This window comes from Joostella atrarenae, from assembly GCF_021764745.1.
Classification (GTDB): domain Bacteria; phylum Bacteroidota; class Bacteroidia; order Flavobacteriales; family Flavobacteriaceae; genus Galbibacter; species Galbibacter atrarenae.
Genome location: NZ_JAETXX010000015.1, coordinates 1 through 57,671 on the forward strand (window position 1 = coordinate 1; position 57,671 = coordinate 57,671).

Below are 57,671 nucleotides of genomic sequence, written 5' to 3' on the forward strand. Positions count from 1 at the left end.
CTATGAAAATTGCTTTAAAGCATGACCAAATTGGTTATACTGCTACTACGGCTGTTTTATATACGCTCCTTCCCGTTTATTAGAAATAAGCGATCCATTTGAAGCTTTATAAAATGAAAAATCCATATGTTCATTACCGTATGTAATTGTAAATGTATATTCATTTTTGGCAGCCTTCTCATAAACTACTGGAAATATCCCTTCACTTTCCATATTATGTAATTTACTTTTATAGCTTGATATGAGTTTAGTATGACCATGCGTCATTATAAAATCATTTGAAGTAAACTTGTAACCATCTAATACCACTCCCCTTTCTTTGCTAACCCATGTGCCTTGAATCCATGTTGGAGGATTAAAATATTGCACGTCTACAACCTCATTGTCATCTGATGAACTACATGAAATAACAATTAATAACCCGAATAATAGAAAATTTCTCATAACAAATAACTTTTTGATTTACATAAAGTTACAGCTAAGACTAAGGGATTATCTAGGGTCTATTTCCCCTTTTAGTCAAAACGTATCTAAAACAAGGTCGAGTAACATTTAAACCTCTTAAAATCAAATATTTATAGACTGAATTCTATTAGTTACTTATTTATAATATTAATTATTACAGGTCAATTCAGTTGCCATACGTATAATTTGGCGTGAAAGACCTATCCAGATACGTTACCATACGTATAATTAGGCATGAAAGACATGTCCCGATACGTTGCTATACGTATAAGTTGGCGTGAAAGACCCATCCCGATACGTTGCCATACGTATAATTTGACGTAAAAGACCTATCCCGATACGTTACCATACGTATAATTAAGCGTGAAAGACCTGTCCAGATACGTTACTATACGTATAATTAGGCATGAAAGACCTGTCCAGATACGTTGCCATACGTATAATTAGGCGTGAAAGACCTATCCCGATACGTTGCCATACGTATAAATTATTATGTAAGACGTACTTAGATAGGTTAAGCAATATAAAACACCGATTTTTATACTGTATTGAATGTAACATTACTAATAAATGTAAACACTACTACGATTTTTTTATCGGATATATTCTAAAATATTGTATGTTTGGGTGAAAATAAATTTAACAAAAACACAAATTAACAAATTGAAAAAAGAATGAGAAGAATATTTTTGCCCCTAATAATTGGACTTTTATTAATTTCCTGTTCATCTGATGATGATAATCAAACTATAAGCTTAGATAAACAAATTCTTGAAGATTCATGGAATTTTCAGAGACATGGAGAAGTATGCTCCGAAGGATTTGATTTAGAAGAAGGCGCTCCCTTTGAGTTTAGGTTTTTAGCTGACAATACTATTGAATTTACTGATCCTGGATATCTAACAAGTTCTTATTACGAGTTAATAGGAAATGAATTAACTCTTGAAACCGTCTATACGCTTCCTTCAGGTAGTAAGCGTAAGTTTATTGGTAACTATACTTATTCTGAAAGTAATGAAAATTTTACTGGTACTAACTCATTTACAGCCTATAATGATGATGAAATACTTTGGGCTTGTGAAGGAACAACTAGTATTTTTAGATAATAAATGAAATTCTAAAATTATTAATCACTAACACCCCTACTCATAACAAAAACTAACCAAGCCAACCGTCTCGATCTAGGCTTCTGTACTGAATGGCTTCACTGATGTGACTTTCATTAATAGCATTCACATTTTCTAAATCGGCAATTGTTCTTGATACTTTTAAAATACGGTCGTATGCTCTTGCTGAAAGATTTAGCCGTTCCATAGCACTTTTTAATAGTTGAAGAGAAGACGGTTGTAACTTACAATACTCACGGATTTGTTTGGTATTCATTTGAGCATTATTATTTATGGTGGGTAAGCCTTCAAAACGTTTTGTTTGAATCTCTCTAGATTTAGTTACCCGCTTTCGAATTACGGAACTGTGTTCGCCTTTTCGTTCGTCTGAAAGCTTTTCAAAAGGAACAGGAGTTACTTCTATATGAATATCTATACGGTCTAAAAGCGGACCTGAAATCTTCCCTAAATAACGTTGCATTTCTGCTGGTGATGATGTTACAGGCGCATCTGGATCATTAAAATATCCCCCTGGACTAGGATTCATACTAGCAACCAACATAAAACTAGAAGGGTATGTTACCGTAAATTTAGCTCTAGAGATCGTCACCTCTCTATCTTCTAACGGTTGTCTCATTACTTCTAAAACGCCTCGTTTAAATTCTGGTAATTCATCTAAAAAAAGTACTCCGTTATGAGCCATCGAAATCTCTCCTGGTTGTGGGTAAGCACCGCCACCAACAAGGGCAACGTCCGAAATTGTATGATGTGGGCTCCGAAACGGACGAGAATTCATGATTCCTATATTGGCTGTTCTTCCTGTAACAGAATGAATTTTAGTTGTTTCTAAAGCTTCATTCATCGTCATGGGTGGCAGAATTGAAGGAAGTCGCTTTGCTAACATTGTTTTTCCTGAGCCTGGTGGTCCTATTAAAATAATATTATGTCCTCCTGCGGCAGCTATTTCCATGCTTCGCTTGATACTTTCTTGTCCTTTTACATCAGAAAAATCAAACTCTGGAAAATCCAATGCTTTATTAAACTCCTCCTTTATATCTACAATAGTAGGTGTTAACGGAATTCCTTCATCAAAAAAAGCGATAACATCTTTTATATCTTTAATTCCATAGACATTAATTCCTTCCACAATAGCAGCTTCCTTAGCATTCTCTTCTGGAAGGATAAAACCTTTAAAACCTTCTTCTTTGGCGTTTATAGCTATTGGTAACGCTCCTTTTATTGGTTGCAAAGTACCATCTAAAGAGAGTTCCCCCATGATTAAGTAATCTTCTAGACCATCTGCTTTTATTTGCTGTGAAGCTGTTAAAATCCCTATGGCAAGAGTAAGATCGTATGCAGAACCTTCTTTAGGCAAGTCTGCTGGAGCCATATTGATGGTAATCTTTTTCCCTGGAATTTTAAATCCGTTATACTGTAAGGCTGCCGCTATTCTATAATTACTCTCTTTTATGGCATTATCTGGCAAGCCAACCAAATGATACCCTATCCCCTGACCTATATTTACTTCTACAGTTATTGTAGTTGCTTCAATACCAAACACCGAACTGCCGAAAATTTTTCTTAACATGTCATATTTTATTTACACTCCTAAATATAGTGAAAAAAATAAGCTCCAAATTGGAGCTTATTCTATAATCATATAATATGTTTTATTTCTACTGAAACTTATTAAGAGAAGTATGCATAGATACCTATTACAATTGCACAAATAGCAAGTCCTACAGGAACTAAATACTTGTAAGGTTCGATGCTTACTTTCTGCGTATACTCTAATTCGAAATCTGTATCTCTAGGTGCTATTTTACCAATTATCAACATAATGATGATATTAATAACAAACAAAATTGCCATTACATGTAAATAATGTGGATAAGCAAGAGTACCTATTTCAACTAACTTATCAGGATCAGTAATCCCTGAAGCTTTTGCGGCTTCAATTGCATTATCTGCCATCATAGGTTTTACTATAAACTGACTAATAATATATAAAGCACTCCCAGAAATAATCCCAACTTTGGCAGCGATTGCTGGTACACGCTTGGTTGCGTATCCTACCACAATAATAGTAAGAATAGGAATACTATAACACCCATTTACTTCTTGTAAGTATCCAAATAATCCGTTTGGAGCATTTGCAATAAGCGGTGCAATTAACATTGATGCTATTGCTAAAACAATTCCGAAGTATTTACCGTTTTTAATAACTGTAATCTCAGAAGCATCTTTATTGATATATTCTTTATAAAAATCAATACTAAACAACGTTACAGAACTATTTAAAGCACTGTTAAACGAACTTAATATAGCTCCGAATAATACAGCGGCAAAGAACCCTAATAATGCTGTAGGAAGCACTTTATTAACTAATAAAGGATATGCTTGATCTGGAGTTTCTAAGTCAGGCCCAAAAACATAAAAAGCAATGATCCCAGGAAGCACCACAATTAGCGGCCCTAATATTTTAATAAAAGCAGCTAGTAATAATCCTTTTTGACCTTCTTTTAAGTTTTTAGCAGCTAAAGCTCGTTGAATTATAGCTTGATTAGTACCCCAATAAAACAACTGCACAAGCATCATCCCTGTAAAAATAGTACTGAAAGGTACAGAACTAGTACGATCTCCCATGGATTGGAATTTTTCTGGAGCCTCGTTCATTAAAATAGTAATACCTTCTGTAACAGAACCGTCTCCAATTAACATCAATCCAAAGAAAGGAATCATTAATCCTCCAATAAGAAGTCCAACAGCATTTACAGTATCTGAAATTGCTACTGCTCTTAATCCCCCAAAAATTGCGTAAATAGATCCGATAATTCCAATTACCCAAACACAAATCCAAATAGATGTGTTTAAAGAGACTCCTAATAAAGAAGGGATATCGAACATTGTAGAGATTGCCAAAGAACCAGAATACAATACGATTGGTAAAAATATAACTACATAACCTAATAAAAATAGCCCTGAAGCTATTGTTTTGGTTCCTTTATCATATCGAGTTTCTAAGAATTGAGGCACGGTAGTAAGTCCACCTTTTAAGTAACGAGGAAGTAAAAATATAGCAGTTACCACCATTGCTAGTGCTGCTAATGTTTCCCATGCCATTACAAGAATTCCTTCTGAATATGCTTGTCCGTTAAGACCTACAATCTGTTCTGTAGAAAGGTTTGTTAGTAATAACGACCCCGCAACAACTCCAGCAGTTAGACTACGTCCTCCTAAGAAATATCCATCAGATGTGTTTTCGTTTGTTTTTTTTGTAGCAAAATATGCGATTACCGCCACTAAAAGCGTAAATCCTACAAAGGATAGTATTGCCATACCAAATAATAGTTAAAGTTAGATTGCGAATATATAATATTTCAATAAATTTATTTGAGATTTTGACAATTAAAAAGAGGCATTTTTGTTCATATTCGTACCTTTTTTGTTGCAAAGCTATTATGAAGAATCAAAAAAAGGTGCCTCGATTAGAGACACCTTTGTATAAGCATGAGATTATAATTCGATATTAGTCTAATACCTTAAATTCTATTTTCGAGGAATTATAAACTCTATGTGTTTGTTTTTTAAAGTCTTCCTTTTTTGCTTTAAAGATATTGTCTACATACGTCTGCGGATTAATATCTATTAATGGGAACCAAGTACTTTGGATTTGCACTTGCATTTTATGTCCTTTTTTAAATGTATGGTAAATATCTTGAAGCTTAATATTTACTGCTGTTTCTTCATTCGGTACAAAAGGCTCTGGATTTTCAAAACTATTTCTAAAACGTCCACGCATTACTTCACTACGCACCATCATATGGTAATTACTCATTTGAAGGTAATCTTGTGTTTCTTCATAGTTTTCAGCATCAGCAGGGAAAACATCTATTACTTTAACCACCCAATCTGCAGCTGTTCCAGAAGTAGCTACTTTTAATTTCGCCATTATATCTCCAATAACAGTCATATCTTCTTCTAAAACTTGTGTTTCAAAAACTAAAACATCAGGTCTTCTTGCTGCAAAGCGCTGATCGTCGGTCATATACTTTCTAGGAGTAAAAACCATTTTTATGTCCTCGCTATATGGAACAGGTTTGTTAGGATCACTTATAAACTCTTCATAAGAATGTTGTAACGTCATTATTTCTCCCATAGATTGGTGCTGACCCAAACTATAAGTTTTCTCTTTTATGTTCTTTGGAGGCCATACATCATATGTATTCCACTCATTTATACCTGTATCATAAACATAAGCTTCAGGAAGTCCAGATTCACCTTTGCCTCCTTCTTTAAGAAAATGATTGAAGAATTTCGTTTCTATCTCCTCTTGAAAGAATTCAGAAATATTATCTCCAAAATATACATTCCCAATTGCTTGGCGCTCTTTTGTTCTCGCCCAATCACCATGACTCCATGGTCCCATTACAATAGTATTGTAGTTATTACTACTCTTTTCTATTGTTTTATAAGTGGTAAGTGGCCCGTATAAATCTTCGGCATCAAACCAACCTCCAACAACCATTGTTGCTGGTTTTATATCTTCTAAATGCTGGATAATCCCTCTAGATTTCCAAAATTCATCATAGTTAGGGTGTTCCTTTAATTGCTGCCAGAATACATTATCTTCTTTATAGTATTTATCTAGATTACTAAGAGGTCCTGCATCTAAGAAAAACTGATATTGGTCTTTACTTTCTAATTCAGGAAAATTGTACCAAGCTTCTGTTTTTTGACCGTCTTTCTCATAACCAAATAAAGAAGTTGCTCTCCAATAGCTCAATAAATAAGCTCCATTATGATGAAAATCATCAAAGAAGAAATCTGCAATACATGCTTGTGGAGATACCGCTTTTAAATTAGGATGCTCGCTTAACAATGAATAAGTAGAGTAAAATCCAGGGTATGAAATTCCCCAAACACCAACGTTTTTATTCGTGTTTTTTACATTTTTCACCAACCAATCAATCGTGTCATAAGTATCTGATGCTTCATCAATTTCTTTCTTCTTTTTATTGGGAATAAAAGCACGCATATTATCATATACCCCTTCACTATTCCAACGTCCACGAACATCTTGATACACTATAATATTCCCTTCTTTCATCATCGTTTCATTAGGTCCAATTTTAGAACGAAATTGGTTTTCTCCGTAAGGTTTACAGCTGTAAGGAGTTCTTTGCATTAGAATAGGATACTTCTTAGAAGTATCTTTTGGACTGTAAATAGTAGTATGCAGTTTTATACCATCGCGCATTGTAATCATAACTTCCTGTTTGTTATAATTATCTTGAACGCTATATGTATCCTGTGCAGATAAGTAACTAAAGGATACTAATAAAAAGAGTAATAATATTTTTTTCATCTGAATAAATAAAAATTAGCTATTAGTTTAAGAAATTCAAATTTATTAGTATTTCCTGTAATAGTGAATTTATAAAAGTTAAAAACTAACATATTTGATTAAAATTATACGTTGCGTTCTTTATTATTGTTGAAGTTTAGAAAAATAAATCACGAATTAAGTTTCATGCATCTAGAAATGTGTAATCCATTCAGATTTTCAGTTTAAATACAAGTCGATTTATAATCGACCTAAAATATAAGACATAAGCGATGTTATATGATAATTTTACTTCAAAAACGGAATAGCAGGAAAATACCAACTTAATTTCCCCTTTTTTATCCTCATATAATTCTTAAATATTAATACAATGTTATACAAATAAAGAACGCCTATAAGAGCAGTAAAGATTACTTCTTTATTCATTCTAAAATTTACTAAGGATGAAAATATATCAAAAAAATTAATATCGAATCTAATATAAGAACCTTTTGTAGCTATCATTATGATGGAATAAAGTAACAAAGTCCAAGTGATCTGAAAACTAATTATCTTCTTTCCATAATTATCCACAAACTTTATTTTATCCTTTTTCAAGATCCACATTACTAATGGGATTATTATCCCTAGCAATGGATGAAATAATAAACCTGCTAGAGCACTAAAGTTCAAAAGAGTTAGATAACCTTTATCTTCAACATCTGCCCATTCTAAAAGATCGTCTGGCGTTACTCCAAGAGCTTGCGTTAACTTTAATAACGTATCACCTCTCGGAATTGATTCGCCTTTTTCAATTCGTTGAACTGTTCTAAGACTTAATTTTGATTCTTCCGATAGTTGTTCTTGAGAGAAACCTTTTCTATTTCTCAACTCTTTTACTTTAATTGCTAAGTTTTGATTATTCATAATTCAATAATTTTAATGTTCACTAAGCAAAGGTATTTTAAGTCCGTTTTAGTTCTTACGTCACTATTATGACAATTCTATGACAATTACGCCAATGTCTGACTCAAAAGTCATATAACTTTAAAATTACAGCTAGTTATTCATTTTTTATAGTTCTGATGCTTTTTACTAATGATTGATAAATTTTAGCGTTTGGGAAATCCAATCTTCATTATTATCAAGATAAATATCTGGTGAAACTCCAATCACTTCATATTCTAAAAACTGACTATTATCAATATCTGTTGGATGAAAAACAAAGTATTCGCTGGGTGTTATAACTTGGGTTTTAGAGTTCCAGCCATAAGACAATGCTCCAGCGGTATTATCACCTAAAACAGTTACATTAGGTAGCTCGCTAACCTTTAAAAGGAACTGTTCTGCTGCGCTTCTTGTATTTCCATTGACCAAAACATATAGATTTCCGTTACGCACAAATTTCTTAAGTAGTTTGTAGAACTGTTTAGAATTACGCTCACCTCCGCCAGTATTATCACGAAGATCTACAATAATATTTTCTGCCGTAAGTTTATTAGAGATTTTATCAGCAAAAGCATCTGCCTCTTTTAATAGATTTCCATAGCTCCCAAAACTCCCCAATTTTATATACTGAGTATTAGAAGCAACTATACTTAATTCATAGTTATGATCAGGATAAGGTGGTTTGTAGTAATTAATTGTAGTGGTATCTTTTTTATAACCGAGCTTTAAAAATTGACCGTTTTTTATAACTCCTGAAGCACTTATTAACTTTTTACCGGTATGAGTTCCCGTAACAAATTGGTATCTATCGTTGATAGTATTGTATAGATTCAAAATAACATCTCCACGTTCCCATGTATATAATGTAGATTTTAAAACTACTCCCCTATATGCTTTATCTGAAGTTTTATAAACTCCTATCTTTAAGTATTTTCCATAATAATATACTCCCTCAAGATCTTCTCTCTTTTTAGTTGATAATTCTTTTGAAAGAGAATCGATTGCTAATGTACTTTTAGGAAAGATCCTATTGGTTTCACTAGCTTTAAAGTCAGCCAAAATAGCTTCGTTATCAAATTCACTATAAGCTACAGATGTAGTATTCCCATAGATTTCCGTGTGTCTATCCTTTATAGGCAACAACAGTCTATTTAACAGAATATAACAATCAAAAACAGGAGTTTCTTCTTTATTTATAGATGCTTTTAATTTTTGATACGAAGCTTTAAAATCGGATTCTATATTTCTCTTTTGAGATTTATAGGCTTTAGATTCTATCAATTCTTTATAAAGAAAATCTAAATCAGCCTTACAGTCGCACGTTGGAGATTGGGCGTTTGTATTCAGTATAAAACAAAAAAAGAAGAGGCTGGAAATCAGTTTCATTATAAAGATAAGGTTAAATAATTACTAAAAATAAAAAACCTCAAAGACTCTAGGAACCTTTGAGGTGAATTTTATAAATTATTAAGTATGAATATTGCTTTATTCAGCTAAAAATCAAACTACTTTAAGTCTATTACTCCTTTTTGAAGTTAGCCAAACCTTGTTTAAGCCACTCATAATAAGCTATGTCATCTGCATATTGCTGCGGACTATTAAGGAGTTCAAAATCTGGAGACATCAAAATATAATATGGCTGTGAAGCTGTTTTAAAGTTGATAGCTTGGAAGGTAGCCCATTTATCGCCTATTGTTTTGATAGATTTTACTCGTCCGTTGTCAAGTTTATAGTTAAACTGTAAATCCTCAGGCAAGTCTTTACGGTCGTCTACGTACAATGAAATAAGAACATATTCATCATTTAACATTGAGAATATCTCTGTTTCACTCCATACATTCTCTTCCATTTTTCTACAATTTACACACGCCCATCCTGTAAAATCCAATAAAATAGGTTTGTTATTTGCCTTGGCATATTCCAAACCATCTTCAAAGTTTTTAAAACAGGTAAGTCCAAGTGGACAGTCACTTTCCTGTGGGTAAATACTATAAAATACAGGCGGTGGGAATCCACTTAACAGCTTTAAGTTAGACTCCTTGGAGTTCTGTAAACCAGGAATTAAATAAATAACAAAACCTATAATTGCAACACCAAAAATTCCACGGTAGAAGCTAAGTTTCTTCTTAGGTCCATCATGAGGGAAACGAATGATTCCGAACACATAAAGCGCCATTAATATGAAAATAACAATCCAGATTCCGATAAAAACCTCTCTTTTTAAGATTCCCCAATGCTCAACAAGATCGGCATTCGATAAGAATTTAAAAGCTAAAGCAAGCTCTAAGAAACCTAGAATCACTTTTGTTGTATTCATCCAACCTCCAGACTTAGGAAGCGATTTTAGCATATTTGGAAATAAGGCAAACAAGGCGAATGGTAAAGCTAAAGCAGCACCAAAACCTGTCATTCCAACTGTAAGTTGCATTGCGCCACCGTCATTTGATAATGAACCTGCCAATAAAGAACCTAGAATTGGCCCTGTACAAGAGAAAGAAACAATTGCCAGCGTTAATGCCATAAAGAAAATTCCAATTATACCTCCAGAATTAGAAGCAGAATCCATCTTATTACCCCAAGAACTCGGTAATGTTAATTCATAATATCCAAAGAATGAAAAAGAGAAAAATATAAAGATTACAAAAAAGGTAACATTCAGCCAGACGTTCGTAGAGATATTATTTAAAATTTCTGGAGCAATAGAATCCAAGAAATGAAAAGGAACACTCAGCGCCATATAAATCCCAATAATAAACGCTCCATAAAGAACAGCGTTAGAAATTCCTTTCTTTTTATCCGAAGATTGCTTAGTAAAAAAAGAAACCGTTAACGGAATCATAGGGAAAACACAAGGTGTTAGTAAGGCAATAAGTCCACCTAGAAAACCAAGTACAAAAAGGCTCATAAGTCCACTATCCTCGCTTGTCTCGCTTCCTTGCGTATGCTCTAAAAGCTCTTTGTTTTTTAATGGTAATGCTAGGTTTTCAGCAAGATTAAGGCTTTTATCGTCGATATTTTTATTTTGAAAAACAACTTCTCCTCCATCAATAGAAAAACCTAATTCGGCATCGTTAAATATACAACGTTCATCATCACAAGCTTGATATTCTACAGAACCAATTACACTTTTTAAGGCTGGATCTGTAATTTGGATTCGCTGTTTAAAAATTGCATTCTCAGCAAAATAAGACAACTCTTCCTCAAAAATCTGATCCATTTCTGTAATGGGCTCCTCTTCCACTACCTCTCCGATAAGATTGTAGCCTTCTCCTTCATTTTCAAAATGGAAAACAGTAGGAATTATAGAAGCATCCTCTCCGAGCGGCTGATTTTGAGCATATAAATGCCAATGCTCTTGTATGGAAGCATTGATAGTTAACTCATATTCAGTATCAGAAATTTTTTCTACGGAAGTATTCCATTTTACAGGATCTTGAGCTTGGGAGAATGTAGTAATAAAAAGTAATAATGTAACTAATAAATTACGCATCGACGTATTGTATTTTTATAATTTGCTTCGTTTTTTCAGTTACTTTAAATCGATTATCGGCACGCTTGCCAACTATCCAAATAATCGTATTGTGAGCATCACATAGTAACCATTGTTTTTCTTTATCCAGCAAGGAAAATTTTTCATCCTTAAAAAACTTACTGAGCTTTTTCTTTCCCTGCATTCCAAAAGGGTAAAAATAATCACCATTTTCCCATTTTCGGAGTTTTAAAGGAAACTTTAACGTTTCCTTATCAACATATATTGAATACGAATCTCCTGCTTCAATTTGTCCTACTAAATCGATAGATATTTTGATAGGGGTAGTAATAAGACTTTGCGATTCTTCAATAAAAAAATCAACTGTTTCTTCTTCTTTTTCAGCAGTAGAAATAATAATTTCATCACGGTCACGAACCAACCGATGTGTACTTGAAAAAAGCTGTTTTCCGCTTTGAGAATCTATTATATTAATAAGATCCGTGGGATCATTAAATCCAAAACCCTTAAACAGATGATAAAAATAAGACTCTTTTGGAGTAAGTTCTTGCAAAGCAGATATGGACACCCTAATATCCTTTTCCCCTTTAATAAAAATATCCGATCGTAAACTATCGATGTGATTATTTAGGATTTCTGAGCTCCCTTTTAAGTGATTTACCGTATTTTCAAAACTTTGTAATACGTTAGGATTGATTTCCTTTATTTTTGGAATAACCTCATGGCGGATTTTATTTCTTAGATATTTAGTTTCAGCATTACTACTATCTTCTCGCCACTTAATTTCATTGTGCAGTGCATATTGAAATATCTCATCCCTAGAAAAAGGTAATAATGGACGCACTATATAATCGTTAATTTCTGGGATTCCAGTGAGGCCTTCAATTCCTGTTCCGCGAGAAAGGTTAATCAAAAAAGTTTCTAAATTATCATCTGCATGATGCCCCGTTAATAGATACTCAAAATTTAAAATGTCTTTTTGCTGTTTAAACCAATCGTAACGTAATTCTCGGGCTGCAATTTGCGTAGAAATTTTATGAGCTTCAGCATAAGCATTCGTCATAAACCTAATCGAATAAAAAGGAACATCAAATGTTTCCATTTTTTGCTGAAGAAAATCTTCATCTCCAAGACTTGCATCCCCTCTCAGTTGAAAATTGCAATGCAAGACACAGATATCCATTCCCAATTGATAGCATAAATGAGTAAGCACCATACTATCAATTCCTCCGCTAGAAGCTATTGCCACTTTTGAAGTCAACAGATAAGGAAATCGTTTTGTAATATGATTTTTAAATCTATCAAACATCCTACAAAGGTAACTAAAGCCTATTTTAAATGATGTTTTTTTTAAATGACTTCTTGAGATATGTTTTAAATCTCTACAAGATCAGCCAATAACTGCTTATCCAGCCAATCTACAATAGTTTCAAAAACATCTTCTCGATCTAAATCATTATGAAGTTCGTGGTAACCACCTTTATAAAGCTTAAAAGTTATTAAATTGGATTGTTTAGCAAAGGCTTTACTAGCCCAATGACTCGTAATATGATCGCCAGAACCATGAAATAATAGTAATGGAATTTCTAATTCCTTGGGATTGTTTAGCACCCACTCTCCCCATTTTATAAAGGGGATTGTAAAATTTGGGCTTACGCGATCATGCACTAAAGGATCGTCTTTATATTTTTCTATTTCGCTTTCATCACGAGAAATATATTTAGCTTTAATTCCGCTAGGCATCGTTATAAAAGGCAGCATATAGTAACATACTTTCCCTGCGCTCATTTTCCATCCTGGCGGATCGAAAGCCATTCTTAGAAAAGGACTCGAAGCTATTACCCCTTGCAATGTTGGTTTACGCCTCATTACATAATTAAGAACCACATTGCCGCCCATGCTGTGTCCGTAGAGAAAAGTTGGAAGTTCTGGGAAACGATCATTTTTTTCTGTTATAATAGCATCTACACTATCTAAAACAGCCTTATAACTTGGGCAATGGCCTCTTTTTCCTTCTGAATGACCGTGACCAAAATGGTCGTAACTAAAAACTACATAACCGGCATCCACAAGTTCGGGGATTACAGAGCCTGTATAACGGCCACTATGTTCTCCCATTCCATGAACCAACATAACGGCTGCTTTCATCTTTTCACCATGCCAATATTGACCAAATAAACGCTTGTTACTACAATAAAAATCGAAACCTTGATGTTGCATAAAAGAAAAAGGGTAATGGTTAGTTCCCTCTAAAATCGTAAAATGTAATGAAATACACTAAATTTCATCAATTATTTTATCAACAGAATTGACTTCTTTATCTATTTAATGATTTAAAGATGTCCTAAAAAATAGTTATTAAATAAATGTCTTTCTACTGAAGTGCTCTCCGCATTGCAGCAGCTTTAACAAGACACTCTTCATATTCTTTTTCTGGTTTCGACTTTGCCGTAATGGCACTTCCTGCGGAAAAAGAAACATATTTCTTTTCACTATTAAAACAGATACTTCTAATAATTACATTAAAATCAAAATCTCCATTCGGACTAAAATAACCTACAGCACCACTATATACACCGCGCTTAGTTTCTTCTAAATCTTCAATGATTTTCATTGCTGAAAGTTTTGGAGCACCAGTCATACTTCCCATAGGAAAAGCGGCTTTAATTATATCTACAGGACTTGTTGTTGGTAACACTTCTGCTTTTATCGTAGAGATCATCTGATGAACTTGCATAAAAGTATATACTTTACAAAGTTCTTCTACCTTTACACTGCCTTTTACAGCAACTTTAGATAGGTCATTACGCACCAAATCTACAATCATAACATTCTCGGAGCGTTCTTTAGTATCGTTCTCCAACTCTTTTATCAATAGAGCATCTTCTTCTTTATCTTCTGCTCTTTTTGCAGTCCCTTTAATTGGTTGTGATATAATTTGAGTTCCTTCCTTTCGAATATATCTTTCTGGAGAAGCTGATAAAACATATTTATTTTGATGTTTTAGAAAAGTTGCAAATGGAGGTTTGGAGATTTCATTTAAATTCTGAAAAGTTTTTACAGGATCTATTGTAGTATTTTCAGCATAAAACTCTTGACAAAAATTAGCTTCATAAATATCTCCACGGTGAATATGAGTCAGCATTGCATTTACCTTTTCCAAATAGGCTTGCTTCTCTATTCTATGTTGAATCTGAATATCTTTCTTTCCATAATTACTTTTATCTTCAGCAATAAATGAAGATATTTCCTGAAAATCGCTCTCAATTTCGTCATCAATCATTCCTAAATAATGGAATTCCAAAACTCCTTCCTTTATGAATATTAATCGTTTTGGCTGAAAGAAAAACAAATCTGGAAATTCTAATCCGTCGTAATTTTTAGAAGATAGTTGTTCTACATCATTTTTTAGATCGTAAGTAAGGTATCCGAAGATCCAATCTTTAGTAACCGACTGATATTCTTTAAGATTTTCGAAAGCATCATAATAATCGGTCTTTATAGAAGTAAAGGCTTCCGCAGCTAAAACTGCATCATAACTACCATGGGATTGTTTGTAAAAGTTGCTATCCAGCCAAATTACTTCCTCAAATGAAGAGGACCAAGCGAGAAGATTACTTTTAAACAGTTCAATATCTGTTATATTAAATTGTTTAATAGTTCTATTCATACCAAAAAAACGAGTTTCTTATTAATGTTACAAATTTAACAAACTATAAGCTTTTTAAGCTAATTATTATTCATAATATTGTACTATAATTCTAAGAAAAGAACGAATACTTGCGAAATGCAAAAAGTAATTGAAAAAATACAAACCATTATTAGAGAATTGTCCTTAAGGGCAACTCCTACTTATGTAATGGTTCCTGTACGTCACGTTCGCTTTCCTCGTCGCCGCCCGTAAGGGTGTAACGATATTATGGAGTTAGGTGCGTCCAACTCCCCTCTTAAAAAACAAAACCATTTCCAATTTTATTAATTTTAATTCAGTAATTGAATGCAAATACTTATTGCAAACGATACACACATACCATACGCAGAACAGATCTGTGATACTATTGAAGAATCTGCAAAACAACGCGGAACGGGTATTGCTAAAAGAACTCCTGAGTATATAACTACCAAAATACAAAACGGTAATGCTGTTATCGCTTTGGATGGTAATAGGTTTGCTGGATTTTGCTACATTGAAACATGGGGCCATGGAAAATATGTAGCCAATTCTGGACTTATTGTACATCCTGATTTTAGAGGTCAAGGTTTGGCTACTAAAATTAAAAATAAGGTTTTCGAACATAGTAGAACCAAATTTCCAGATGCCAAAATTTTCGGTATTACTACAGGCTTGGCGGTAATGAAAATCAACTACGATTTAGGATATGAACCTGTAACATTTTCAGAATTAACAGACGATCCTAGCTTTTGGAACGGATGTAAAACATGTAAAAACTTTGATATTCTAACTAGAAATGAAGGGAAAATGTGTTTATGTACTGGAATGTTGTATGATCCTGTTGAAAAAGAACAGAAAAAGCATAAGCATAAATACGACTCTAAAGTATTCAATAGATTAAAAAAAATTAAACAATCTCTATTCCTAAAGAAAGAGAAACAGAAATAAGATTAAGTAAATAGTAATCTCTTTTGGGATTATAAAATATTAATAACAACGTACAATGGTCAATCTAAAAATAAATCTCATTGTAGGATTGACAAAAAATAAAAAGAAATGAAAAAATTAGTTTTAGCATACAGCGGAGGTTTAGATACTTCTTATTGCGCAAAGCATTTATCTGAAAACGGTTATGAAGTACACGCTGTAAGTGTAAACACAGGAGGTTTCTCTAAAGAGGAAATAAAAAATATTGAAGAGAAAGCCCTGAAATTGGGTGCTACTAGCTACACTTCTTTAGATGCTGTACAGACATTTTATGATAAAGTAGTAAAATATCTTATCTACGGTAATGTCCTTAAAAATAATACATATCCACTTTCTGTAAGTGCAGAGAGGATTGTACAAGCTATTGAGATTGTAAATTTTGCTAAAGAAAACAATGCTCAGTATATAGCTCACGGAAGTACAGGTGCAGGAAACGACCAAGTACGTTTCGATATGATTTTTCAAATATTAGCTCCAGAGATTGAAATTATCACTCCTATTAGAGATAATAAGCTTTCTAGACAAGAGGAAATCGACTTCTTAAAATCTAAAGGAGTAGATATGGAATGGGAGAAAGCTAAATATTCTATTAATAAAGGACTTTGGGGAACTAGTGTTGGTGGAGACGAGACACTTACCTCTCACCTATCACTTCCAAATGAAGCATACCCTAGTCAATTAGAAAACATGGGGAGTCAGAAAGTAAAATTAACTTTTACAAAAGGGGAGTTAACTGCTATCGACGGAAAGGAAGATAAAACCATCAATCTAATAGAAAAGCTTGATAAAATAGCTTCTGCTTTTGCTATCGGAAGAGATATTCACGTTGGAGACACTATTATAGGTATTAAAGGAAGAGTTGGTTTTGAGGCCGCTGCTCCGATGGTAATTATAAAAGCACACCATACGTTAGAAAAACACGTGCTAACAAAATGGCAACAACAACAAAAAGACTATTTGGCAAATTGGTATGGAATGCTACTTCATGAAGGAAACTATTTGGATGAAGTAATGAGAAATACAGAAGCTTTTTTAACTGATGCTCAGAAAAATGTAACTGGAGATGTTTGGGTAACTTTATTCCCATATAGATTTTTTGTGGATGGTATTAAATCAGAACACGATTTAATGAATGCTAAATTTGGTAGCTACGGAGAAATGAATGAAGGCTGGACAGCAGAAGAAGCTAAAGGATTTATTAAAATCAATGCAAACGCTGCAAAAATACATCAAGCAGTAAATAAAAAATAGTTTAGACATATAACACTGGATTGTTTCATTAAGAAATCTAATTACTAAACGATCCAATCGTTAGATTATTCAGAAGAAAAAAATAAAAAATGATTAAAGCAGGAATTATAGGTGGTTCGGGATATACTGGAGGCGAACTGATAAGAATTTTAATTAACCATCCGCAAGCAGAGATAGACTTTGTATATAGCACCACGCGTGCTGGGAAACCAGTTACAGATGCTCATGAAGATCTTCTTGGTGCTACAGATTTAAAATTCACAGGAACCATTAACCCTAATGTTGATGTGCTTTTTTTATGTCTTGGTCACGGTAATTCTAAAGCTTTTTTAGATCAGCATACATTTTCAGATCACACAAGAGTTATAGACTTAAGTAATGATTTCAGATTAAATGCTGATGCTACTTATAATGGTAGAGAATTTGTATATGGCTTGCCAGAATTACAAAAAGAAGCCATTAAAGCGGCGAAAAATATTGCAAATCCAGGATGCTTTGCTACTGCAATCCAACTGGCATTACTGCCATTAGCTAAAAACAACCTATTAACAGAGGATATTCATATCAATGCTGTTACTGGAAGTACTGGAGCAGGAGTTTCTCCTTCTTCTACTTCTCATTTTAGCTGGAGAAACAACAATGTATCTTGGTACAAACCCTTTACACACCAACACTTAGGAGAGATCAATCAAAGTATTGTGAGTCTTCAGAACAACCAACCAAATATTTTTATGCTCCCACAAAGAGGGAATTTCACAAAGGGGATTTTTGTAACATCTTACATGAAATTTGAAAATAGTTTGGAAGAAACTTGGAATTTATACGAGGATTTTTATGTTATAGACCCGTTCACACATTTATCAAAGAAAGAAGTTCACTTAAAACAAGTTATTAATACTAACAATTGTTTTATCCATCTTCATAAGCACGAAGACGTGCTGCTCATCACTAGTGTCATAGATAATTTAATAAAAGGCGCCTCTGGACAGGCAGTACAAAACATGAACTTACTTTTCGGTTTAAATGAAAGTGACGGACTAAATTTAAAAGGAAGTTATTTCTAAAAAACTAAAAACAAAACAAATGAAAGTTACCGTTATTGGATCAGGAAATCTAGGAAAATCAATCATTACCGGAATTGCATCCAGCGATTTATTTGATTCAAAGAACATCTTAGTAGCAGACAAATCAGATGAGAATCTGGAAATTATTAAAGAACAAGCCGGCGTATCTGTTACGTCAGACAATATTAAAGCAGTTAAAGAGTCCAAATGGGTAATCCTTTGTATTCAACCGCGAATTTTAAAAATTGTACTTAACGAAATTAAAGATCATCTTACAGACGATCAGATTTTAATTTCGACAGTTACTGGAGTTTCTATTAGTGAGATTAACGAAATTGTACCAAACAATAAAGTTATTAGAGCTATGCCAAACACAGCTGCTGTAAAACTACAGTCAATGTCTTTTATCTGTGCTGATGATATCGAGCATGATGATGTACATTTTGTAGAAAAGATGTTTGGTACCATTGGGAAAACAATGATTATTGAAGAGCGTTTAATGCAAGCAGCAACAGTTCTTGGAGCTAGTAGTACTGCTTTCTTTTTACGTTTCTTAAGAGCACTTACACAAGGAGGTGTGCAAATGGGATTCCATCCTCACGAAGCACAAGAAATCTCTGCTCAAGTAGCAATTGGAGCTGCTGCTCTAATTGAAGATGGAACACATGCCGAAGTAGAAGTAGATAATGTTACTACTCCTATGGGTTGTACTATTGAAGGTTTAAATGCCATGGAGCACAACGGATTGAGTTCTGCAGTGATAAAAGGTATTATGGCTTCATACAAACGAATTAGTGATATTAAATAACTTAAAAATTGAAGTATATAACAAAATTTGTAACATTACTGATTAACAACGTTATATATCTTCAATTAAGCAAACTTTATAATTTTTAGCACAATAAATGAAACTGTTTGATGTTTATCCTTTGTACAACGTTACTCCTGAAAAGGGAAAAGACGTTTATGTTTACGATGAAAGCGGTCAAGAATATTTAGATCTCTATGGAGGTCATGCCGTTATTTCTATTGGTCATTCGCATCCTACATATGTAGAGCGCATTACCGAGCAAGTAAACAAACTTGGTTTCTACTCCAATGCCATTCAAAATCCACTTCAAGTGGAATTGGCAGAAAGGTTAGGAAGGCTTTCTAATTGTGAGGAATACAACCTATTTCTTTGCAATTCTGGAGCAGAAGCCAATGAGAATGCATTAAAGTTAGCGTCTTTTCATACGAATAAGTCGCGAGTAATAGCTTTTAAAAATGGATTCCACGGAAGAACATCTGCAGCAGTTGCAGCAACCGATAATGGAGCTATAAACGCTCCTATTAATAATCAGCACAGCGTCACAACATTCCTTCCTTTTAACCAACTTCACTCTTTAGATTATGAATTAGCGTTCGGTGACGTATGTGCGGTTATTATTGAACCTATACAAGGTGTTGGAGGCTTAGACGAGCCAACAACAGAATTTCTCCAAGGAGCAGCTGCATTATGTAAAAAGCACAATGCTGTATTGATTTTAGATGAAATTCAATCTGGTTATGTTAGAAGTGGAAAATTCTTTGCATTTCAGCATCATGACATAGAACCCGACATAGTGACAGTTGCTAAAGGAATGGGTAATGGTTTTCCTATTGGAGGCGTATTAATCCACCCACGATTTAAAGCTAAACATGGAATGCTGGGCACCACCTTTGGAGGGAATCATTTGGCATGTACTGCTGCCCTTGCCGTTCTGGAGGTTATGGAAGATGAAAAACTCATTGATAACGTGAACGAAATTTCTGATTATTTTATTGAAAAATCAAAGGAAATCAAGAGTTTACAAAAACTTAAAGGTAGAGGATTGATGCTTGGTATGGAGTTTGAACAAAATGTATCAGAGATAAGAAAAGAGCTTATTTACGAGAAAAAAATATTTACAGGCGGCTCGTCAAATAAGAACTTATTAAGAATTTTACCGCCATTAACGATTAAGAAACATCATATAGACACATTTTTAGATTCTTTGTCTGATGTTTTGGAAAATCACAACTTGTAATGAATAAAATACTAACAATTTCCGAAAGAAATAATGTATTATTAACCATGGCTGATCTTATCCGTGAGGAAAAAGATGCACTCATAAAAGAAAACAAGAAAGACCTAGACGGTTATTCTGGCGATGATCTCGCTATGGAAGACCGACTAAAAGTTGATGATGCTAAAATCGATGGGATGATAGCGTCATTAAAAGAATTAGCTTCACAAGAGGATCCGTTAGGAAAAGAACGTTTCCACTTTAAGCATGATAACGGAATGGATGTTTATAATAAAACAGCTCCTTTCGGAACTATCATGATTATATACGAATCTAGACCAGATGTTACAGTAGAAGCAGCAGGAATTGCTTTTAAATCTGGTAATAAGATTTTATTAAAAGGAGGTAAAGAGTCTTTAAACTCTAACCTACTAATTGTTGATTTATGGCATAAAGCCATGAAAAAACATGGAGTTTCTACTGTTTGGGTTGAATATTTACAATTTAACCGTCAAGAAACTCAAGCTTTCTTAGAAAAGCCAACACAACAAATAGACCTTATTGTTCCTAGAGGTGGTGAGCGTCTTATTCAATTTGTAAAAGAAAATGCAAATTGTCCAGTTATTGTAAGTGGTAGAGGAAACAACTTTGTATATGTCCAAAAAGATGCAGATCTAGATTTAGCACTTAAAGTTATTATCAATGCTAAAACAGCTAAGATTTCTGCTTGTAATGCATTAGATAAAGTACTTATTGACACAAATCTTCCAAATTATAAAGAGTTTGCAAAAAGACTTCTTGACAAATTGGCGGAGCATAAAGTAGCTGTTCATGTAGATAAAGAACTAAGTGATTTAGATAATGTTACTGTTATATCAGACGATAATATTTGGTATGAAGAGTTCTTAGACTATAAGATAGTGATTGGTGTTATTGATTCTAATGAAGAAGCAATTGCTAAGATAAATAAATACTCTGGAGGTCATTCTGCGTCTATTATAACAAAAGATAAAGAAGTAGCAGAAGAATTTATGGCAACCGTAGATACAGCTGCTGTATATCATAATGCGTCTACAAGATTTACAGATGGATCGCAATTAGGATTAGGTGGTGAGTTGGCAATTAGTACAGACAAATTACACCAGCGTGGACCTATTGGCCTTGAGCACTTGGTTACCAATAAGTGGTATATCCATGGAGATGGTCAAATTAGATAGTTTTACGCTATTAAAGAAGTTTAACAATAATAAATAATAATAACTCGATAATTAATCGAACTGTAAAAAAGCTCAATTGGTGAGCATTTACAACTTTAACATAATACTAAAAACAAAAAAATGAGTAAGCCCGAAAAAAAGAAGAAAAGAATTCTTTTAAAAATAGGATCTAATACGCTTACAAAAGAATCTGACCAGATATCTAGAGGTAAATTAGAAGATATTGGTCGCCAAATCGCAGCACTTCAAGATGATTACGAATTTGTAATCGTAAGTTCTGGTGCCAAAGTAGTTGCTAAGCAATTTGTAAACTTAGAAAGTACTTATAGCGAAGATATTAACGTGAAACAAGCGCTTACCTCTATTGGTCAGCCTCACTTAATACGTATATTTCAAGAAAGTTTTAGAGAGTTAGGATTATTGGCTTCTCAATGTCTACTTTCTTATTCTGATTTTGAAAAAGATGTTTCAAAAGAAAACATTGTAAATACCATAAATATTTTGGTTGAAAATGGATACATTCCAATTATCAACGAAAATGATACGGTTGCTACTGATGAGATTCAATTTGGTGATAATGATAAATTAGCTGCTTTAACAGCTGCTTTATTAAAAGTTGACTTATTGATAATCGCAACAAATACAAATGGTATTTATACGAAGGAGTCATTTGCAGAAGGATCGCCAGAAACTATTGAAGAAGTAGATAACTTCTCCGACCTTAAAAAAGAGGTTATGGATGACACAAAATCATCTCATGGTACTGGAGGTATGAGTTCTAAAGTAATTGCTTTAGAGATTGCAAACAAAGCAAATATCGAAACATGGATAGTAAACGGATTGGAAGATAATTTCATTCTAAATACTATCAACGATAATACTCCTTATACTAAAATTGAATGATTTTTTAATTAAAATATAAGTATAGATAAATAAGGCTCGAAAAGTAAATAATGGCTCCGTATTTTTAATATGAAAGCATTGCTTTTCGAGCCTTTTTTATGTCATTTGTCCAACTAAAATGATGAAAACAACCAAAAAAAGAATTGTTCTTAAAATAGGTTCCAATACCCTAACCAGAGAAACAAACCACATTTCTCGCGGTAAAATTGAAGATATTGCTAGACAAATAGCAGTACTTAAAAATAAATATGAGTTTGTAATTGTAAGCTCTGGTGCTATAGCCGCAGCCAAACAGTTTGTAAACTTAGAAAGTAACGGCAAAGAGATTAATGTAAAACAAGCGCTTGCATCAATCGGGCAGTTACATCTTATGAGAATCTATCAAGAGAATTTTAGAGAATTAGGCCTCTTAATTTCACAATGCCTCCTCTCCTATTCTGATTTTAAAAGTAAAACATCAAAAGAAAATATTGTAAATACCATAAATATCTTGCTTCAAAATGATTACATCCCAATAATCAATGAAAATGATACGGTTGCTACTGATGAAATTAAGTTTGGTGACAATGATAAATTAGCCGCTTTAACAGCAGAGCTCATACAGGCAGATCTTCTTATTATTGCCACAAATACTGATGGAATTTACACTAAAGAATCAATGACTCACAATTCTCCAGAAACTATTAAGGAAGTTATTGGTTTTGAAAGCCTAATTAAAGAAATTGCAGATGGAAAGTCATCTCATGGAACTGGAGGCATGAAATCTAAAGTAGATGCTGTAGAAATTGCCTCTGCCGCAGGCATAGAAACATGGATTGTAAATGGACTTAATGAGAATTTTATTACTAATGCAGTTGCAGATGAGATCCCATTTACCAAGATAAAACCTCGTTAATAATTAAAAATAACTTTTATATAATCGATAAAAGTATAGATATAAAACACATAACTTCTAAAGGCGACATATGGTAAATCCAATAGGCTTTTAGAAAATTAAAAATTAGTAAAATGAAACAATTCCTAGATTTAGAAGACATCGATAATGTAGATGAACTTATTAAAAATGCTATCACTTTAAAATCAAATCCTTTTTCTCATAAAGAGTTAGGGAAAAATAAGAGTATAGGACTTTTATTCTTTAATTCTAGTTTAAGAACACGTTTAAGTACTCAAAAGGCGGCACAAAACCTTGGAATGGAGGTTATGATTCTAAATCTTAATTCTGATGGTTGGGCTTTAGAATTTGAAGATGGAAGCATAATGAATGCTGGTACTGCAGAGCACATTAAAGAAGCTGCAGCAGTTATTTCTCAATATGTAGACATCATTGCATTAAGAGCTTTCCCTTCTTTAACTGATAAGAAAAAGGATGAAGAAGAACTCATTATAAAGAGCTTTAAAGAGCATGCATCAGTTCCTGTAGTAAATATGGAAAGCGCAACAGCTCACCCGCTTCAAGCGCTTACAGATGCTATTACAATTTCAGAATTTAAACAAAAAGAACGTCCAAAAGTTGTTTTAACATGGGCTCCACACCCAAGAGCATTGCCTCATGCTGTTCCAAATTCATTTGCTAAAATGATGCAGATGATAGATGTAGATTTTGTTATTACTCATCCAGAAGGCTATGAATTAAATCCTAAAATCACTGGAGAAACTCCTATTATTTACGACCAGGAAGAAGCTTTAAAAGATGCCGATTTTGTGTATGCAAAAAACTGGAGTAGCTATAATGACTACGGACAAATAAAAAGCACTGATGAGAGTTGGATGGTTACGCTTGATAAAATAAAAGCTGCGAAATTCATGCATTGCCTTCCTGTAAGACGAAATGTAATCGTTGCTGATGAGGTTCTAGACAGTGAGCAATCGTTGGTAATCGAACAAGCAAACAATAGAACTTATGCAGCACAAGCTGTATTAAAAGATATTCTGGAAGGGAAATAGTTGTTGGTTACCAGTTACTTACTCATAACTAAACTTTACAACATTCATTATTAAAATTTTATAAACGCATATGAAAGTATCTATTATAAAAATTGGTGGGAATCTTATTGAAGACGAAACTGTTCTTGATCAAGTTCTTACAAATTTCGCTGCCATAGAAGGTGCTAAAATATTAGTTCACGGAGGTGGAAAAATGGCTACGCAATTATCAGAGAAATTGGGTGTAAAAACTCAAATGGTCGATGGTAGAAGGATTACCGATAGAGAAACACTAAATATCATTACAATGGTTTACGGCGGACTCGTAAATAAAACTATTGTTGCAAAATTACAGGCTAATAATTGTAATGCGCTAGGGCTTTCTGGAGCAGATTTAAATACTATAAAATCAATAAAAAGACCTATAAAAACTCACGATTTTGGGTTTGTGGGTGATGTAACTGAAGTAAACTCAGAGATGTTTTCTCTTTTACTGAATAATAATATCACTCCTGTTTGCTGTGCTATTTCTCATGATAAAAACGGACAATTATTTAACACCAACGCAGATACAATTGCTTCAGAAATAGCTGTTTCTTTAGCAAACGATTTTGAAGTAGAATTGTATTATTGCTTTGAGAAAAAGGGTGTCTTAAGAAGTATTGAAGACGAAAATTCAGTAATAACAGATATTAATACAGAGATATATCAAGCGCTTGTAAAAGAACACATTATTGCAGACGGAATGCTTCCAAAGCTTCATAATTGCTTTAATGCGTTAGAAAAAAAGGTGTCAAAAGTATTTATAGGTAGTGTAGCAATGCTCGCTGATGATAATCAACTAAAAACAACAATTACTCTTTAAAGTTATATTATTTAATTCAGGGGAGGCAATAAGAAGATTAATTTTCAATCTTCAACTTATTGACTTCTTCATTTAATTAAATATAAACAACATATTTTCAACATTAGAACTTAACATAATGACTATTCAACAACTTACACAAGAGGCAATAGAACTTTTAAAATCACTAATTAGTACACAATCTTTTTCTTCTGAAGAGGAAAAAACAGCTGCACTGATTGAAAATTGGTTTCAGAAATATAACATCCCATTCAAAAGGGAGAACAATAATATATGGGCTTTTAATGAAGATTATACAGAAGGAAAGCCTTTGCTACTCCTTAATTCGCATCATGATACCGTAAAACCAAATACTGCATATACCAAAGATCCTTTTAATCCGCATATTGAAGACGGAAAATTATTTGGTCTTGGAAGTAATGACGCTGGAGGTTGCTTAGTTTCTTTAATTGCTACTTTTACGTATTTCTATCAGAAGAAAAACCTTAATTATAACATAGTTATCGTTGCTTCTGCTGAAGAAGAAAGCTCAGGTCCAAAAGGACTCAATTCTGTATTAAAAAGCCTGCCAGAAATCGAAGTTGCTATTGTTGGTGAGCCTACATTAATGAATCTTGCCATTGCTGAGAAAGGTTTGGTTGTTTTTGATGGTTCTGTAAAAGGAACTCCAAGTCATGCCGCACATCCAAATGACGACAATGCGATATATAAAACTATCAACGTTTTACAGTGGTTTAAAGATTATAAATTCGAGAAAGTATCTGAAGTTTTAGGCCCTGTAAAAATGACGGTCACTCAGATAGAAGCTGGAAATCAACACAATGTAGTTCCTGCAGAAGTCAAATTAGTAATTGATGTACGCGTAAACGACAAGTATAGCAATCAAGAAGTATACGATACCTTAAAAGAATTAGCTCCTTGTGAAGTTACACCAAGATCATTACGTTTAAATTCTTCAGCTATTCCAAAAGACCACGCTCTTGTAAAGGCTGGTATTGAATTAGGAAGGGAAACATACGGATCTCCTACCCTTTCAGATCAAGCAACGTTAACCTGTGCTTCTTTAAAATTAGGTCCTGGAGATTCTACGCGATCACATTCTGCAAACGAATTTATTTATGTGAATGAGATTGAAGAAGGTGTGGATTTATATATTAAGTTATTAGAGAAAGTGCTATAAGCTGGTAATGGATTTTAGGTGCTAGAATTACATTTTAAACTTGAAACAATAAAGCATGTCTATACGAATTAGGGACTCATTAAACTACCATACATACATTGAACATTCATTGAGTATGAAGTTTGCTGCAGATGAAAATGCAAAGTTATTTATTGAAAAAGTTAAAAATTGGAATCAAGAAAATAAAAGTAAAGTTAGAGGGCTATTCAGATCCTCAATGCTCTTGTATGCTGTAAGTATTGAATTAATAATTAAAGCTCGCGGTTTATATGCAGAAAAGGAAAATATAAAGAATGATTCTATCAAAAATTTCTATGATTTTTTAAAAATATGGAAAGGAAAAAGTGATGGTCACAATTATTTTAAAATAATCGAACATTATAATATTAAAATCAATCCTGAAGAAAAAGAATTATTGGAAAATTTTCTATCTTATACAAGTTGGGCGGGTAGATTTCCATATCCAAAAAGAGAAGATGAGGTATTAAATATGGAGATAAATGGAAGAAAACATGGTAAGATTTCGGAAAAATATCAATCGAAGGTTAATAATTTTATAGACCAACAAATTGAATTTATGAAATTATAAATAAGGAGCAAAACATAAATCATTGCCACTAATATAAAATAATAATAAAAGTTATCTTTGTCTTAATAACCATTCTAGGCAATACGTAACTAGATAATAACACTCATAATACTAGAGAATAATGAAACTTTGGGAAAAAGGTTTTTCAACTGATAAAAAAATAGACATCTTCACTGTAGGTTCAGATAGAGAATTAGATTTAGTAATTGCAAAATATGATATTTTAGCCTCTATTGCGCATGCTAAAATGCTTCATAAAATTGATCTTATCACTAAAGAAGAGGCTCAAGATTTAGTGACAGAACTAGAAAATATTGGAGAAACCATAAAAAATGGTTCTTTTACTATTGAAGATGATTTTGAAGATGCGCATTCTAAAATTGAATACCTTTTAACCGACAAGCTGGGAGACACTGGAAAAAGAATCCATACAGCTCGTTCTAGAAACGATCAAGTTCTTGTTGCAGTAAACCTTTATTTAAAAGAAGAGCTTTCTGAAATAAAGAATAGCACTAGAGAACTTTTTGAAGTATTATTAGGATTAGCAGACACACACAAAGAAACATTACTCCCTGGATATACACATTTACAGATTGCAATGCCTTCTTCTTTTGGACTATGGTTTTCTGCATATGCTGAAAGTCTAATTGACGATTTATATTTTATTGACGCTGCACATAAAATTGTAGATCAGAATCCATTAGGAAGCGCTGCTGGTTATGGTAGCTCCTTCCCTATTGATCGTGATTACACAACAAAAGAGCTTGCTTTCGAAACACTAAAATATAATGTGGTAGCCGCACAAATGAGTAGAGGGAAATCTGAGAAAAGTACTGCTTTTGGATTAAGTAGTATTGCTTCAACACTCTCCAAAATGTCCATGGATATATGCTTGTATATGAGTCAGAATTTTGACTTCATTACTTTCCCAGATGAACTAACAACAGGGTCTAGTATTATGCCACATAAAAAGAACCCTGATGTTTTTGAACTTATTCGTGGGAAATGTAATAAAATCCAAGCAGTTCCAAACCAACTAGCTATGTTAACTACAAATTTACCTAGTGGATATCATAGAGATCTTCAGCTTACAAAAGAAATAATTGTTCCTGCTATACAAGAGTTAAAATCATGCTTAGAGATGCTTACTTTCTCTATCAAGAATATAATTGTAAAAGAAGGTGTAATTGATGATAAAAAATATGATTATCTCTTTAGTGTAGATACTTTGAACGATTTAGTTTTAAGTGGAATGCCTTTTAGAGACGCATATAAAAAAATGGGAGAAGAAATTCAACGAGGAGAGTTCACTCCTAAAAGAAATATCTCTCATAGCCATAAAGGGAGTTTAGGAAATCTATGCTTAGATGAAATTAAAAGTAAAATGGATCTACTTTTTTAGATTTTTTATTGATATTAGTTGAATAATTATATTAGATATACAAAAACTTATGAAAAGTATTAAGGAACTTAATTTAAACGTATCTTCTGTTGTTTTATATGCTTGCTTAATGCTTTTCCCTCTAGCAACAAACGCTCAAGCAGCTATTATTGCTGCCATTTTTGGTGATCGAGTAGCATCAGAAAAGTTTAATCTTAGTATGGAAATTGGAGTTCCTCTAACAAATTATAGCAATATAGAAGGAAATAAACCAAATCTAGGAATCAACTTCGGAATTGCTGGGAATATTAAGATTAATGATTCTTGGTCTCTGAGTCCTACAGCTTACTTTTTATCAAAAAGAAGTTTTGATATCGAATCGTTTTCAATGAATGGCCCTGATGCTTATTTAAATAATATATACAGTGATGTTCCTGCAACTATAGAACTTAATTATATTCAGGTTCCAATATTTGTAAATTATAAAATTCCAAATTCCAAATTTAGAGTTGGTTTAGCTCCTCAAATGTCGTTTAAACAAGACGTAGACGCTACATTTAGTTCCGAAATAGGTGACTTTAAACAAGCCGTTGGAACTCGAGTAAATGACATCGATTATGGACTTATTGCCAATCTTAGTTATTATTTACAATATAAAAGAAACGGTAAAGGTATTTATGTAAGTCTACGTTACAGTCAAGGGTTTACAGATGTCTTTAAAGATTCTTTTATCGACGGTAATAATAAGAGTCGCTATTTATCTTTTAATATCAGTTTACCTTTTATAACGGACGAATTAGCACAGAAAAACCTAAATAATTAATTAGATCTTACTTAAAAAATCTGATAATTCAGCAGCGTGTTTTTGCTTTAGCTCCTCATTAATTATTGTCCCTTTTTTTACTGAGAAATTTTCTCCGAATTTTGGCAACGAAAATATATTCTCTAAAGAAGCTCCGAATCTAGGCAACGTTTGCTCCATAAGTGTAATCGAAGAAATAGCTCCTCTTCCACCAGGAGAAGTTCCCATTAGAAATAATTTCTTATCAAGTAAAAACTTTGGATCAAGTCGAGACAACCAATCGATAAGGTTTTTAAAATAAGCAGATGGATTGCTATTGTGTTCATTAACACTTATAATAACAGCATCAGCCTCTAAAATATCATCTTTTAACTCGATTAATGAGTTTTTATAACCGTTCTCACGCTCTTCATCTTCACTAAAAAGAGGAAATGCCATATTTGCCATATTTAGTAATTGAATATCATAATCATCAATTAAAGAAACGGTATATTTTACCAATTCATAATTTATAGATCCTTTAGAATTACTACCAGCAAAAGCGATTATTTTTTTCATCAATAAAATTATTTATTTTCTATATTAATAACAAGATAGCAATCTTTTTTAATATAGTAAGCTAGTTTTTATACTTTTGATAAGTATCCATTATTTATAGCCAAACGATGAAAAATTCTGAAAAAATATCTATCAAAAACACATTATTACAAATTGATATTACAAAAGTTGGAGCCGAACTTTGCAGTATTAAAAACAATGATAATCAAGAATATATCTGGCAGGCAGATCCAAAGATTTGGGGCAGCCATGCACCTGTTTTATTTCCTATAATTGGAGGCCTAAAAAACAATCTCTTTTATTACCAAGGAGAAGAATATACCGTTCCTAAACATGGCTTTATAAGACATAACGAAGCCTTGAAAATTACCAACCACCAGGAGCATTCTATTACTTTTCAATACAAATATGATTCAGAAACATTAAAAACATATCCATTTAAGTTTGAGTTCAATATTACTTTTTCGTTGAACGATAAAGTTCTTACAGTTTCTCATGAAGTTATAAATCACGATTCCGAGAAAATGCTATTCTCTCTCGGCGGTCACCCAGCATTTAAATGTCCTCTGAAGGATAACCAAAACTATGATGATTATTCACTAGTTTTTGAAGAGAAGGAAACTAGCAATCGTCATTTAATAAACGATAAGGGCTTACAAAACGGAAGAACACTTCCTTTTTTAGAAAATACGGATACATTACAGCTAAAACATGAATTATTTAATGAGGATGCCTTGATATTTAAAGATCTAAAGTCTAAAAGAATAAGTTTAACTCATAAAACCAACGGAAAGGTGGTGACTGTTTCTTATCCTGATTTTGATTATGTAGGAATTTGGGCTAAACCAGATGGAGATTTTGTTTGTATAGAACCTTGGCTAGGAATTACAGATCACGAAGATACGAACGGAGATTTCGATAAGAAAGAAGGGATTATTAGCCTGGCAGGAAAAAACACATTTAAGGCTGAATATACTATAGAAATACACTCGTAAATCAAAAAACGCCCAAAGATCATCAAATCTTTGGGCGTTTTATATATTATTAAAACAGTTACTTAAACGTGTAACGCTCTATCATCTGTAGCCGCTAGAGCAGCTTCTTTTACTGCTTCAGCATATGTTGGATGCGCATGACTCATACGAGAAATATCTTCAGCACTTGCTCTAAATTCCATCGCAGTTACTGCTTCAGAAATTAAATCTGCAGTACGAGCTCCAATCATATGAACACCTAAAACTTCATCTGTTTCAGCATCAGCAAGGATCTTTACAAACCCATCAATATCCATACTAGCACGCGCTCTACCTAAAGCACGCATAGGAAACTGTCCTGTTTTATATTTTACACCAGCTTCTTTTAATTGCTCCTCTGTTTTACCAACAGCAGCAACCTCTGGCCATGTGTAAACAACACCTGGAATTAAGTTATAATCGATATGTGGTTTTTGACCAGCTAAACTTTCAGCAACTAAAACTCCTTCTTCTTCAGCCTTATGAGCTAACATCGCTCCTTTAATAACATCTCCAATTGCATAGATATTAGAAACATTAGTTTGCAAATGATCATTTACTTCTACTTGTCCTCTATCGTTTAATTTAACACCTGCTTTATCAAGGTTCAATCCTTCAGTATAAGGACGTCTCCCCACAGAAACTAAACAGTAATCTCCTTCAAAAGAAACTTCTTTCCCTTTCTTATCATCAGCTTTTACAGTAATAGTATCTCCCTTACGAGTTACTTCTTTTACTTTATGAGAAGTAAAGAACTTCATACCTCTTTTCTTAAGAGAACGTTGTAACTCTTTAGAAAGTCCACCATCCATAGTAGGGATAATTCTATCCATATATTCTATTACAGAAACTTCAGCTCCAAGACGACTATAAACTTGTCCTAGCTCTAAACCAATAACTCCACCACCAATAATAATAAGGTGTTTAGGAATTTCCTTAAGTTTTAAAGCTTCTGTAGAAGTAATAATTTTTTCTTTATCGATTTCAATAAAAGGAAGACTAGAAGGTTTAGAACCTGTAGCTATGATAATTTTCTTAGCCTCGATTTCTTCATTCTTTTCTCCTTTAATCTCAATATGAGTAGCATTTTTAAAACTTCCCATTCCGTGGTATACATCAATTTTATTCTTGTTCATCAAGAAATCGATTCCACTAGTTGTTTGTTCTACTACGCCTTGCTTACGCGCTATCATTTGCTTTAAATTCACCTTTATTTCCCCAGGAATATCTATTCCATGCTCTTTAAAATGAGATATTGCATCTTCATAATGGTGAGAAGAATCTAATAGTGCTTTAGACGGAATACAACCTACGTTAAGGCAAGTTCCTCCTAAAGTGTTATATTTTTCAATAATAGCAGTTTTCATACCCAATTGTGCGCAACGTAATGCTGCTACATAACCACCGGGTCCTGAGCCTATAACGGCCACATCGTATGAATTCATAGTATGTTTTTTGTATAACTTTTATAATGTACTAACAAAAATACAAATGTTTTATGGGAAGGCAACTATCTATCTTTTTAAAATTATTGAATTATAACATTCTATAACAAATGTATTCCTTAAACTATGTTTCCATAATTTCAAACTGTTTAAAATCATTCCCTATATTTAAAGTTTTACAATTAAAGACAATTATTTAAATGAAATATTTACTGTTGATCATAGCTTTTTGCCTCTTTTCATGCCAAAGGGATAAAAATACTCCTATTTCAAGTGAAGAGAATCCACCTAAACTTATAAAAGATGTTTCTCTTATCGTATTAGGAAACGTTCAAGATGCCGGTGCTCCCCAAATAGGATGCGATAAAGATTGCTGTGCAGAACTTTTTAATGATCCTGATGCTTCCAAGAAAGTAACAGCATTGGGAATTTACGATCATGAGAATGGAAAATCATTCCTTTTTGAAGCTTCTCCTGATATAAATACGCAAACCAAGCTTTTAAAACGATATACTCAAAGAGAGAGTGAACTCCCAGACGGGATTTTTATTACCCATGCTCATATTGGGCATTACGCTGGACTCATGTTTTTAGGAAAAGAAGCTATGAACGCTACTAATGTTCCTGTATATGCGATGCCTAAATTGAAAGGTTTTATAGAGAATAATGGTCCTTGGGAACAATTGGTCAACAATTCTAATATTAAAATTGAGGCGCTACACCAAAAAGATACAATAGAAATCACTTCCAACCTTAGCGTAATTCCGTTTACAGTGCCTCATCGGGATGAGTATTCTGAAACCGTTGGATATACTATTATTGGGCCAAAAAAGAAAGTGCTATTTATTCCTGATATTGATAAATGGCAAAAATGGGATACAGATATTATTGATGAAATTAAAAAAGTAGATTATGCTTTTCTAGACGCTACGTTTTATGATGCTGAAGAAATAAATAATCGTGATATCTCTGAAATTCCGCATCCATTTGTAATTGAAAGCATGGATCTTTTTAAAAACTTAAAAACATCAGAAAAAGAGAAAATTTATTTTATACATTTCAATCACACAAATCCTTTATTAAATAAAGAAAGTGAACAAACAAAAGAGGTTCTTAAAAATGGATACAACATAGCACGTTTAAATAATACGCTTGCGTTATAATTCCACTATTGTTGTGTTTTTTACTTCTTCAATCATAAAAATACTATGCGTACTTCCTATATGTTTTAGGGAAGTCAGTTTTGTAGTCATGAATTCCCTATACGTAGCCATATCTGCAACACTTATTTTTAAAATATAATCATAATCTCCACTTACGTGATAACATTCCAACACCTCTGGGAGCTTAATTACTTCGCGCTCAAAACTAGTAATATGCTCTTTTGTATGCTGCACTAATCGTACATGACAAAAAACGGCAAATGCTTTATTTATCTTCCTTTTATCTAAAAGTGCAGTATATCCTTTAATAACACCTTCTTTCTCCAACTTCCTAATCCGCTCATAAACGGCAGTTTTAGATAGATTAAGCTGCATAGAAAGTGCTTTTGTAGTTTGTTTTGCATCTTTCTGCAGTAATTCTAGTAAGATTTTATCAATGTTATCAAGTTTCATAAATGACAAATTTTCTTTTAGCTGGATTAATTTCAACAAAAATAAAAATATAATCACATTAAACACACTATGGCAGATTATTAATCTAAATAATCTAATCACTATTGATATTTAGTCAGCCATTACCTTATTTTGATGAACAAATAAACCTTATTAGTTATGAAATTTAATCCCGCAGACAACGTTCAAGATTTACAATACTTTGGTGAATTTGGTGGTGTAAATCCATCGATATCAGATTCTTCAACATATACCTTTTTATCAGCAAAAACAATGTTCGATACTTTTGAAGGTAATACAGAGGGTTGCTACCTATATAGCAGACACTCCTCCCCTTCTAATTTATATTTAGGCGAAGCTTTGGCCGCTCTTGAAGGTACAGAAACAGCAAACGTTACCGCATCTGGAATGGGTGCTATTACTGCAGTAATCATGCAATTATGTAATGCAGGAGACCATATTGTTTCTAGCCGAACAATTTACGGTGGAACGTATGCTTTTATGAAAAATTTCCTACCTAAGTTTAATATTTCTACTTCTTTTGTAGACACTACAAACCTTCAGAAAGTAGAAGAAGCAATCACAGAAAACACTAAAATGATTTACTGTGAAACTATTAGCAATCCGCTTCTAGAAGTTTCCGATATAGAAGGATTAGCAAAAATTGCTAAGAAACATAATATCGCACTTGTAGTAGACAACACATTTTCCCCTTTAACAGTAGCTCCTGCAAAATTGGGCGCTGATATTGTGATTAATAGTCTTACTAAATTTATAAACGGAAGTAGTGATGCTGTTGGTGGTGTTGTTTGCGGAACTAAAGAATTCTGTACGAGCTTAAAAGATGTAAATGATGGTGCTGCAATGCTTTTAGGAAGCACGATGGACAGTTTAAGAGCTTCTTCCATCTTAAAAAACTTACGTACACTTCATATTAGAATAAAAAAACATAGTGAGAACGCACTTTATCTAGCTGAGAATTTTGAAAAAGATGGATTAAAAGTTGTTTACCCTGGATTAGTATCTCACTCGGGAAATGAGACTATAAAATCTCAAATGAATGAAGAGTATGGCTTTGGGGGGATGTTAACAATAGATATTGGATCTCTAGAAAAAGCAAATGCGCTTATGGAAAAGATGCAAGAAAAAAACCTTGGATACCTTGCTGTAAGTCTTGGATTTTATAAAACATTATTTAGTGCCCCAGGAAGCTCTACATCTTCAGAAATTCCAATAGAAGAGCAAGAAGAAATGGGACTTAGCAATGGATTGATTCGTTTTTCAATAGGATTAGATAACGATATTAAACGTACCTATGAAATGATGAAATCATGCATGAAAGAACTTGATATACTAAACTAAAAACTGACAATTAGGTTTAGGTTATTTAAAACTGTAGACTCAGGATTTACATCTTGGTCTGCAGTTTTGTTTTTTAAAAATCCTCATAAAATAAAACTCCTAACCTCATTATAATTGATAATTTATAAACTTAAAACACTATTAATACTGACGAAAATCACATAAAACTTTGAACTTTCGCCTCCATTTCGTAACATTACAAAATCAAAATATTTTAATGGAAGACGAAAAAGTAATTCAGAATAAAGAGCTTAGTATATGGGAAGCTCTTATCCCAGTTCTTGTTTTAGTAGGTTTATTAGCTTTTAATGTGTTTGTTTATGGTGATGATGCATTAAGCGGTTCTAACCAATTTATACTTTTAATTGGTGGCGCTGTAGCAGGTGTTGTAGGTGTTTTTAATAAGGTTTCTTATGATAGAATGCTTGAGGAAGTTGCCAATAACATTAAATCTACTGCTGGAGCAATTCTAATTTTACTTTTTGTAGGTGCTTTAGCAGGAACATGGCTTATAAGTGGTGTAATTCCTTCCATGATTTACTACGGACTACAGATATTAAACCCTACATTTTTCCTTTCAGCTTGTGTAATCATTTGTGCAATTATTTCTATTGCAACTGGGAGTAGCTGGACAACTTCTGCTACTGTTGGTATTGCGCTAGTTGGTATTGGTGGAGCTTTAGGGATTTCTCCTGGTATGACAGCTGGAGCTGTAATTTCTGGAGCATATTTTGGAGATAAAATGTCTCCTCTTAGCGACACTACAAATCTTGCGCCTGCAATGGCGGGAACAGATTTGTTTACTCATATTAGATATATGGCATTAACAACGGTACCTACTGTTGTTGTAACGCTTATAATTTTCACGATTATTGGACTTAATCTCGATACAACAAAAGTGCCTGAAACGGCTTCTTTATTGTCTTCGATTGACGAATCTTTCAATATTTCTCCTTGGTTATTTTTAGTCCCTGTAGTTGTTATATTCCTAATTGTAAAGAAAGCTCCTCCCCTTTTAGCATTACTAATAGGAACACTTTTAGGAGGTGTTTTTGCACTTATCTTTCAGCCAGAAATCGTAAAAAGTATTACAGGAGCAACAGACCTTAATTTTATCTCAGGATATAAAGGTATTATGAATGCTATTACGGTAGATACTGCTATAGAAACTAGCAATGAGAAATTAAACGACTTATTCTCTTCCGGAGGAATGTCTGGTATGTTAGGAACCATTTGGTTAATTATATGCGCCATGGTTTTTGGAGGTATTATGGACGCTATTGGAGCGCTGGCTAGAATTAGTAAAGCCCTACTTACTGCTTTCGATTCTGTATTCGGATTATTTGCAAGTACTGTTGCTAGCTGCTTGGTATTAAACGTTACTGCTTCCGATCAATATTTGGCTATCGTAGTTCCCGGTAAAATGTATGCACAAGCATATCGAGATAAAGGGTTGGCTCCAGAGAATCTAAGTAGAACCCTTGAAGATTCTGGTACTGTAACTTCTGTTTTAGTCCCTTGGAATACATGTGGAGCATATCAAAGTGGCGTTTTAGGAGTAGATACTACTGCATATATTGGGTATGCATTCTTCAATTATCTTAGTCCTTTTGTAACTTTATTGTATGCTGCATTTAACATCAAAATAAAACAACTCACCGAGAAAAAATAATTTCACAATATAAGTGCGCTTATATTATACATTTATTAATAAGTGCCGACTTATTTTAGGCTATCAATAAAAATAATTATTCATAATAGTTACTATAGGTAATTCTTATTCCTAGATAAGTTAATATAATTTAAAAATCATTGTTTCCTCTGTATTACTACTTAAATTTGCATATAGAATTTAACAAAATTAAATAGTAATAAATATGGCACTAGTAGGAAAAAAATTTCCAAATATAGCAGTAGACGCTATGAACGAAATGGGAGATACTTTTAAATTAAACGTTTTCGAAGAAGCGGTTAAAAACAACAAAAAAGTTATTCTTTTTTGGTATCCAAAAGACTTTACGTTCGTATGTCCTACTGAACTTCATGCATTCCAAGCAGCTTTAGGAGAATTTGACAAAAGAAACACTATTGTTGTAGGTGCATCTTGTGACACTCCAGAAGTACATTTCGCTTGGTTAAACGCTTCTAAAGACAACGGAGGAATTGAAGGTGTTACTTACCCTCTTCTTGCTGATAGCAACAGAAACTTAGCTAATATGCTACGTATTTTAGATTTATCTTCTGAAACTTACAATGAAGAAACAGAATCTTACGTATACGAAGGTGACAATGTAACTTATAGAGCTACTTTCTTAATTGATGAAGAAGGTAAAGTATTCCATGAAAGCGTTAATGATATGCCTGTTGGAAGAAATGTAAACGAATATTTACGTCTAATCGATGCTTATACTCACGTTCAGAAAAACGGAGAAGTATGTCCTGCAAACTGGGAAGAAGGTAAAGATGCTATGAATGCCGACAGAAAAGGAGTTGCAGCATACTTAAGCGCAAACTAAGAAATTATGCTTTTAGAATTAGAAAAAGACAATTTAGCTGAATTAATTGCAGAAAATGAAACTGTTTTAGTACAGTATTCTGCTGGATGGTGTGGTAACTGTCGCATTATGAAACCAAAATTCAAGAAATTCTCTCAAGAAGCAGAAAATGCAACATTTGTAATTGTAGACGCTGAGAAGTTTCCTGAGTCTAGAAAATTGGCTAGCGTAGACAATTTACCAACTTTTGCCGCTTTTAAAAACGGCAAGGTTGAAAACCAAATTCAGACTAATAAGACAGAAATTTTAAAATCTTTTATCGATGAAGCTACCAGTAATTAAACAGCTTTCTAATTTTATTGAAACTAATGATGAAGATTATGTAATTGAGGCAATAGAAACGTTAGAAGCTATTACCGAAGTACCTTCATTAAAAGACGAAGAGCTAGATGTTATAGGAGAATTAATCTCTAATATGTACGGCGCTTTGGAAGTAAATAAAATGATAAAAGAAGAAGGAATAAACCAAAAAGAGGCGGTTAACAAATTTATGAAGAGAGTTTTAGGCTCTATTGATAAATAGCAACAGATCCTCACATGGGAAAGAATTGAGAAAAAGAGCATTAAGGCAGCCTGAAAAGGCTGCCTTTTTGTTTCTACTTATCAGTAATTATTAATATCTTTAAAAAAGTAAATTCAGCCTTTACTATTTATAGTATTAAGATGACTTACACTCAATTAATAATAACATCAAAAGGATTATATCACACAAAAAATCGTTTATAAAAAATTATTATGGCAACAGTAACTTTAAAAGGAAATAAAATCAACACTTCTGGAGAATTACCTAAAACAGGAACAAAAGCACCAGAATTCACTTTAGTAAAAACAGACCTTTCTTCTGCTTCATTAGGAGATTACAAAGGTTCTAAAGTAGTTTTAAATATATTCCCTAGTGTAGATACAGGAACGTGCGCAGCAAGTGTTCGTGCATTTAATAAAGAGGTTTCTGATATGGAAAACACTAAAGTTCTATGTATCTCAAGAGATTTACCATTTGCAATGGCTAGATTTTGTGGTGCTGAAGGATTAGACAATGTTATTTCTTTATCAGATTTTAGAAATCAGAAGTTCGGTAAAGATTACGGTTTAGAGTTTACAGATGGACCTTTAGAAGGACTCTTAAGTAGAGTTGTAATTGTATTAGATGAAGAAGGAAATGTAGCATATACAGAACAAATAGCAGAAACTGTAGACGAGCCAAATTACGAAGCTGCACTTAACGCTATTAAAGCTTAATGAGTTTTATAATAAATAGAATACATAGTATTAGATACGCTCTTAAAGGAGCGTATCTTCTTCTTAAAACAGAAGCCAGCATTCAAACGCAATTTTTTATTGCAGTCATTACTACTATCGCTGGATTCTATTACCATATATCTCCTACAGAATGGATATTACAAATCCTAACTATAGCATTGATTCTTAGCTTAGAAGGAGTAAATACTGCTATCGAAAAAATTGCGGACTTTGTCCACCCAGAACATCACAAAAAAATAGGCTTCATTAAAGATATAGCCGCTGGAGCTGTATGTATTGCTGCCATCGCAGCAGTAATAATAGGTTGCATTATCTACATTCCTAAAATATTTTAAAAATATAAATAGAAAATGTACGTTTGTAATTAGTATTTTTGCGATTAAACTTAATGTAGCCGATGGCCAAAAAAACGACGAAAACAAGTAAGACTGCTTCTTCAAAAAAGAAAATATCTTTTAAGGTATCTAATCAACAAAAAATCATTTTTGGGAGTTTGTTAATGCTACTTAGTGTTGCTTGTGTTATTGCTTTTATCTCGTACTTTTCTACTTGGCAAGAAGACCAAAGCTTACTAAAAGAATTTGGTGACCGACAAGCTGAGGCTAAAAATTGGCTTAACAAATTTGGTGCATCCGTAAGTCACTTTTTTATATACAAAGGCTTTGGAATTGCTGCATTTATTTTCCCTATTCTTTTATTTCAGATTGGACTTTACATGTTTTTAAACTACAGTCTTAAAAAACTGATTAATAGAGTTTTTTGGGGAGTTATTGTAAGTGTTTGGTTAGCTATATTTTTCGGGTTTTTCTCAGAAAGCGCTCCACTACTTGGTGGTGTAGTTGGTTTTGAAATGAATGATTTTCTACGCGCCTATATTGGAGTAATCGGAGTTGTTTTGGTGTTGTTTTTTATATTTATTACCTATGCAGTTATAAGACTTGGTGTTACTCCTCAAAAAATAAAAGCATTATTCTACACAACACAAGAAGAGTTTAAAGCCGCTTTTAAATCTAATAAAGTAAAAGCAGAGCATAGCGAAGAATCTACTAACCAGAATACAGATACTGAAGAATCTTTAGAACAAGAAATAGAGAAAGTAAATACTACTAACACTGATTCTGAAAGTCATATTACTGATGAAACATCTGATGTAGATATCGAAAACTCTTTTGAAGTGAAAATAGCCGATGAAGAAGAGGATGATGAAGAACTAGCTGCTCCAACACTAAAAACAAAAGAGACTACTTCTACAGAAGGTAAAGAAGAACTGAAGATAGAGGTAGAAACTGTTGAAGAAGAGAAAGAAGAAATCGACAACCTTTCAGATAAACTAGTTAAAGATTTTGGGGAATTCGATCCAAAACTCGCATTAAGCAATTATAAATTTCCAACGCTAGAGCTTTTAAATGAATATGGCTCTGGAAGCATAACCATCAATCAAGAAGAGCTAGAGGAAAACAAGAATAAAATTGTAGATACTCTTAAAAACTATAAAATTGAGATCTCTCAAATAAAGGCAACTATTGGTCCTACGGTAACATTGTACGAAATAGTTCCTGCTGCGGGAGTGAGAATTTCAAAAATTAAAAATTTAGAGGATGATATTGCGCTTTCTTTAGCGGCTCTAGGAATTCGAATCATCGCTCCTATCCCTGGGAAAGGAACAATTGGTATTGAGGTTCCAAACAAAAATTCTACTATTGTTTCTATGCGTTCGGTAATTGCTTCCAAGAAATTCCAAGCTGCCGAAATGGAGTTACCAATTGCTTTTGGTAAAACTATTAGCAATGAAACTTTTGTTGTTGATCTTGCCAAAATGCCTCACTTATTAATGGCGGGAGCTACAGGGCAAGGTAAATCGGTTGGATTAAATGCAATTTTAACTTCTCTACTTTATAAAAAGCATCCTGCAGAAGTAAAATTTGTATTAGTCGATCCTAAAAAAGTAGAGCTTACGCTATTTAATAAAATCGAACGTCACTTTTTGGCTAAACTTCCAGACAGTGAAGAAGCTATTATAACTGACAATACTAAAGTAATCAATACTTTAAATTCACTTTGTATAGAAATGGATAATCGCTATGAGATGTTGAAAAACGCCATGGTGAGAAACATTAAAGAATACAACACTAAGTTTAAAGCTAGAAAACTAAATCCAAACGACGGACACCAATTTCTACCATATATTGTATTGGTTATTGATGAGTTTGCCGATTTAATTATGACTGCTGGAAAAGAAGTAGAAACACCAATTGCCCGTCTAGCACAATTAGCGCGTGCGATCGGAATTCACTTGATTGTAGCCACACAACGTCCTTCTGTAAACGTTATAACAGGTATCATTAAGGCGAATTTCCCAGCTAGGGTTGCCTTTAGAGTAACTTCTAAAATCGACTCAAGAACAATTTTAGATTCTCCTGGAGCGGATCAATTAATTGGTCGTGGAGACATGCTTTATACGCAAGGAAACGATCTTACAAGGCTACAATGTGCTTTTGTGGACACTCCAGAAGTAGATAAAATTACAGACTTTATTGGTGGACAGCGAGCTTATCCTGACGCTCATTTACTGCCAGAATATGTAGGAGAAGAGTCTGGCACAGGACTTGATGTAGATATCTCCGATCGTGATGCGCTCTTTAGAGAAGCAGCAGAAGTTATTGTTATTGCACAACAGGGATCTGCTTCCCTTTTACAACGAAAATTAAAGCTTGGTTACAACAGAGCTGGAAGAATTGTAGATCAGTTAGAAGCAGCAGGAATTGTTGGTCCTTTTGAAGGTAGTAAAGCAAGACAAGTACTTGTATCGGATATGGCAGCATTAGATCAATTATTAAGCAACGAGTAAAAGCTCAGAAAACATAATTTAAAACACAAAATGAAAAAAATATTCTTATTAATATCAGTAGTTCTTATTTCTATAAGCGCAAACGCTCAAAGCGATGCAAAAGCCAAAACATTATTAGACGAAGTTTATAATAAAGTAAAAAGCTACGATAATATTTTTATTGAATTTAAGTATGCTTTAGATAACACTTCGGAAAGCATTCACCAAGAAACAAAAGGTGATGTAACCATTAAAGATGATAAATATGTTTTCAACTATTTAGGAGCTACAAAAATATTTGACGGAAGTAATACATACACAATAATTCCTGAAAATGAAGAAGTAGTAATCGAAGCTAATGAAGGTGATACAGAAGGAACAATTACACCTTCTAAAATGCTTACTTTTTATAAAAAAGGGTATAATTATAAGTGGGATATTCTTCAGAATGTAAAAGGGAGAAATATCCAATATGTTGAGTTAACACCAATAGATAGCAATTCAGAAATCAAACAGATTTTGCTAGGTATTGATGCGCAAACAAAACATATTTATAATTTAATTGAAGTTGGTAACAACGGAACAAAGACTACTATTACAGTTAATTCTTTTAGAACAGACGAGCCACTTTCAAAATCATTATTTACCTTCGACAAAAGGAAATATGAAAATTTAGGATACTACATCATAACAAACTAGTAATTTGAAGATTTTAGACAGATATATTCTATCGAGATTTTTATATAATTTCATCAGTTCGTTTGTTATACTGATGCTTATATTTATTTTTCAAGCAATTTGGTTTTTTATTGACGAATTTGCTGGAAAGGATATCGATTTAGCTATTGTAGGGAAATTTTTATTCTACTACTCCCCTAACCTTGTACCTAATGTACTCCCACTTACTGTGTTATTAGCCTCGATAATGACTTTCGGTTCTTTGGCAGAAAACTATGAGTTTGCTGCAATGAAAGCCTCCGGAATCTCATTGTATCGTGCTATGCGAGGATTAATAGTCTTTATATTCTTTTTGAGTATTGGGACTTTCTTTTTTGCAAATGATATTATTCCTGCTGCGGAATACAAGTCTTATAACCTAAGGAGGAATATTGCTCAAATGAAGCCTGCAATGGCTATTTCAGAAGGAGCTTTTAGTACTGTAGGAGAAGATTTTAGCATTAAGGTTGATGAAAAACACGGAGATAATGACAATCTTCTGGATAACGTTATTATTCATCAATTATCAGATGGAAACATAAATAATAAAGTTATTAAATCTGTTGATGGGGAGCTTGTAAGCAGTGAAAACTCAAACATCCTTCAGTTAATATTAAAAAATGGGAATTACTACGAAGACTTAAAAGCAGAAAGTCGAGATAAAAGAGATAATTACCCACATGCAAAGGCAAGTTTTGATCGCTATACCATATTTATGGATCTATCGGAATTAAATAATGTAGATCTTGAAGAAGAAAAGGTTAAGAACACTTTCAAAATGCTTAATGTTACAGAGCTAGATTACGCTATAGATTCCATAAAAAAAGACAATAAAAAAATCTATACTAATTTTGGAGAAAATGTCTACAAAAGAACAGGAGCAGCGAATCTTAAAATAACTCCTACTAAGGCTAAAAAGCCAGATAATAATAAAGATAAAGTTGTTATTTCTGCTGAAGAGAAAGAGAAACTTCATGCGTTAATAACAGAGAATAGTGATAGTATTATCACCATTTTTGAAGATTACAGACAGAACCAATTAGTAGATATGGCGCTGAATACTGTAAAGAATACTACATCTACTTTAGAAGGTAAGAAATGGGATTTAAACAGGAGATTAAAACTGTACAACCACCATATTCTTTCTTTACACCAAAAATATGCATTAGCTTTTGCTTGTTTTATCCTCTTTTTCGTAGGAGCGCCATTGGGTGCTATTATTAGAAAAGGTGGATTAGGACTTCCTATGGTACTTGCAATTGGATTATTCCTAACTTATCACTTTATAGGGATTTTTGCTAAGAACTATGCAGAAGACGGAAGTATTCCTCCTGTAATTGGCGCATGGGTTGCAACTGGAATTATGCTTCCGTTAGGAATCTTCTTAACAAGGCGAGCTACTGCCGATAAGGCTTTATTTGAAACAAACTTTTCTTTTAAAAACGTTGGAAAGCTATTCAGTTTTCTAAAGAAAAAGAAGTCAAAAGTTGAAGAAAAAGGAGCCAAAAGTATCTAATTAAGTATCTTTGATAAAAATTTGTAATGAACACAAATACACTAATGTCAGCAACAGATATTAAACTAAATAGCATTGAAGAAGCAATAGCCGATATCCGAGCAGGAAAGGTTATAATTGTTGTCGATGATGAAAATAGAGAAAATGAAGGAGATTTTGTTGCAGCTGCAGATAAGGTAACTCCGGAGATGATTAATTTTATGGCTACTCATGGCCGTGGATTAATTTGTGCACCCCTAACAGAAAAAAGGTGTAAAGAGTTAGACTTACATCCAATGGTTGGAAATAATACCGATCCAATGGAAACTGCATTTACTGTATCTGTAGATTTACGTGGGCATGGTGTTACAACTGGTATTTCTGCTGGAGATAGAGCTAAAACAGTAAAAGCATTTATAGATAAGAACACTAAATCCTTCGATTTAGCTAGACCAGGACACATATTTCCTTTAGTAGCGAAAGAAGGTGGTGTTTTAAGAAGAACAGGACACACAGAAGCTGCTATAGATTTTGCTAGACTTGCAGGCTTAGAACCCGCTGGTGTTATTGTAGAAATAATGAATGAAGACGGGAGCATGGCTCGATTACCAGAGTTGTGCGAAGTTGCCAAATCTCATGATTTAAAGATTGTTACAATAGAAGATCTTATTGCTTATAGAATGCAACACGATAGCCTGATAGAAAAGGGAGAAGATTTTGATATCCAAACAAGATATGGGAAGTTTAGACTTCGTGCTTATAAACAAACTACAAACGATCAGATTCATATAGCCCTCACCAAAGGTACTTGGACTGTAGACGAACCGGTATTAACACGTATAAATTCTACTTTGGTAAATAACGATATCTTAGGAACTCTTACTAGTGATGCTGATAAGAAGCTTGATGATATGTTTAAATTGCTAAATAAAGAAGATAAAGGTGCGATTGTATTTATAAATCAAGAGAGTCACTCTTTAAATCTACTTGGACGTTTATCAGAATTGAAAAAACTACAAGAAGAAGGTGAAATGAGAGCTCCTAAAATAAATATGGACGCCAAAGATTTTGGAATTGGAGCACAGATACTTCACGATTTAGACATTTCTAAAATAAAATTAATGTCTAATTCTTCGCAAACTAAAAGAGTAGGTATTATTGGTTACGGACTTGAAATTGTTGAATATGTAAATTATTAAGTCTATATTTCGTTGTAAAGCGAATTAATACTTAATGGCAGATTTAAACATATCACAAACTGTAAATTATAAACTCATATTAATTGGGATTCTATTTTTTATAGGTTTCGTGCTTTTTGTCGATTTAGACCCTGAGCGTCCTGAACTTACATATACTGCTGCCATTGGAATCCTTGTTGCTTTTTGGTGGATTACCGAAGCAATTCCCATTGGCGCCACCTCATTATTACCGCTTATTTTATTCCCAATTTTTGGAGTCGCAGATGGTAAAATCATCTCCGAAAGTTATATTAACTATATCATCTTCCTATACATTGGAGGTTTTATAATGGCGCTCACTATTGAAAGATGGAATCTCCATCGTAGAATAGCCTTAAAAGTACTGTCGTTACTTGGCGGTAGTCCATTTATGGTATTATTAGGATTCATGTTTGCTTCCGCATTTTTATCAATGTGGATGAGTAATACTGCAACAGCTATGATGATGCTTCCTATTGTATTCTCAGTAATTTCAGCTTTAAATACTATATATTCAGAAAAAAACCTAGGAAACTATAGTGCAGGTCTCCTACTGGGAGTTGCCTATGGTTGTTCCATTGGAGGGATTGCAACTTTGGTAGGAACCCCTCCTAACCTATCGTTTATAAGAATTTATGAGATTATGTTTCCAGAGAATCAATCCATAAGCTTTGGTAATTGGTTTGTATTTGCATTGCCAATTAGCATCATTATTTTCTTAGTCACACTTTGGTATTTATATCTATTATATAAACCAAAACAGGCACTTAAAAAACTTCCTAAGAGCTATTATTTAGAAGAATATGCGAAATTAGGAAAGCCAACTACAGAAGAGAAACGTGTGTTCTCACTTTTTCTGATTCTGATATTTCTATGGATTTTTAGAGGAGATTTATCTATTGGGAGTTTTGTTTTACCAGGCTGGAGTAACCTTTTTAACAATCCGAAATATATAAACGATGGCACTGTAGCTATTTTTATGGCTGTATTATTATTCATGATACCATCTTCAGATGAAAATAAAGCATTAGCAGATTGGGAACTCACTAAAAAAATCCCTTGGCATATAGTCTTACTTTTTGGAGGAGGTTTTGCTCTTGCTACAGGGTTTGTAGAAAGTGGTTTATCTAACTATTTGGGCGAAGTAATTATAAATACAGTAAATACTACACCAAATGGATTCATGATTTTACTTACAGCTATGATGAGTGTACTTACAGAATTTACTAGTAATGCAGCGACCACAGAAATGTTACTACCAATTGTGGGAGGACTAGCATCAGAATTAAAAATAAATCCGCTTTTACTTATGATTCCTGTTACACTAGCAGGCTCCATGGCTTTTATGTTTCCTATAGCCACTCCTCCAAATGCAATTATTTATGGTGCAGGAAAACTTACTATAAAACAAATGGCAACCACGGGTTTTATTTTAAACCTGATTGCCATTGGTGTTATTTGTATAATGACCCTTTTTTGGGGAAACTTAATTTTTAACTTCTAGGAGCACGTCACTAAGAACTTCTTTTAATTTTTCTGCTCTTAACTTAACCTCTTCTTCTGTCCAGCTTAATTTTATAAGCATTGAGATATTTCTTCCTAACCATTTATCAGATTGAGAGAAATCTAACTTATCAAAATCTTGTAAACCATTAATTACTTCCGCAGGAAACTTTCCAAGACTTTTTAACTCTTTTAAATGATCCCATTTTTTAATATAGTGCCAGTTATTATCAAACCAATAGAAACAACCATCTACGCCATTCTCCACAAGTAGTTTTTGTGTAGATCTAGCAATCTCCTCTTCAGGTAAAAAGAAACTTAAAAAAGAATAATTCTCTTCTCCACCCTCAGGAACAGTTCTAATAGTTACTCCAGGAAGATCTTCAATAGCATTTCTTAAAACTGTATAGTTTTTCTTCTGAAGGGCAATAAACTCATCCAAACGTGCTATTTGAGCTAATCCAACAGCAGCATTCAATTCAGAAATTCTAAAATTATAACCTAAAAAAGGATGTGTTTCAGCACCTCTATCTTTACCAACATGATCGTGACCGTGATCAGAATAATTATCTGCATGCACAGCATAAGTGTCATTATTTGTAATAATAGCACCACCCTCTCCACAGGTAATTGTTTTTACATAATCAAAAGAAAAGCAACCTAAGTCTCCGTAACTTCCTAGTGGTTTACCTTCATAACTCCCACCAATTGCCTGACAAGCATCTTCTAAAAGCAATAGTTTATGTTGCTCACAAATCTCTTTCAACGCTTTTAAGTTGGCCATAGAACCACACATATGCACAGGCATAATAACTTTCGTTTTCGAGGTAATTGCCGCTTTAACCTTTTCAGGATCTAAAGTAAGTGTATCATCGATATCTACTAAAATAGGAACCGCACCAAGAGCCATAATAGACTCAAAACTCGCAACAAATGTGAAAGTAGGCATGATAACCTCGTCTCCAGCACCAATACCAGCACTCGCCAAGGCTATTGTAAGCGCAGAAGTACCGCTACTTACTAGCTGAGTGTGCTTCACTTCCATTCTTTCAGAAAGAGCTTTTTCAAGCTCTACAGCTTTCCAATGTCCATTTCTCATTCCATCAAAACCATAACGCATCAAAACGCCACTTTCTAGCACATCGTTAACTTGTTTTCTTTCTTGATCTCCAAATAATTCAAATCCAGGCATACTATTATATTTATCATTGCTTATGCACAAAGTTAGCTAAAAGCGTATTTAAAAAAAATCTTTCAACATCTAAACTTTACGCATCAATTTCTTCTTACAGAGTCACTCTAATTAGCTTAGCATACGACGTAAGTAATTATAAAATTTATTCAAACTCTATCACACTATCCTGTAGCGGCTTACGAACTTTTTTAAGCTCGGCAAACATATCGTCATCGGCACGATAACCAATTGGCAATACTAAAACAGACTTTAACCCCTTTGTGTCAAGCTTTAAAATCTTATCATAATCTTCAGGTAAAAAACCTTCCATAGGGCAAGCATCAATCTCTTCGAGAGCGCAAACAGTAAGTAAATTTCCCATAGCTAAATACACCTGATTTTTTGCCCAATGTTTAATCTCTTCGGTAGTTTTTCTGTTGAAATCTTCAATTAAGAAGTTCTGAAAAGGAGCTAGGATTTCATCAGGAGTATTTCGAATATTCTTCACCCGTTCGAAATACTTCTTAATATATGCATCATCTATTTCATTTTCAATACAGAAAATCAATAAATGGGAAGCATCCTCCACTTGCGCCTGATTCCATGAACTTGCTTTTAAAGTCTTCTGAAGCTCTTTATTGGATACTATAATTAATTTTACAGGTTGTAGTCCGTATGAAGTGGCTGTTAAATTAAAAGCCTTTTTTAATACAGAAACCTTTTCTTTAGAAAGTATTTTTTTGGGGTCAAACTTTTTTACTGCATAACGCCATTCTAGTGCATTAATGATACTCATTCAAATTGGTTTTGAGCAAAAGTAAGAGATAATATTATAATTATAGCAAGAATTCAGAAAGTCAGAAAAAAAATTAAAAAATTATCTATCTGATAATCAAGGTTAAAAAAAATAATTTAAAAAAAGTTCGTTTAAGGCTTTTTGTATTTAAAAAAGGTTTCTATATTTGCAACCGCTAAGGAGAAATGGCAGAGTGGTCGAATGCGGCAGTCTTGAAAACTGTTGAGGGTCACACCTCCGGGGGTTCGAATCCCTCTTTCTCCGCTGAGAGCGGATAAAGCTCCAACAAAATCCCGTAAACGTCAATGTTTACGGGATTTTTCATTTTATACCTATTCATTTGATTTCAATTAATATCATTAAAAAGGGGACTAAATCGGTGTCAGTAAAATCTCTAAATTAAGTGACACCTAATTACACTAAATCCCTTTAATTTAGTACGTTTTGATGTTTTTTGCATTTTGTAATTAAGTAGTCATTTTGTAACTTTTCTTCAAAATTCGGTGTCACTTATGATCAATTCTCTATCACTATTGTACTACATAAAAAAATCAAAAGCAGATCAAAATAAGAAATGTAATATCTATATGCGCATAACCATTGACGGTAAAAGGGCAGAATTTAGTATCAATAGGAAAATTGAGGCGAATCGTTGGATAGCCAAATCGGGAGTGGCTAAAGGCTCAAGTCCGGAAATTAATGAATTGAATAGCTATTTAGTAAAAGTTAAAACTGCCCTGCTTAATAAGCACCAAGAATTTATAGTTAATGAAAAAGCGCTTACTGCTATTTCTTTAAGAGATGCCTATCTCGGGAAAAGTAGAAACAATAAAATGCTATTAAAAATCTTTCAAGAGCATAATGATAAAGTTAATAGCCTCATTGGAAAAGATTTCTCTGCCGGTACAGCAGAACGTTATAGAACCGCAAAGAAACATATTGAAAACTTCATTAAGAATGAGTATAAACTTAACGATATTCCTGTTACTGATGTTGACTACCGATTCATAAGCGGATTTGAATACTATCTTAAAACCGTCCGTAAGTGTAGCCATAATACAGCAATTAAATACATCACAAACTTTAAAAAGATTATCCGTATTGCTTTAGCTAATGATTGGATCAAAAAAGATCCTTTCTTAAACTGGAAGGTTCGGTTGAAAAACGTAGAGCGTGAATTTCTACTAAAAAAGAATCTTAGAACCCCAAGACTAGAACAGGTTCGAGATATTTTTATATTCTGTTGCTTTACTGGTTTAGCCTATGCTGATGTAGAGAAGTTAAATGAAAATGATATCACCATAGGTATTGATGGTGAAAAATGGATCAAAACTAAAAGAAAAAAGACCAATTCAAAAAGCAATATTCCAATTTTACCTATTGCTGCTATGATTTTAGATAAGTATTCTGATTATATAGATAATAAGGGACACAATAAGTTACTACCAGTATTAACCAATCAAAAAATGAATGCTTATTTAAAAGAAATAGCCGATTTATGTGGTATTAATAAAAATTTCACGCCCCATATGGCTCGTCATACATTTGCAACGACTGTAACGCTATCAAATGGTGTTCCGATCGAATCTGTTAGTAAAATGCTGGGACATAGTTCATTAAAAACTACGCAACATTATGCTAAAATTTTAGATAGCAAAATAAGTAATGATATGGCTATCTTAAGCAAAAGGCTTAATCTTTAACACTCATATGAATTAAGGCAAAATATTCCTATCTTAAAAATAAAAAATAGCTAATTTATCAGAATGGATAAACCATTATTTTAGAAGAAAAGTCGATTTAATTTTAATATAGAGTCACTGAGTATTGTTCTTTTAAATTGGTCATAGTTTCGGAAGCTTAGCTTCAAGTTTCAAGTTTCAACTTTCTACCCCCATTCAATTCCTGTAATTCTACCATTAGTTTTTCCTTATCACCTAGCACATATTTAGGCAATACATAGACAAATCGAAGCGATTGACCATTCCATATTTTAGTAGGTGGATTACAAATGTAGATGGGTTTCATTTCGAGTCTTTGGTAAGATGCTTTTCGTTTTTTATCACCACTGGCTCTATATATATTTAAAAAGTCAGTTTCAAAGGTAATACCTGAGGTATTACCTATTTCCAAGACCAAGTACATTTCAGATTTGTGATAAATTAAATTCTGAAGCTGTAGTTTAATTCCACTCTTTTGCTCCCTCTCTACTTTACGAGGTTCTATCTTTAGTAAATATTTACTAAATGTTTTAAAGTATTGCTCACTTCTATCCGTACTGTCCAATTCTTTCTGCTTTGGCTTTGGTTCCTCTGAAAATGGAATTTCGCTACCAATGCTTTCTCTTCTTGATATAAAGTAATTTAGTTTCGATAGTTCTTTGGTGTACTTCAAAATATAGGAATATACCATTCCATCGTCAGTAACAACTAGCAAATTACTTTCTCCCCCAGGTTGTGCTTGTAACAATCCAAAATATTGCTTTTCTTCTCGATTGTAGCTAAATACAAAATGAGAAGCTCCTGTAATTCCTTGACGAATGGTCTCGGGGAAAAACAAGGAAACATTCTTTTTATCGTTGGCATATAGTGTATCCAAAACAGCTTGTGCTTGTATAGGACTCGATAATATTATCGTTAAAAGTATAAGTATTGTTTTCATTGTTTAAGTTTTAATACCAATTGATAGTTATCTATTACTGTCGCCTTTATTTGTCGGTTACTTCTTCTAAAAAGCTGTTTAATACCGCTTACTTGCGGCACTCCGGGCACACTTATATCATTGACCACATCTCCAATTACTTGATTTCGCAGCGCTTCCTGAAAACTGTTCTCTATATAAATCCCGTTACTTCCATCGTCCAGATCATAGGCTTCAAATTGAACAGGAATTCCTTTAATATGTCCAATGTTTATGAGCGTTCTATTTGATTTAAAACTCACAAAACCATATATCAAAGTATTCCTATTAAGTTTCACCCCATCTATAATGGCTGATTTAGAAAGTCGCATACGCAATCTAAAATTTTGTTTTACGCGCTGAGTGCCATCTACGTGCACCATCAATTCTTGATCTGTATTTCGGGTAATCTGTTCTAAATTTTTTTTGGGGTTTGAGGCAAAAAATAATTGATGTTCCAACGCTAATTCTTTTGCACTCCTTTCCATGGCTTTTGCGTAAGTTTTGGAAACGCCCGTATTAGATGTATCAATAGTTTGAGGTATGGGTGCTTTAGACTGCTTTTTTAAATAATTTCCTTCTAAATTCTTCAAGGATGCTATGTTTTGGTATCGCCTTTGTCCCAGAAAATAGACACTATCTATCAGTCTTTTTTTTCGGATACTATCCCTATTTGTATTATAATACCCTAAGGAGTCCAAAAGCCTTTCGTCATATAGGCATTTAAATGTTCATCGGTACAATTTGCCTTTAATGCTTCATGCCAAAAAACATTTATATGGATAACGGAGGTACCCAGAGATCAAGCTAGGTTGTTTTTATGTAAGTATAAACACTTGAATTATAAATTACGTAGTTATACGGTTATATAAAAAGTAGTATTAAAATAAATTTGAAAAAAGACCTAAAGGAGGGATAAAAATTTAATCCTCTTATTTATTAACCACTAAAATTATTAAAAATGGGAAAATCCAAAACAATTGAACAGAAAATGAAAGATGATCAAAAGTTTCGTGAATACATGAATCAATTGGATCAAGATTCAAAAAAAGAAGAAGAAAAGATTTTTAAAACTATTAAAGAAAATATTACTTCACATTATGAAGGTAATGGATGGGATCATGCTCGTTTTTTTGGTAACAGAAATAGTGATTACCAGAATTATGACGATTGGAGTTTAGCTAGAATTAACAATATGGTTGATATGATTGGTAATGCATTAAGTGACGGGAACTTCCCTTCAAAAGAAGTTCCAGGGTCAGAGGGTGCTGAAGAATCAACTGTTGAGGATGCAAAAGATTTTCTGGGTGCATTTCAGGGAGATTACAGCCTCATTATTAAAAGAGTTAAGGCAATTATCTCTGGGGTACTGACTCAATTTGCTACAGCGAGTAAAACATCAAGAAAAACTACTTTTAAAGACATGCCCCTTTCTGGAGGATTACATCTATTCTTTGGATCTACAGGAGAAGTGTTTACCAATAATACTTTCTTTACTAATCAGTATATTGGTTCATTTCAAATTGTATTTGAGGTAATGATGAGTGTTGATGAAGCACAGGCAATTGGGGTTCAACAGATCTTAGCTACTACTGAGCAGGAATTAAGCATTTTAAAGAGCCTTATTCTAGATGCTAGAAAAGCATCTGCCGAAAGCTTAAAAAAGATTTTAAAAGAAGATCCAGAAAAATATGTTGCAACTAAAGCTACATACGATTTAATACTTGCAGATTTGAAAAAAGATCGCGCCGAGGTAATGCTTGAATATGACAAATATAACCAGGTGACCAATACTATTGATCATTTATACACGGAAACAGCTACTAATGAATTAGTCTCATCAGCTCCAAAACATGATTTAAAAAATATTTTTAGTGAATGGGAATTCGGAATTGCTAAGCGTTACATCAATGAGAAGTATAATAATACAGCTTTAATTGACTAATCGTATATTTAAAAACTACAGGCAGTTGGTAATAAACTGCCTGTTTTTTTGATTTCAAGATAATCCATTCCAGCTAAACTTTTGTAATAACTAAATCTAGTCGGTTCCATTAAGAAGCGTTTTCTCACCCCCTATTTTAATCAATTCAGTGTATACTTCAGTTTGAATCAATCTAATTATTAGAATAAACTATGTATATAAGCAGCGACCTTGAAAGTTATCACCATATTCCTTTTTGTTTAAAATTATTGAGCAATAAATACATGTAAATAGCAGTGCTTTTCATTCTGCAGTAATTCTATAAAAAACAAATTCTATATAAGGATTTACTAGTGTTTCATTTCTCTCAATAATATTAAATAGTACTACAAATAAGCTAAGGTATGATACACTAAAAGTTATTAAACTCCCTGTATCTACCAAAAAAACCAATAAGCCATGCATTGAATGGCCTATTGGTTAATGTTAATATCTCAAATAATGGGTTAAGGTAAACTCGCATTATTACCCCTAACTTGGCTTGCACAAGCAGACCAATACAATTTTAACTTTTCACCTTTTGGTAAATTATCTAATGCTACTTTTATTTTACTTTGGGTGGTAATTAAATCGGATAATGAAATGGTAGTACTAACAGTAATAACATTCTTCTTATTTCCAATTACTTTTTGACCCCAAGATGTTAATTCTCCTAAATCATACAGCATAAGGTCTGGAGCCAGTTCACCTCCTCTATATATAGCCATGGGAGGATCTATCAATGTATTCCCACTTCCATTGGCATGATGTAAAAGTATTTTTGTAATGGGTTGTTGTGTAATCAATGCTGCAGCCACGTCTGTCATAAGTGTATAGCCAACTGGCTGTAAAACATATAGGTCAATGGTTTCTGGAAGCTTAAAGTTTTTTGCTCCCCCTGAATAGCTTCCGTGTCCTAATAGGACAATATCTTTGTTAGATACATGTACGCTCATAATATAATTTTTAGATGGTTAATATTCTTTTTTAAATGAATCACAGAAACGTTAATAAGTAATGATTAGAACAGATTAGGATGTAATATGTGTCTATCGAATTTATTAACTTCGTTGCATACTGTAATTAATGTCAAATGTTTAATCCTTATGAAGCTTCAATTGATTAACAATACAAATAAAATCATATAAAGAAAAAGTGGAAAGAGTAAAATCCCCTATATTATAAAATCCGTAATTATACGTAGCGAACACGCGGAGGTAGAGGATGAATATTATTTAATATTGCATAAAGAACAATTCCTACTGTATTTTTAGCCCCCGTTTTATCTAAAATATTTTGACGATGACTCTCAATTGTACGAACACTTAAGAATAATTTTCCCGCAATTTCTTGATTTGTATATTCTTTACATATTAATTTTAAAACATCTATTTCTCTTGGAGATAGTTCTTCATGACTAATTAAGCTGGGACGTTTTTGCTTAGAATTTAGATATCCTTTTAACATTTCATGGTCATTATGAGAAAAATAAATGCCCGTTTTATGAACCGTACCAATGGCCATTATAAAATCTTCTTTTTTAGCATTTTTGGGTAAAAATGCGGAAACTCCCATCTTTATCATATGACCAAAAACATTCTGTTTATAATGGGACGAAAGAATTATAATCTTTAGATGCTCATATATCTTTTTTATTTCTTCTACAAGATCAAAACCATCCATAGGCTCCATTTGAAGATCAATTAAAACTATATCAGGATGCTCTTCTATGGGTAATTTTGAAAGTCTCTTAAGAAACCTTGTAGCATCAGTTTCAGCCATAGTTACCGAAATATTTTTATGCCCAGAGAATAAGAGTGTAATCCCTTCCACAAAGAGAGATTCATCATCAACAATTGCTATATTTATTAAATCTTTCATGAGTTATAAATCAGTATTATTAAACGTGTTCCTTTTCTTGAATCACTTTTCCATTTCCAGGTTGCTTCAATTGACTTTAATCTTGTCTCTATATTGTTTATTCCCATTCCTCTCTTAATCTCACTTAAGTTAAAGCCTATTCCATTATCCGCTAATACAATTGAAAAGGCGTTCGCTGCATCACGCAGATATAATTTTACTTCAGAGGCTTGAGCATGCTTTACGACATTTGAAATAAATTCTTGAACTATACGATAAATTTGAATTTCAATTAACCGTTCTTTTTTTTGATATGGATATGCTAAAAAAAACTGAATCTTAAAAAATAATTCAATATTTGATAACAGTTCTTCTATAGTAAGTATAAGTCCAAACCTTTCAAGTGATACTGGATAGAGTTCATGTGATATACTTCTTGTTTCGTTTATTAATTTCGGAACTAGATTCTCTATTACTGCTCTAGAATTTTTATTGCTCCAGGTGTCTTCATTGTCAATCCAAAGTGATAAAATATTTAATTTACTACCTATATGATCGTGTAAGAGATTAGCAATTTGTTTACGCTCATTTTCCTGAACTAAACTATATTGAATTCTAAGGTTTTTCTGATGATCCAATTCACTTTGGAACAACTTATTTTTTTCTTTTACAATCCTCCTTAGAAAAACTCTGTATATCAAAAAAAATAATATTAAAACAATTGATAATACTAAAATCAATATGACTAGATGGACTATATTTAGTTCTATTTGTTTAATTTGTAAAAGGCATAAAAGGATGACACATATAATATTGAACTCAATAGATTATTTATACTCCATAGAACATATGAACTATCACCATCGAGTGATGGCAATTGATTTAATACTAGAAATAAAAATAAAGATACAATGTAATAAAACAACAGGGCTTCATATACCAATAAAATTGGATTAGGCGTATTCCTCTTCGCTATTTCTTTCAATAGGATGTAACCGCTCCCAATAATAAAAAACATTCGTGAAAAAATAAGGCTAAAACTAGGGCCAAATACCTTATCATATCTCCAAAGTAGTATGCCTTCAACGAAAAATAAAATACAGATTCCTATCAAAATCTTTCTCCAAATTCTAGACAATTTTAATTCCGCGGCTAGCATTTGAGAAAGCGTAAAAAATTCAAGTGCTATATAAAAAGGATATGTAAAACTGGTATCCTGACTTTTAAGAATATAAATTGAAAACTTATTAACTACTTCAACACATAACACGACTGCTAAATATGCTAGTAACCATTTCAAAATAACGCATTCATTCCTTTTATTGCTATAAATCCCATAGACAAAGGACACGAATAGTAGTATATTCGATAAAGTCAGGGAAATGAAAAAAAAATTTCGCATTTTAAAGTTAACTAAACAACCCAAAATCGTCAGATTCTCTACAAAATGGAGGGCATGGTTGTGAGTAATCTTGAGTATTCATTACCTCTGGTGTATCAACAGATATTCCCCGAATGATTCTTGAATCCTTTTTACCAGAACTGTGTGTAGCTACAAAAATTAAGTTAGGAAGTGATTTTTGGTATACTATAGAAAACTTTAATCCAAATAGTATCTTTATTTCATTATATTTACTATCATTAATTAGCATATCTGCATCAGAAAAAGGCACTTTAAAAGCTTTGAAAATGTTTTCTCCATTATCTTTTTCACATTCATAATAAAACCAATCCATACAGTTATTTTTCCATAATTCAATGTCATTTACGGATGCTCTTTGGCTTATACGTGGTTCATTATTGATTGGTAGATTGTTGTTTTCACAATAACTAATAACATTTAGGTTTTTATCCAAAACTGTTTTTTTAGTAGTCACAAAAGTATCCTCTTCAACCAGTGTCAAATTATTTGCTATTGGTCCATAACTTGAATAGATGAAAAAATCTAACTTCTTTTCTTTTCCTTGGTTATTTAAAGGCACGCTAATTAAAATAAGCTTACTATTATGAATACCTACATAGATATGAAAAAAACTATAATCATTCTTATGCTTGAGCCATAAATAATCCTCCAAACTGAAGCTAAAACTAGAAAATGGAGCTATTAATTTACTTATTTTGGAATAATCGCATCTGGCTTCATTCCAGATTTGAATCGCTTTAATACAATTCTCCTTATTGAGTTTATTTAATGGCATATCGGTAGCTAGATTTGGTTAAACAACAGGTTTTCATACGTATAAAATTAAGAAAAGAAATTTATAGATATGACAGAATCGCCAATTTCTTTTCCACTAAAGTCCATATAAATTCTAATTTAGCTTACTCTCATCAACTTTACCCTATTTATACTATTGATCCTTGTAAAGCTTCATATGTACTTCTATTTAACAACAATTCCTCTTTTATTTAATGGATTGCTCCATTTAAT

General features: G+C 33.0%; 52 protein-coding genes and 1 tRNA gene. 32 read left to right on the forward strand and 21 right to left on the reverse strand.

The genetic code is table 11. The features are described 5' to 3' along the window. Nucleotides 1-45: 45 nt before the first annotated feature. Nucleotides 46-444, reverse strand: coding sequence for a hypothetical protein (locus tag JM658_RS15700; protein ID WP_236960512.1), 399 nt, complete (start codon nt 442-444; stop codon nt 46-48). Nucleotides 445-1,139: 695 nt separating this feature from the next. Here JM658_RS15700 and JM658_RS15705 point away from each other — a divergent pair. Further along, nucleotides 1,140-1,571 carry a hypothetical protein gene (locus JM658_RS15705; RefSeq protein ID WP_236960514.1) on the forward strand — a complete coding sequence of 144 codons (432 nt, stop codon included), beginning with the start codon at nt 1,140-1,142 and terminating at the stop codon, nt 1,569-1,571. Between the two features lie 52 nt (nt 1,572-1,623). Here JM658_RS15705 and JM658_RS15710 read toward each other — a convergent pair whose 3' ends face one another. The 9 genes from JM658_RS15710 to pabB all read right to left on the reverse strand — a co-directional run bounded on the left by JM658_RS15710 (nt 1,624) and on the right by pabB (nt 15,005). Further along, nucleotides 1,624-3,159 (reverse strand): YifB family Mg chelatase-like AAA ATPase, encoded by a 1,536-nt coding sequence (locus JM658_RS15710; RefSeq protein WP_236960516.1) that lies wholly within the window; start codon nt 3,157-3,159, stop codon nt 1,624-1,626. Nucleotides 3,160-3,260: 101 nt separating this feature from the next. Further along, nucleotides 3,261-4,910: a solute:sodium symporter family transporter gene (locus tag JM658_RS15715; RefSeq protein WP_236960519.1), complete on the reverse strand. Its 1,650-nt coding sequence runs from the start codon at nt 4,908-4,910 to the stop codon at nt 3,261-3,263. A gap of 190 nt (nt 4,911-5,100) precedes the next feature. Beyond that, nucleotides 5,101-6,939, reverse strand: coding sequence for a CocE/NonD family hydrolase (locus tag JM658_RS15720; RefSeq protein WP_236960521.1), 1,839 nt, complete (start codon nt 6,937-6,939; stop codon nt 5,101-5,103). 267 nt (nt 6,940-7,206) lie between these two features. Next, the gene (locus JM658_RS15725) at nt 7,207-7,824 is read right to left on the reverse strand and encodes a helix-turn-helix domain-containing protein (protein ID WP_236960523.1); all 618 of its coding nucleotides are present in this window, start codon (nt 7,822-7,824) and stop codon (nt 7,207-7,209) included. Nucleotides 7,825-7,992: 168 nt separating this feature from the next. Beyond that, entirely contained in the window at nt 7,993-9,231 is a 1,239-nt protein-coding gene (locus tag JM658_RS15730) for a S41 family peptidase (protein WP_236960525.1), read from the reverse strand. A gap of 133 nt (nt 9,232-9,364) precedes the next feature. Then, a complete protein-coding gene (locus tag JM658_RS15735) occupies nt 9,365-11,335 on the reverse strand; it encodes a protein-disulfide reductase DsbD family protein (protein ID WP_236960527.1) in 1,971 nt (656 codons plus the stop codon). Then, nucleotides 11,328-12,644, reverse strand: a complete 1,317-nt coding sequence (tilS, locus tag JM658_RS15740) for a tRNA lysidine(34) synthetase TilS (RefSeq protein ID WP_236960529.1) — start codon at nt 12,642-12,644, stop codon at nt 11,328-11,330. The genes JM658_RS15735 and tilS overlap by 8 nt, the downstream gene beginning before the upstream one ends. Nucleotides 12,645-12,709: 65 nt before the next feature. Further along, nucleotides 12,710-13,555 carry an alpha/beta hydrolase gene (locus JM658_RS15745; protein ID WP_236960538.1) on the reverse strand — a complete coding sequence of 282 codons (846 nt, stop codon included), beginning with the start codon at nt 13,553-13,555 and terminating at the stop codon, nt 12,710-12,712. Between the two features lie 154 nt (nt 13,556-13,709). Then, nucleotides 13,710-15,005, reverse strand: a complete 1,296-nt coding sequence (gene pabB, locus JM658_RS15750; protein ID WP_236960540.1) for an aminodeoxychorismate synthase component I — start codon at nt 15,003-15,005, stop codon at nt 13,710-13,712. 327 nt (nt 15,006-15,332) lie between these two features. On the opposite strand from pabB, the gene JM658_RS15755 reads away from it, so the two are divergent. The 14 genes from JM658_RS15755 to JM658_RS15820 all read left to right on the forward strand — a co-directional run bounded on the left by JM658_RS15755 (nt 15,333) and on the right by JM658_RS15820 (nt 29,221). Next, on the forward strand, nt 15,333-15,956 hold the full coding sequence (locus tag JM658_RS15755; RefSeq protein WP_236960542.1) for a GNAT family N-acetyltransferase: 624 nt from the start codon (nt 15,333-15,335) through the stop codon (nt 15,954-15,956). Between the two features lie 108 nt (nt 15,957-16,064). Next, on the forward strand, nt 16,065-17,246 hold the full coding sequence (argG, locus tag JM658_RS15760; RefSeq protein WP_236960545.1) for an argininosuccinate synthase: 1,182 nt from the start codon (nt 16,065-16,067) through the stop codon (nt 17,244-17,246). Nucleotides 17,247-17,335: 89 nt separating this feature from the next. Next, a complete protein-coding gene (gene argC, locus JM658_RS15765) occupies nt 17,336-18,310 on the forward strand; it encodes an N-acetyl-gamma-glutamyl-phosphate reductase (protein WP_236960546.1) in 975 nt (324 codons plus the stop codon). A 19-nt stretch (nt 18,311-18,329) separates the two neighbouring features. Continuing rightward, nucleotides 18,330-19,118 carry a pyrroline-5-carboxylate reductase gene (proC, locus tag JM658_RS15770; protein WP_236960548.1) on the forward strand — a complete coding sequence of 263 codons (789 nt, stop codon included), beginning with the start codon at nt 18,330-18,332 and terminating at the stop codon, nt 19,116-19,118. A 97-nt stretch (nt 19,119-19,215) separates the two neighbouring features. Next, on the forward strand, nt 19,216-20,358 hold the full coding sequence (locus JM658_RS15775; RefSeq protein ID WP_236960550.1) for an aspartate aminotransferase family protein: 1,143 nt from the start codon (nt 19,216-19,218) through the stop codon (nt 20,356-20,358). Continuing rightward, nucleotides 20,358-21,554, forward strand: coding sequence for a glutamate-5-semialdehyde dehydrogenase (locus tag JM658_RS15780; protein WP_236960552.1), 1,197 nt, complete (start codon nt 20,358-20,360; stop codon nt 21,552-21,554). Before JM658_RS15775 ends, JM658_RS15780 begins: the two co-directional genes overlap by 1 nt. A 120-nt stretch (nt 21,555-21,674) precedes the next feature. After that, nucleotides 21,675-22,457 carry a glutamate 5-kinase gene (proB, locus tag JM658_RS15785; protein WP_236960554.1) on the forward strand — a complete coding sequence of 261 codons (783 nt, stop codon included), beginning with the start codon at nt 21,675-21,677 and terminating at the stop codon, nt 22,455-22,457. Nucleotides 22,458-22,575: 118 nt separating this feature from the next. Then, on the forward strand, nt 22,576-23,352 hold the full coding sequence (proB, locus tag JM658_RS15790; protein ID WP_236960556.1) for a glutamate 5-kinase: 777 nt from the start codon (nt 22,576-22,578) through the stop codon (nt 23,350-23,352). Nucleotides 23,353-23,465: 113 nt separating this feature from the next. After that, complete coding sequence (locus JM658_RS15795; RefSeq protein ID WP_236960558.1) at nt 23,466-24,404, forward strand: N-acetylornithine carbamoyltransferase; 939 nt, start codon at nt 23,466-23,468, stop codon at nt 24,402-24,404. Nucleotides 24,405-24,474: 70 nt separating this feature from the next. After that, nucleotides 24,475-25,248 (forward strand): acetylglutamate kinase, encoded by a 774-nt coding sequence (argB, locus tag JM658_RS15800; RefSeq protein WP_236960560.1) that lies wholly within the window; start codon nt 24,475-24,477, stop codon nt 25,246-25,248. A 118-nt stretch (nt 25,249-25,366) separates the two neighbouring features. After that, entirely contained in the window at nt 25,367-26,428 is a 1,062-nt protein-coding gene (locus JM658_RS15805) for a M20 family metallo-hydrolase (RefSeq protein ID WP_236960562.1), read from the forward strand. Between the two features lie 115 nt (nt 26,429-26,543). Beyond that, nucleotides 26,544-27,017 (forward strand): hypothetical protein, encoded by a 474-nt coding sequence (locus JM658_RS15810; protein WP_236960564.1) that lies wholly within the window; start codon nt 26,544-26,546, stop codon nt 27,015-27,017. 121 nt (nt 27,018-27,138) lie between these two features. Continuing rightward, nucleotides 27,139-28,419 carry an argininosuccinate lyase gene (argH, locus tag JM658_RS15815; protein WP_236960566.1) on the forward strand — a complete coding sequence of 427 codons (1,281 nt, stop codon included), beginning with the start codon at nt 27,139-27,141 and terminating at the stop codon, nt 28,417-28,419. Between the two features lie 49 nt (nt 28,420-28,468). After that, a complete protein-coding gene (locus JM658_RS15820; protein ID WP_236960568.1) occupies nt 28,469-29,221 on the forward strand; it encodes a porin family protein in 753 nt (250 codons plus the stop codon). Here the strand turns inward: JM658_RS15820 and JM658_RS15825 are convergent, their stop codons facing one another. After that, the gene (locus JM658_RS15825) at nt 29,222-29,758 is read right to left on the reverse strand and encodes an NADPH-dependent FMN reductase (RefSeq protein ID WP_236960570.1); all 537 of its coding nucleotides are present in this window, start codon (nt 29,756-29,758) and stop codon (nt 29,222-29,224) included. It lies immediately after the preceding gene. Nucleotides 29,759-29,865: 107 nt separating this feature from the next. On the opposite strand from JM658_RS15825, the gene JM658_RS15830 reads away from it, so the two are divergent. Next, complete coding sequence (locus tag JM658_RS15830) at nt 29,866-30,753, forward strand: aldose 1-epimerase family protein (protein WP_236960572.1); 888 nt, start codon at nt 29,866-29,868, stop codon at nt 30,751-30,753. Between the two features lie 62 nt (nt 30,754-30,815). Here the strand turns inward: JM658_RS15830 and lpdA are convergent, their stop codons facing one another. After that, entirely contained in the window at nt 30,816-32,216 is a 1,401-nt protein-coding gene (gene lpdA, locus JM658_RS15835) for a dihydrolipoyl dehydrogenase (protein WP_236960574.1), read from the reverse strand. 200 nt (nt 32,217-32,416) lie between these two features. Here lpdA and JM658_RS15840 point away from each other — a divergent pair, with 200 nt between their 5' ends. After that, on the forward strand, nt 32,417-33,379 hold the full coding sequence (locus tag JM658_RS15840) for an MBL fold metallo-hydrolase (RefSeq protein ID WP_236960576.1): 963 nt from the start codon (nt 32,417-32,419) through the stop codon (nt 33,377-33,379). Here JM658_RS15840 and JM658_RS15845 read toward each other — a convergent pair. Continuing rightward, nucleotides 33,374-33,832: an Lrp/AsnC family transcriptional regulator gene (locus JM658_RS15845; protein ID WP_236960578.1), complete on the reverse strand. Its 459-nt coding sequence runs from the start codon at nt 33,830-33,832 to the stop codon at nt 33,374-33,376. The two genes, JM658_RS15840 and JM658_RS15845, sit on opposite strands and share 6 nt — an antisense overlap. A gap of 159 nt (nt 33,833-33,991) precedes the next feature. On the opposite strand from JM658_RS15845, the gene JM658_RS15850 reads away from it, so the two are divergent. The 12 genes from JM658_RS15850 to JM658_RS15905 all read left to right on the forward strand — a co-directional run bounded on the left by JM658_RS15850 (nt 33,992) and on the right by JM658_RS15905 (nt 46,769). Continuing rightward, the gene (locus tag JM658_RS15850) at nt 33,992-35,194 is read left to right on the forward strand and encodes an aminotransferase class I/II-fold pyridoxal phosphate-dependent enzyme (RefSeq protein ID WP_236960580.1); all 1,203 of its coding nucleotides are present in this window, start codon (nt 33,992-33,994) and stop codon (nt 35,192-35,194) included. A 217-nt stretch (nt 35,195-35,411) separates the two neighbouring features. Further along, a complete protein-coding gene (nhaC, locus tag JM658_RS15855) occupies nt 35,412-36,866 on the forward strand; it encodes a Na+/H+ antiporter NhaC (protein ID WP_236960582.1) in 1,455 nt (484 codons plus the stop codon). A 205-nt stretch (nt 36,867-37,071) separates the two neighbouring features. Continuing rightward, nucleotides 37,072-37,710: a peroxiredoxin gene (locus JM658_RS15860; RefSeq protein ID WP_236960584.1), complete on the forward strand. Its 639-nt coding sequence runs from the start codon at nt 37,072-37,074 to the stop codon at nt 37,708-37,710. 6 nt (nt 37,711-37,716) lie between these two features. Then, nucleotides 37,717-38,031, forward strand: coding sequence for a thioredoxin family protein (locus tag JM658_RS15865; protein ID WP_236960586.1), 315 nt, complete (start codon nt 37,717-37,719; stop codon nt 38,029-38,031). Then, nucleotides 38,012-38,272: a DUF6952 family protein gene (locus JM658_RS15870; protein ID WP_236960588.1), complete on the forward strand. Its 261-nt coding sequence runs from the start codon at nt 38,012-38,014 to the stop codon at nt 38,270-38,272. Before JM658_RS15865 ends, JM658_RS15870 begins: the two co-directional genes overlap by 20 nt. Before the next feature lie 212 nt (nt 38,273-38,484). Beyond that, complete coding sequence (gene tpx / locus JM658_RS15875; protein WP_236960590.1) at nt 38,485-38,988, forward strand: thiol peroxidase; 504 nt, start codon at nt 38,485-38,487, stop codon at nt 38,986-38,988. After that, a complete protein-coding gene (locus JM658_RS15880; protein ID WP_236960593.1) occupies nt 38,988-39,344 on the forward strand; it encodes a diacylglycerol kinase in 357 nt (118 codons plus the stop codon). The genes tpx and JM658_RS15880 overlap by 1 nt, the downstream gene beginning before the upstream one ends. A gap of 62 nt (nt 39,345-39,406) precedes the next feature. Then, nucleotides 39,407-41,857, forward strand: a complete 2,451-nt coding sequence (locus tag JM658_RS15885; RefSeq protein WP_236960596.1) for a DNA translocase FtsK — start codon at nt 39,407-39,409, stop codon at nt 41,855-41,857. Between the two features lie 30 nt (nt 41,858-41,887). Continuing rightward, nucleotides 41,888-42,535, forward strand: coding sequence for a LolA family protein (locus JM658_RS15890; RefSeq protein WP_236960598.1), 648 nt, complete (start codon nt 41,888-41,890; stop codon nt 42,533-42,535). A gap of 73 nt (nt 42,536-42,608) precedes the next feature. Beyond that, the gene (locus tag JM658_RS15895; protein ID WP_236960600.1) at nt 42,609-44,069 is read left to right on the forward strand and encodes an LptF/LptG family permease; all 1,461 of its coding nucleotides are present in this window, start codon (nt 42,609-42,611) and stop codon (nt 44,067-44,069) included. Nucleotides 44,070-44,095: 26 nt separating this feature from the next. Beyond that, nucleotides 44,096-45,247 carry a 3,4-dihydroxy-2-butanone-4-phosphate synthase gene (ribB, locus tag JM658_RS15900; protein ID WP_236960602.1) on the forward strand — a complete coding sequence of 384 codons (1,152 nt, stop codon included), beginning with the start codon at nt 44,096-44,098 and terminating at the stop codon, nt 45,245-45,247. A gap of 34 nt (nt 45,248-45,281) precedes the next feature. Next, nucleotides 45,282-46,769 carry an SLC13 family permease gene (locus tag JM658_RS15905; protein ID WP_236960604.1) on the forward strand — a complete coding sequence of 496 codons (1,488 nt, stop codon included), beginning with the start codon at nt 45,282-45,284 and terminating at the stop codon, nt 46,767-46,769. Here JM658_RS15905 and JM658_RS15910 read toward each other — a convergent pair. After that, nucleotides 46,752-47,960: a DegT/DnrJ/EryC1/StrS family aminotransferase gene (locus JM658_RS15910; protein ID WP_236960607.1), complete on the reverse strand. Its 1,209-nt coding sequence runs from the start codon at nt 47,958-47,960 to the stop codon at nt 46,752-46,754. The genes JM658_RS15905 and JM658_RS15910 overlap by 18 nt on opposite strands. A 145-nt stretch (nt 47,961-48,105) precedes the next feature. Next, nucleotides 48,106-48,738 (reverse strand): NAD(P)H-dependent oxidoreductase, encoded by a 633-nt coding sequence (locus JM658_RS15915; protein ID WP_236960608.1) that lies wholly within the window; start codon nt 48,736-48,738, stop codon nt 48,106-48,108. Nucleotides 48,739-48,917: 179 nt separating this feature from the next. On the opposite strand from JM658_RS15915, the gene JM658_RS15920 reads away from it, so the two are divergent. Both JM658_RS15920 and JM658_RS15925 read left to right on the forward strand, forming a co-directional pair. Then, nucleotides 48,918-49,002, forward strand: a tRNA-Ser gene (locus JM658_RS15920). Nucleotides 49,003-49,250: 248 nt separating this feature from the next. Then, nucleotides 49,251-50,441: a site-specific integrase gene (locus tag JM658_RS15925; RefSeq protein ID WP_236960610.1), complete on the forward strand. Its 1,191-nt coding sequence runs from the start codon at nt 49,251-49,253 to the stop codon at nt 50,439-50,441. 163 nt (nt 50,442-50,604) lie between these two features. Here JM658_RS15925 and JM658_RS15930 read toward each other — a convergent pair whose 3' ends face one another. Further along, the gene (locus tag JM658_RS15930) at nt 50,605-51,399 is read right to left on the reverse strand and encodes a DUF4138 domain-containing protein (protein WP_236960619.1); all 795 of its coding nucleotides are present in this window, start codon (nt 51,397-51,399) and stop codon (nt 50,605-50,607) included. Continuing rightward, the gene (gene traM, locus JM658_RS15935; RefSeq protein WP_236960621.1) at nt 51,396-52,010 is read right to left on the reverse strand and encodes a conjugative transposon protein TraM; all 615 of its coding nucleotides are present in this window, start codon (nt 52,008-52,010) and stop codon (nt 51,396-51,398) included. The genes JM658_RS15930 and traM overlap by 4 nt, the downstream gene beginning before the upstream one ends. 368 nt (nt 52,011-52,378) lie before the next feature. Between traM and JM658_RS15940 the strand changes: the two genes are divergently transcribed. Beyond that, nucleotides 52,379-53,362 carry a hypothetical protein gene (locus tag JM658_RS15940; RefSeq protein ID WP_236960623.1) on the forward strand — a complete coding sequence of 328 codons (984 nt, stop codon included), beginning with the start codon at nt 52,379-52,381 and terminating at the stop codon, nt 53,360-53,362. Between the two features lie 485 nt (nt 53,363-53,847). Here JM658_RS15940 and JM658_RS15945 read toward each other — a convergent pair whose 3' ends face one another. The 4 genes from JM658_RS15945 to JM658_RS15960 form a co-directional block, all read right to left on the reverse strand. After that, entirely contained in the window at nt 53,848-54,336 is a 489-nt protein-coding gene (locus JM658_RS15945) for a putative adhesin (RefSeq protein ID WP_236960625.1), read from the reverse strand. A gap of 238 nt (nt 54,337-54,574) precedes the next feature. After that, nucleotides 54,575-55,261: a response regulator transcription factor gene (locus JM658_RS15950; protein WP_236960627.1), complete on the reverse strand. Its 687-nt coding sequence runs from the start codon at nt 55,259-55,261 to the stop codon at nt 54,575-54,577. After that, nucleotides 55,258-55,941 (reverse strand): sensor histidine kinase, encoded by a 684-nt coding sequence (locus JM658_RS15955; protein ID WP_236960629.1) that lies wholly within the window; start codon nt 55,939-55,941, stop codon nt 55,258-55,260. The genes JM658_RS15950 and JM658_RS15955 overlap by 4 nt, the downstream gene beginning before the upstream one ends. Nucleotides 55,942-56,649: 708 nt before the next feature. Next, a complete protein-coding gene (locus JM658_RS15960; protein WP_236960637.1) occupies nt 56,650-57,438 on the reverse strand; it encodes a hypothetical protein in 789 nt (262 codons plus the stop codon). Nucleotides 57,439-57,671: the final 233 nt, after the last annotated feature.

What these genes read in the sequence shown, in the direction of transcription:
- JM658_RS15840 (WP_236960576.1), top strand. Translation starts at nt 32,417, where the DNA reads ATGAAATATTTACTGTTGATCATAGCTTTTTGCCTCTTTTCATGCCAA.
- ribB (WP_236960602.1), top strand. Translation starts at nt 44,096, where the DNA reads ATGAACACAAATACACTAATGTCAGCAACAGATATTAAACTAAATAGC.
- JM658_RS15865 (WP_236960586.1), top strand. Translation starts at nt 37,717, where the DNA reads ATGCTTTTAGAATTAGAAAAAGACAATTTAGCTGAATTAATTGCAGAA.
- argC (WP_236960546.1), top strand. Translation starts at nt 17,336, where the DNA reads ATGATTAAAGCAGGAATTATAGGTGGTTCGGGATATACTGGAGGCGAA.
- JM658_RS15850 (WP_236960580.1), top strand. Translation starts at nt 33,992, where the DNA reads ATGAAATTTAATCCCGCAGACAACGTTCAAGATTTACAATACTTTGGT.
- JM658_RS15915 (WP_236960608.1), bottom strand. Translation starts at nt 48,738, where the DNA reads ATGAGTATCATTAATGCACTAGAATGGCGTTATGCAGTAAAAAAGTTT.
- JM658_RS15960 (WP_236960637.1), bottom strand. Translation starts at nt 57,438, where the DNA reads ATGCCATTAAATAAACTCAATAAGGAGAATTGTATTAAAGCGATTCAA.
- JM658_RS15720 (WP_236960521.1), bottom strand. Translation starts at nt 6,939, where the DNA reads ATGAAAAAAATATTATTACTCTTTTTATTAGTATCCTTTAGTTACTTA.
- JM658_RS15735 (WP_236960527.1), bottom strand. Translation starts at nt 11,335, where the DNA reads ATGCGTAATTTATTAGTTACATTATTACTTTTTATTACTACATTCTCC.
- JM658_RS15930 (WP_236960619.1), bottom strand. Translation starts at nt 51,399, where the DNA reads ATGAAAACAATACTTATACTTTTAACGATAATATTATCGAGTCCTATA.
- JM658_RS15820 (WP_236960568.1), top strand. Translation starts at nt 28,469, where the DNA reads ATGAAAAGTATTAAGGAACTTAATTTAAACGTATCTTCTGTTGTTTTA.
- JM658_RS15705 (WP_236960514.1), top strand. Translation starts at nt 1,140, where the DNA reads ATGAGAAGAATATTTTTGCCCCTAATAATTGGACTTTTATTAATTTCC.
- JM658_RS15795 (WP_236960558.1), top strand. Translation starts at nt 23,466, where the DNA reads ATGAAACAATTCCTAGATTTAGAAGACATCGATAATGTAGATGAACTT.
- tpx (WP_236960590.1), top strand. Translation starts at nt 38,485, where the DNA reads ATGGCAACAGTAACTTTAAAAGGAAATAAAATCAACACTTCTGGAGAA.
- JM658_RS15775 (WP_236960550.1), top strand. Translation starts at nt 19,216, where the DNA reads ATGAAACTGTTTGATGTTTATCCTTTGTACAACGTTACTCCTGAAAAG.
- JM658_RS15715 (WP_236960519.1), bottom strand. Translation starts at nt 4,910, where the DNA reads ATGGCAATACTATCCTTTGTAGGATTTACGCTTTTAGTGGCGGTAATC.
- proC (WP_236960548.1), top strand. Translation starts at nt 18,330, where the DNA reads ATGAAAGTTACCGTTATTGGATCAGGAAATCTAGGAAAATCAATCATT.
- JM658_RS15925 (WP_236960610.1), top strand. Translation starts at nt 49,251, where the DNA reads ATGATCAATTCTCTATCACTATTGTACTACATAAAAAAATCAAAAGCA.
- proB (WP_236960554.1), top strand. Translation starts at nt 21,675, where the DNA reads ATGAGTAAGCCCGAAAAAAAGAAGAAAAGAATTCTTTTAAAAATAGGA.
- JM658_RS15755 (WP_236960542.1), top strand. Translation starts at nt 15,333, where the DNA reads ATGCAAATACTTATTGCAAACGATACACACATACCATACGCAGAACAG.
- JM658_RS15880 (WP_236960593.1), top strand. Translation starts at nt 38,988, where the DNA reads ATGAGTTTTATAATAAATAGAATACATAGTATTAGATACGCTCTTAAA.
- JM658_RS15830 (WP_236960572.1), top strand. Translation starts at nt 29,866, where the DNA reads ATGAAAAATTCTGAAAAAATATCTATCAAAAACACATTATTACAAATT.
- JM658_RS15940 (WP_236960623.1), top strand. Translation starts at nt 52,379, where the DNA reads ATGGGAAAATCCAAAACAATTGAACAGAAAATGAAAGATGATCAAAAG.
- lpdA (WP_236960574.1), bottom strand. Translation starts at nt 32,216, where the DNA reads ATGAATTCATACGATGTGGCCGTTATAGGCTCAGGACCCGGTGGTTAT.
- pabB (WP_236960540.1), bottom strand. Translation starts at nt 15,005, where the DNA reads ATGAATAGAACTATTAAACAATTTAATATAACAGATATTGAACTGTTT.
- JM658_RS15950 (WP_236960627.1), bottom strand. Translation starts at nt 55,261, where the DNA reads ATGAAAGATTTAATAAATATAGCAATTGTTGATGATGAATCTCTCTTT.
- JM658_RS15910 (WP_236960607.1), bottom strand. Translation starts at nt 47,960, where the DNA reads ATGCCTGGATTTGAATTATTTGGAGATCAAGAAAGAAAACAAGTTAAC.
- argG (WP_236960545.1), top strand. Translation starts at nt 16,065, where the DNA reads ATGAAAAAATTAGTTTTAGCATACAGCGGAGGTTTAGATACTTCTTAT.
- JM658_RS15860 (WP_236960584.1), top strand. Translation starts at nt 37,072, where the DNA reads ATGGCACTAGTAGGAAAAAAATTTCCAAATATAGCAGTAGACGCTATG.
- JM658_RS15725 (WP_236960523.1), bottom strand. Translation starts at nt 7,824, where the DNA reads ATGAATAATCAAAACTTAGCAATTAAAGTAAAAGAGTTGAGAAATAGA.
- JM658_RS15895 (WP_236960600.1), top strand. Translation starts at nt 42,609, where the DNA reads ATGCTTATATTTATTTTTCAAGCAATTTGGTTTTTTATTGACGAATTT.
- JM658_RS15905 (WP_236960604.1), top strand. Translation starts at nt 45,282, where the DNA reads ATGGCAGATTTAAACATATCACAAACTGTAAATTATAAACTCATATTA.
- JM658_RS15810 (WP_236960564.1), top strand. Translation starts at nt 26,544, where the DNA reads ATGAAGTTTGCTGCAGATGAAAATGCAAAGTTATTTATTGAAAAAGTT.
- nhaC (WP_236960582.1), top strand. Translation starts at nt 35,412, where the DNA reads ATGGAAGACGAAAAAGTAATTCAGAATAAAGAGCTTAGTATATGGGAA.
- JM658_RS15730 (WP_236960525.1), bottom strand. Translation starts at nt 9,231, where the DNA reads ATGAAACTGATTTCCAGCCTCTTCTTTTTTTGTTTTATACTGAATACA.
- JM658_RS15805 (WP_236960562.1), top strand. Translation starts at nt 25,367, where the DNA reads ATGACTATTCAACAACTTACACAAGAGGCAATAGAACTTTTAAAATCA.
- JM658_RS15745 (WP_236960538.1), bottom strand. Translation starts at nt 13,555, where the DNA reads ATGCAACATCAAGGTTTCGATTTTTATTGTAGTAACAAGCGTTTATTT.
- proB (WP_236960556.1), top strand. Translation starts at nt 22,576, where the DNA reads ATGATGAAAACAACCAAAAAAAGAATTGTTCTTAAAATAGGTTCCAAT.
- JM658_RS15700 (WP_236960512.1), bottom strand. Translation starts at nt 444, where the DNA reads ATGAGAAATTTTCTATTATTCGGGTTATTAATTGTTATTTCATGTAGT.
- JM658_RS15890 (WP_236960598.1), top strand. Translation starts at nt 41,888, where the DNA reads ATGAAAAAAATATTCTTATTAATATCAGTAGTTCTTATTTCTATAAGC.
- argB (WP_236960560.1), top strand. Translation starts at nt 24,475, where the DNA reads ATGAAAGTATCTATTATAAAAATTGGTGGGAATCTTATTGAAGACGAA.
- tilS (WP_236960529.1), bottom strand. Translation starts at nt 12,644, where the DNA reads ATGTTTGATAGATTTAAAAATCATATTACAAAACGATTTCCTTATCTG.
- JM658_RS15945 (WP_236960625.1), bottom strand. Translation starts at nt 54,336, where the DNA reads ATGAGCGTACATGTATCTAACAAAGATATTGTCCTATTAGGACACGGA.
- JM658_RS15780 (WP_236960552.1), top strand. Translation starts at nt 20,358, where the DNA reads ATGAATAAAATACTAACAATTTCCGAAAGAAATAATGTATTATTAACC.
- JM658_RS15825 (WP_236960570.1), bottom strand. Translation starts at nt 29,758, where the DNA reads ATGAAAAAAATAATCGCTTTTGCTGGTAGTAATTCTAAAGGATCTATA.
- argH (WP_236960566.1), top strand. Translation starts at nt 27,139, where the DNA reads ATGAAACTTTGGGAAAAAGGTTTTTCAACTGATAAAAAAATAGACATC.
- JM658_RS15870 (WP_236960588.1), top strand. Translation starts at nt 38,012, where the DNA reads ATGAAGCTACCAGTAATTAAACAGCTTTCTAATTTTATTGAAACTAAT.
- JM658_RS15710 (WP_236960516.1), bottom strand. Translation starts at nt 3,159, where the DNA reads ATGTTAAGAAAAATTTTCGGCAGTTCGGTGTTTGGTATTGAAGCAACT.
- JM658_RS15885 (WP_236960596.1), top strand. Translation starts at nt 39,407, where the DNA reads ATGGCCAAAAAAACGACGAAAACAAGTAAGACTGCTTCTTCAAAAAAG.
- JM658_RS15845 (WP_236960578.1), bottom strand. Translation starts at nt 33,832, where the DNA reads ATGAAACTTGATAACATTGATAAAATCTTACTAGAATTACTGCAGAAA.